We start from the raw sequence: 55,421 nt of genomic DNA, 5'->3' as shown, positions 1-55,421 counted from the left end.
AGACAAGCCGATCTTCAAGACGACCTATTCGTTCCCGATCGACATGAAAATCGAGCCGCCGAAGGATGCTTTGCCGGACAAGGCACCAGAGCCTGCGACACCGGCGCCTGCTGAAGGCAAGTAGCGGTATTTTCCGCGCTTTTCAGAACGATGTGCACGCCCATGCGTGGCCGGATGGCTGCCATGCCGGCGTGCGCGATGTGTTTCGCGTGCTCCGGCGTTAGAAGCCCGACCGGAGATTCCCATGACCGTCATCGATTCATCCCGCGCCGCGCTTCGCGCGCCGGTCGCCAGCGCCTCTCTCGCTGTCCTGCTCGCCGTGAGCTTCAGTCATATGCTCAACGACGTGATGCAGTCGCTGCTCGTCGCCATTTATCCGATGCTGAAAGCCACCTACCGGCTTGATTTCTGGCAGATCGGCCTGCTCACGATGGCGTTCCAGATCACAGCCTCGCTGCTGCAGCCGTTTATTGGTCATTTCACGGACAAACGCCCGGTTCCCTATTCGACCAGCGTCGGCATGGGCTCGACGTTTGCGGGTCTCATATTGCTCGCTTTCACAACCAGCTACCTCGGTTTGCTGATCGGCGCTGCGCTGGTGGGTGTCGGCTCGGCGATTTTCCATCCCGAGTCCTCGCGCATCGCCCGGCTCGCATCGGGCGGACGCCACGGCTTCGCTCAGTCGCTGTTTCAGCTCGGCGGCAACTTCGGCACCGCGATCGGCCCCTTGGCGGCGGCATTCATCGTCGTCCCGCGCGGACAGCCGAGCATCGCCTGGTTCGCAGCCATCGCGCTGCTCGCCATGGTGATTTTGTGGAAGGTCGGCGAATGGGCATCAAGCGCCGCGCCGAAGCGCAAGGGCGCATCGCTCGGCCCTGGCCTCATTCATTCCCGCGGCCGCACGGCCGTCGCGCTGGCGGTGCTCGCTGCACTGATGTTCTCCAAGAATATCTACACCGCGAGCTTTGCGAGCTTCTACACCTTCTATGCCATCCATCAGTTCGGCGTCTCCGTGCAGACTTCACAGCTCATGCTATTCGCGTTTCTGGGAGCGTCCGCCGTCGGCACGATCCTCGGCGGCGTGTTTGGCGACCGCTTCGGCCCGAAGATGGTGATGTGGTTCTCTATCCTGGGCTCGCTGCCGTTTTCTCTGGCGCTGCCCTACGCGGATCTCACCTGGACCGTGATTCTGTCGATCGTCATCGGCCTGATCATGTCGTCGGCTTTTCCGGCCATCGTGGTGTTCGCGCAGGAGCTTATCCCCGGGCGAGTCGGCATGATCTCCGGCATTTTCTTTGGCGCGGCGTTCGGTATCGCAGGCATCGCCGCAGCGGTGCTTGGCCTTGTCGCTGACGCCAAAGGGGTCGGCTACGTCTACGAGATTTGCTCGTACCTGCCATTGCTCGGACTTTTGACCGTGTTCCTGCCCGGCGAACGGACGGAATATGACAAAGTAAAAACAGCTTAAATTGCTTTTGAGGCGAAGAACGTCGCAGCGCGGTATTTTCGGGGGTTCCCCCGGCACGATGCTTTGCCTATAAGGCCCCCTTAGCCCGTCGTTCCATCCACCCCTGAGCCGACCGCGTCACCACGCGAGCCTCGGCCAAATTTTTGCGCCGCATGCCAAAACGCACTGACATCAAATCCATTCTTATCATCGGCGCAGGCCCGATCGTCATCGGCCAGGCGTGCGAGTTCGACTATTCCGGCACGCAGGCCTGCAAGGCGCTGCGCGACGAGGGCTATCGGATCATCTTGGTCAACTCCAATCCGGCGACCATCATGACCGATCCGGACCTCGCTGATGCAACCTACATCGAGCCGATCACGCCCGAAGTCGTGGCCAAGATCATCGCCAAGGAAAAGCCCGACGCCATCTTGCCGACGATGGGTGGCCAGACCGCGCTCAACACCGCGCTGGCGCTGCACAAGCAAGGCATTCTGCATCGTTATGGCGTCGAGTTGATCGGTGCCAAGGCCGAGGCCATCGACAAGGCCGAGGACCGCAAGCTATTCCGCGAGGCGATGGAAGAGATCGGGCTCGAAACGCCGCGCTCGCGCCTAGTGCATAACCGCGACGAGGCGGCGTCGGCCATTGAGCACGTCGGCCTGCCGGCGATCATCCGTCCGTCGTTCACGCTCGGCGGTACGGGCGGCGGCATCGCCTACAATCGCGAAGAATATTTCGAGATTATCGACCGCGGCCTTGATGCCTCGCCGACGTCCCAGGTCCTCGTCGAGGAAAGCGTCATCGGCTGGAAAGAGTACGAGATGGAAGTCGTCCGCGACAAGGCGGACAACTGCATCATCATCTGCTCGATCGAAAACATCGACCCGATGGGCGTGCACACCGGCGACAGCATCACCGTCGCACCGGCACTGACGCTGACGGACAAAGAATACCAGATCATGCGCGACGCCTCGATTGCCGTCCTGCGCGAGATCGGCGTCGAGACGGGCGGCTCGAACGTTCAGTTCGCGGTCAATCCGGCCGACGGCCGTCTGATCGTCATCGAGATGAACCCGCGCGTGTCGCGCTCGTCCGCGTTGGCTTCGAAGGCGACGGGCTTCCCGATCGCGAAGGTCGCGGCGAAGCTCGCCGTCGGCTACACGCTCGACGAAATTCAGAACGAGATCACCGGCGGCGCCACGCCCGCGTCGTTCGAGCCGACGATTGATTACGTTGTCACGAAAATTCCCCGCTTCGCGTTCGAGAAATTCCTCGGTGCCGACACGACGCTGACCACGTCGATGAAGTCGGTCGGCGAAGCGATGGCCATCGGCCGGACGTTCGCCGAGAGCATGCAGAAAGCGCTGCGTTCGATGGAAACGGGCCTGACCGGCTTCGACGACATCCAGCTCGAAGGCCTGGGGCAGGGCGACGACAAGAACGTTGTCCGCGCCGCCGTCTCGCGCCCCACCTCCGATCGCATTCTGAAAGTCGCGCAGGCCTTCCGCGAAGGCTTCTCGCTCGACGAGATCCATCAGTATTGCAAAATCGACCCGTGGTTCCTCAGCCAGATCAAGGCGATCACCGACACCGAAGCGCGCATCATCGCGCACGGCCTGCCGAAGACCGCGCCGCAGCTGCGTGCGCTGAAGGCGCAAGGCTTCTCCGATGCGCGCTTGGCGAAGCTCGGAAAGGTCAGCGAGACCGATGTCCGCAAGCTGCGCAAAGATCTGGGCGTCACGCCCGTATTCAAACGCATTGATACGTGTGCTGCCGAATTTGCGTCGCCCACGGCCTATATGTATTCGACCTACGAAACCGGCCTCAGCGGCGATCCCGTCTGCGAAGCCGATCCGAGCGCAAAGGATAAAGTCGTCATCCTTGGCGGAGGCCCGAACCGCATCGGCCAAGGTATCGAGTTCGACTACTGCTGCTGCCACGCCTGCTTCGCGCTGACGGCCGCTGGCTTCGAAACAATCATGGTCAACTGCAACCCCGAGACCGTTTCGACCGACTACGACACGTCCGACCGGCTGTTCTTCGAACCGCTGACCGCCGAAGACGTGCTCGAAATCATCCGCGTCGAAAGCCAAAAGGGCTCTCTAAAGGGCGTCATCGTGCAGTTCGGCGGCCAGACGCCGCTGAAGCTTGCCAGCGCGCTGGAAGAGGCAGGCGTTCCGATCCTCGGCACGTCGCCCGACGCCATCGATCTCGCCGAAGACCGCGACCGGTTCAAAGCGCTGATCGATAAGCTCAACCTCAAGCAGCCCAAGAGCGGCATCGCCAAGACGCCGGAAGCCGCCCGCGGCATTGCCGAAGAAATCGGCTATCCCGTCGTCATCCGTCCGTCCTACGTGCTCGGCGGCCGCGCGATGGAGATCGTGCACGACGGCGCCGAAGTCGACCGTTACGTCGCGCGCCTCTCCGCAACGCTCGACAGGCCGTCCGAACTCGTCGTTTCCGAAAAGCGCCCGTTGCTGATCGACAGCTATCTGACCGACGCTGTCGAAGTCGACGTCGACTGCTTGTCGGACGGCAAGGATACGTTCGTCGCCGGTATCATGGAGCATATCGAGGAAGCGGGCATCCACTCGGGCGACAGCGCCTGCTCGCTGCCGCCGCACTCGCTCTCGACGACCATCGTCGCCGAGCTTGAACGCCAAGCCCGCGAGCTCGCTCTGGCGCTCCGCGTTGTGGGTCTGATGAACGTGCAGTTCGCCATCAAGGACGAACAGGTCTTTATTCTCGAGGTGAATCCGCGCGCGTCTCGCACGGTGCCGTTCGTTGCGAAAGTCATCGGCCTGCCGATCGCCTCGATCGCGGCCGAAGTCATGGCTGGCAAACCGCTCGCAGATTTCAACCTCGCGAAACCGACCTACACGCACATTGCGGTCAAAGAGGCGGTCTTCCCGTTCGCGCGTTTCCTCGGTGTGGATCCTATTTTGGGACCCGAGATGCGCTCGACAGGCGAAGTCATGGGCATCGACCACGACTTCGCGATGGCCTTCGGCAAGAGCCAGCTCGGCGCCGGGCAGAAACTCCCGTCCAAGGGCACGGTGTTCGTCTCGGTCAAAGAAAGCGATAAATCCCGCGTCGTGGCCCCGGTCCGGGAGCTGGCCGCCATGGGCTTCAAGGTCGTCGCGACCCGCGGAACCAAGCGCTTCCTGGAAGCGAACGGCATCCAGTGTGATGCCATCAACAAGGTTCTGGAAGGCCGTCCCCACATCGTGGACGCCATCAAAAATGGCGATATCAACCTCGTTTTTAATACAACCGAGGGTTCGAAAGCTCTGAGCGATAGCAAGGACATCCGGCGCACGGCCTTGCTTCACCACATCCCCTACTATACAACATTGGCGGGGGCGGTAGCGGTTACACGGGCTATCAAAGCACTGGCATCGGACACCCTGGACGTGGCTCCGTTGCAGGCTTTCGCGCATCGCTAAGCCGTTTGCCGACCAGACGGGGCACCCGAGATCGGCTGCCCCTTCATTGCTTTCCTAATTGCCAAGCTTACTGTTAGCGTGTGTCGGGGCCATCCCCGCAATTGATTGAGACGTTGAAGACGTTGGAGAAGATGATGGAACGGGTGCCGATGACGCTTGAGGGCTACAAGAGCCTTGAGGAGGAATTGCAGCGGCTGAAAGCCGTCGAGCGCCCGCGTATCATTGCGGCCATTTCGGAAGCCCGCGCACATGGCGATCTTTCCGAAAACGCGGAATACCACGCCGCCAAGGAGCAGCAGGGACTGAACGAAGCTCGCGTCGCCGAGATCGAAGATAAGATCAACCGTGCAGAGATTATCGACGTCACCAAGCTGTCGGGCGATACCGTCAAGTTCGGTGCGACCGTGACACTGGAAGACGAGGATTCCGGCGAGAAGGTCAGCTACATGATCGTCGGCGACACTGAAGCCAATCTGCGCGACCGCAAGATTTCCATCTCCTCGCCCATCGCCCGCGCGCTGATCGGCAAGTCGAAGGGCGAAAGCGTCGACGTCACCACGCCGAAGGGCGTCCGCACGTTTGAGATCCTGCAGGTGAAGTGGGGCTCAAGCCCGCCTGCCTGAAGCTAAGCAGACGTTCGAGGGCGGCTAGTCGTTGCCGCCTTCGAAAAACGCCGCGGCGTCCTGGCATTCCTCTTTTGACGGCACAAGGTCGAACGTCTTGTCGATGCCGTCCTTGCCGGACAGCTCGACTTCGGAATCGCCATCATCAACCGAAATGCCGTCGTCGCCGGTCACGAGTTTCAGACCGGTTTTCTGAGGGCTGAGCCGGAAAATGCCGCCGTCGCTTTCGAGATAGCATTCGAAATCGTCGTCGTTGGTTTGACAGTTTGCTCGCTGGCCGAACCAGTCTGATCCCGACGCCAGCATGACGGCGAACCCGAGCGTGAAGCGATCCGGCGTATTCGGCGTGCCGTCGGAGTTCGTCTTGGCAAGATCGATCTCGATCTTGCGCACGCGCTGCTGCGGATTAGCATTCAGCGCCCTATCGTCGAACGTTTGGGCGAAGCAGGGGAGTCCGCCGAGCACATTGCCGAAATAAGTATTGAACAGTTCGTCAGACGTCGCTGCGACGGCAACTGAGGTGCTTGGAATTATCGAAAGGAGGACAGCTTTTGCCGTCCAAGACGTCCATTCAGAAAAGGTCCGCATCAACCCTCCAAAATACGCCGCGCCCGGTTACGTCCCCTCAGGCCCCGCGACGCTGATCGGAACGCCGGGTTCGCGCTTGGCACGCCGGATCGTAAGGTATGTCTTGACGCTTGCGACATTCGGCGCAGCCGTCAATTCTTCCAGCACGAAGTTCTGAAACCCCTGCAGATCGCGTGCGATGCATTTCAGTATAAAGTCGCTCTCGCCGGACAGCATGTAGGCTTCACGGACGAGGGGCCAGCCGAGAATGCGGTTCTCAAAGGCGTGAAGGTCCGCTTCGGCCTGATTGTGCAGTCGGACCATGGCGAAGGCCGTCAGCCCGTATCCGAGCCTAACTTCGTCCACCAACGCGGTATAACGTGTGATAAGCCCGGCTTCTTCGAGCGCCCGGACGCGGCGCAGGCAGGGCGGAGCTGAAAGACCGATGCGATTGGCAAGCGCAATGTTGGTGATGCGGCCGTCGGCTTGCAGCTCTCGCAAAATTCGCCAGTCTGTTTCGTCGAGTTCTAATGCCATGGACCGCGCCGTCGCAGGAAACGTTAGAGTAATATCAGGAATGGTCCCCAGCGCGCAAAGTTTCGCAAATTTCTTTAAATGCCGTTCCGGCATAAGCGCGATGTCGATGAGCGGGAATGGCAGTCGTGTCTGACCCGATCCAAGCCGATAGCGATCCCCCGGTGTTTACCGGCCGATCCGCGTGGATTTTTTCGGACGGCAAGGCTGGCCACGAAGCTCAGTGTCAGGGCGTCGTCGAAGCGCTCGGTCTGAACGCCATCGTCAAGCGCAGCAACCTTTCGGGCATATACAAGCTGGCGGCTCCGTGGGGACCGCTTCCGGCCGGGGAGCAAATGGGCGCGAGTGGCGGCCCGCTCGGTCCGCCGTGGCCAGCGTTCGCGTTTGCAACGGGCCGGACGACCATTCCCTACATCCGCGCGCTGCGGCGTCACGCCGGGCTGCAGACATACACCGTCATTCTGATGGACCCGAAGACCGGTCCGAATAGCGCCGATCTCATCTGGGTGCCGCAGCATGACCGCCGCCGCGGTCCGAACGTCGTCACGACGCTGACCTCGCCGCACCGCTTTTCTCCGGCTCGGCTCGAAGCGCTGAGGGCCAATATCCCGGCCGCGGTCGCCGCGCTGCCGACGCCGCGGATTGCCTGCCTCATCGGCGGTCCGAACGGCGATTACCATTATACGGACGCTGACGAAGAACGTCTTGTGGCGTCACTCGGCGCGCTTGTCGACAACGGCGCCGGTTTGATGCTCACCACGTCGCGGCGAACGCCGGAACGCTTGGCCAAGCGCCTTCAAGAGGACATTGCCGGTAAGCCCGCCATCTTCTGGAATGGCGATGGCCCCAATCCTTATCCGGACTTCCTCGCGCACGCGGATGCTTTCGTCATCACCGCCGACAGCGTCAGCATGATCTGTGAGGCCGCCGCCACCGGCCGTCCGATCTTCCTGTTCTCACCGACGGGCGGCAGTCCGAAGTTCGACCGTTTCCATGCAGCCCTTGCGGCCTACGGAGCAACCCGGCCGCTGCCAGCTTCCGGCGGGCCATTATCGCCGTGGAGTTACAAGCCGCTTCACTCCGCTGACACGATCGCCGACGAAATTCGCAGGCGCTGGCTGAAGCGCGCCGCGATGCTGCCGGGACTCGTCAACGCCACCCGATCCTAAGCCGTTCAGCGCGGGAGTTTCGATGACAGCCTCTTTCTCAACAAAAGACGTCATCGGAGCCACCGGCGGGATAACAGCGGCCGGAACTATCGATGATGGCGCCGCCATTCCGCCGCTCTCCGACGCGCGTCGATTGCAGCTGTGGCTGGAATTCGGGCTCATCTACATCGGCCTACCGCTGCTGATGCGCATCGCCGTGTTCGATTACCGTGTGCCGCTGTTCTATGCGCTCCCGCCCGTGCTAGCCGGTTTCGTCGCGTTTCTCTATTTCGACAAAAGCTACAGCCTGAAACAGGAACTGGCACGCTGGCCCGATCGCGCCACGCTTCTTTCGATCTTCCTGATCTTCGCAATTGGAAGTCTCATTGTGGCCGGGCTCGTCGCGGCGATCATGCCCGACAGGTTGTTCTCCCTCGCAGCTGAGCGCCCAGGCCTTTGGCTGAAGATCATGGTGCTTTATCCGTTCACGTCGGTCTTAGCGCAGGAGTTCGCGTATCGCGTCTTCTTCTTTCATCGCTACGGCGCGCTGTTCAACTCACGCTGGACGCTCATTCTCGCAAACGCATTGGCGTTCGGCTTCGGCCATATCCTGTTCCGCAACTGGATCGCCGTCGGCGGAACGTTCGTCGTCGGATTGCTGCTGGCGTGGCGCTACGAACGCACGCGCTCGTTCTGGGCCGTCTATATCGAGCACGTCCTGTGGGGCTGGCTTGTTTTTACGATCGGCCTCGGCGTCTACTTCTTCACCGGCGTGAAGAACCCGGCGTGGTGACAATGTGCTGGCGGCCGGCTCCCCGTAGGGGAGTCGCCAGCACAAAATCAAAAGTGTGCTGGCGGCCGGCTCCCCGTAGGGCAGTCGCCTGCACCCAAAAAAGCCATGCGGGAGGTGGGCTCGCGGACCGTCAGTCGCCAAGCCCAAACCAAAGAGCCCGCTACTTCCTGCGCTCCGCCAATTTGTCGAGCTGCAACGACTGAATCTCTGCCAGCCGCTGCCATTGCTTATTGATCAGATGATCCATTTTTTCATGCAGGTGGCGAATTTCCAGCTCGGCCTTGAGATTGACGCGGTAGTCGTTCAGCGAGCGTAGCCGGTCTTTCTCTTCTTGTCGCCGCTGGCTCATCATGATGATCGGGGCCTGAACGGCCGCGATCGTTGAAAGAATAAGATTCAGCAGAATATAGGGGTAAGGATCGAACGCGGCTCCTGCGCGATAGGAATTGTAAAGCATCCATATGCCGAGGAACGCGGCAAACACGATGAGAAACGTCCAGCTGCCGCCGAACTGAGCCAAGCCGTCCGATAAGATCTCGCCCACAGAACGCTTGGCCGAAAATTCTTCTTCGACATTCTCGGCAAGCGTTTCATGCGTTGCAAGACTTTCCGCAACTTGCTTCTCGATCTCGCTGACATCGCCAGATTCATCACGAAGGAGTTCCGTCACATAGAGCGTGCGATAGCGATCAAGTTCCTTGCGCGAAACGAACGCATCGTCTTTCAGATCGGGGTAATCTTTACGTATGCGCTCGACCAGCGAGGGCATAACCGTCGCAATACTGACCACGGCGCCGCGCGAATATTCCTTGCCCGTCAAGGAGCAGACGATTTTTGGCTTCGATGCCTTGCCATTTTCGGGCACTTTACCGTTTTCGGGGATCTGATCCGCCATCCCTGTCCTCTTTTGGAAACGCGTTCCTATATATCCGGGGTACCCGGCCGCGGCACGTCGCGCACGGGCTCAATGATACAATTGAGCAAGCCGCCGCAATCGGCTAGAAGGCCGATTAAATCCCTCGAACTTAAGGTCATAGAGGCGCCGTTCATGGCTGCACATCAGTACGTTTATCATATGCATAAGCTTTCCAAGACCTATCCGGGCGGGAAGCAGGTGCTGAAGGACATTTCGCTGTCGTTCCTGCCGGGCGCCAAAATTGGCGTCGTCGGCCTCAACGGCGCTGGTAAATCGACGCTGCTGAAGATCATGGCGGGCCGGATCGACGATTTCACGGGCGAAGCCTGGGCCGCCGACGGCATCAAGGTCGGCTATCTGCCGCAGGAGCCGGAACTCGATCCCGAAAAGGATGTGCTCGGCAATGCCATGGAAGGCGTCGCGGAGAAAAAGGCAATCCTCGATCGCTACAACGAGATCGCGGCGAACTATTCCGAAGAGACTGCCGACGAGATGACGGCGCTTCAGGACCAGATCGACGCCCAGGATCTCTGGGACCTCGACGCCCAGGTCGAACAGGCACTCGATGCTTTGCGTTCGCCGCCGGGCGACGCCGACGTCACGAAGCTGTCCGGCGGCGAAAAACGTCGCGTTGCGCTGACGAAGCTCCTGCTGTCGAAGCCCGATATTCTGCTTCTCGACGAGCCGACCAACCATCTCGACGCCGAAAGCGTCGCCTGGCTCGAACGCTACCTGAAGGAATACGCGGGCTGCGTGATCCTCGTCACCCATGACCGCTACTTCCTCGACAACATCACCGAATGGACGCTCGAACTCGACCGCGGGCAGGGCGTGCCGTGGAAGGGCAACTACTCGGGCTGGCTCGAACAGAAAGCCAAGCGCGAAGCGACCGAGAAGGCTCAGGAAGAAAGCAAGCAGAAGGCGCTATCCCGCGAGTTAGAATGGATCCGCTCGTCGCCGAAAGCCCGCCAGGCCAAGTCGAAGGCTCGTATCACAGCTTATGAGAAGCTGGCTGACGAAGCCGGCCGCGAGGAGAACGGCCGCGCCTCGATCCAGATCGCGACCGGCCCGCGGCTTGGCGGCGTTGTGATCGAAGCCGACGGCCTGACGAAGGGCTTCGGCGATCGCCTGCTGATCGATGGTCTCTCGTTCAAGCTGCCGCCCGGCGGCATCGTCGGCGTCATCGGTCCGAACGGCGCTGGTAAGACGACTCTGTTCAAGATGCTGACGGGGGCAGAACAGCCCGACAGCGGCACGATCCGCCTCGGCGACACCGTCAAGATCGCTTACGTCGACCAGTCGCGTGCCCATCTGGACGACAAGAAGACCGTTTGGGAGGAGATATCAGGCGGCCTCGACCAGATGCTGCTCGGTGGCAAGAAAGAAGTTCCAAGCCGCGCCTACTGCGGCTGGTTCAACTTCAAAGGCGCCGACCAGCAGAAGAAAGTCGGCATGCTGTCGGGCGGCGAACGCAACCGCGTGCATCTCGCGAAGCTCCTGAAAGAGGGCGGCAACCTGCTGCTGCTCGACGAGCCGACAAACGACCTCGACACCGAGACGCTCGGCGCGCTCGAAGCGGCACTCGAAGATTTCCCCGGCTGCGCCGTGGTGATCTCGCATGACCGCTTCTTCCTCGACCGCCTCGCCACGCACATCCTCGCCTTCGAAGGCGATAGCCACGTCGAATGGTTCGAAGGCAACTTCGCCGACTACGAAGAAGACAAGAAGCGCCGCCTTGGCGACCAGGCCGTCGAACCGCACCGCATCAAGTTCAAGCGGTTCGAGCGATAGGGCAGAGGGGAAATGTGGCTTCCGGCCGGCTCGACGAAGGAGAGTCGGAAGCCACACTCAAAAGCTTCACCCGTTGCTGTTGTCGATGATCGGAAGCTGCTTGGCTTCCTCCGAGGTCAGCGACAGCTTCACGCCGTCCGCGACGCTCGTGATCTTATCGGCCGGAACTTCGAAGACTTTGGCGTTGATGCCCGCGGGCATGCCATCGGTAACGAGAATTTCCTGCACCTTGCCGCTGTCGTCGGACTTCACGCCGTTGACTTCGCCGATCTTGGCGCCATCTGAGCCGAACACTGCCGCGCCGATCTGAATTTGACTGGCGTTGATTGCAGCACCGCCTTCTGCAGGCGCGCCTTCGGTTGCCGCTGGTTGCTCTGGCTGAGCCGGCGCCTCTGTTGCGCCGCTGTCGGCAGGCGGCGCTTCCGTCCCGCTATCCGCAGGAGCTTGCTCCGACGGCGCGGCTGATGGTTCTGCACCGTCGCCGCTGGGCTGCGCTGCGGCACCGTCGTCTGCCGGAGCGGTCTGCTCGGGCGCTGGCTGCTGCTCGCCCTCGGCGGGAGCCTGCTGTTCCTGTTCCTGGCTCCAGACCGGCTGCGTTTGAGACACGCAAAAACAAGACATCGAGACGACGAGAGCCATTCCCGGCGCCAAACGCAATTTCGAAAACGTCATAACCCTGGACCCCAATTCCATCCCCACCACCAAAACGTAACCCGCGTTTCATATAGAACGTATGCGGGCTTTTTGCTCCCCTATGCTCGGCGGCGATGCAAGGGTGCGGCGCTTTGTCGATGCAAAGCTGGACGTAAATGGGGCGAACAGCGCCGATGTCGATAAAGAACAGGCGTCGCCCGAAGAGCGACGCCTGAAAGGCACACTTCCGGGCGATTGGCGCAATGTCAGATGCCAAAGCTGCCCGAATGGAACGGTATCGTCTTAGCGGCTCAGCGCCAGGACGAGTGCCCGCGGATTATTGCCATTCTCGGTGATGTAATTCTGGAAGAGGTCATCCAGGAAGGTCGTCATCCAAAAGCCGACAACCTGCGCGTCACGAACCTTGTAGCCCTCTTTGGTCTTCATCACGAGCCAGCGAATATCGTAGCCCGAGCCGTCGGACAGTGTGATGTGGCTGTCGACGTTCGTGCCGCCCGCATCGCCCGGACCCTGTCCGGTGACGACGGCGCTGGTGACGATGTATTTCGGGCCCTGCGTGGCGGCGTACTTCGCGATGAAGTTGATCATGCCGTTGTAGTAGGCGGGCCGATCGGCCTTCGGCAGCGTCCGCGCGTGCGGGCCGAGCGCCGTCAGGCCGATGTTCGGAACATCCATGTGTCGGCGCAGCACGTTGGCGTAAGCGGAAATGCCGCCCTGACGCTGCGCGTACATGAGCTCATTCTGAACACGCTGCATATAAACGGCGGGCGACTCGGCGCGAGCACCGGTCGCGGAAACGCCTGCAAAACAGGCAAACAAAACAGCCAGCCAACTGGCGGAGCGAATTCGCTGTGAAATTGCCCACCCCATGTCAAACCCTCGCATTCGTCGTCCCCAAAACCATCGCGAAGTAGCAGGGGCTCTTGGCCGATTCTGCTACTGTCGCTCTATCGAAACAAGCCTCTCGTCACGCTACAGAGGCAACAATCACGTCAAAACAATGCTGGATGGCTATGCGGCCACAGCATTTTGTCGTTCGCGAGGCTTATCGCCGAGATCGTAGAGCCGCCCCGCCGACACGACGGGAAGGCTCAACGCCAGACAAAGCCTATCGAATTCCGTTCCACCGATTCGATCTGCCGCCATCAGAATGATGCTGCGATTTTTGTTCGGGTGCACCAATACAGCTTCCTGGTGAACGCCCGACAGCGACGTCCGCGTGTGCAGCGCGACACCCTCGAAACTCGCCAACGGCATATCCCAGAGCGTCGTCGAAAACGGCGTCCGGTCGATGACCTTCACGCTTCCATCGCGGATATCGACCAGACGGCTGGAAATCAACGCGATCAATATGTTGCGCAGCGGCCAAATGATCAGGCCGACCCAGAAGACCAGCGCCAGCGCCAACTCGATGGCCACAACCGGGTTCGAAACCAGGGCGCGGCGCACATCCGCGGAGGTAAGTGCGTAAACCGCAAACCCGAGCTGGGGCAGCACGATCAAGGCCGCCAGCGCAGTCATCAGCAAGAGGCCGGGAAGTTTTGCCATTTTCGAATTGGTCTGCCGGATCGTGATCGGAAGGCAACCGGGATCGCCTGAGACTTCAATGACTTCAAAACCACGACGCTGCATGACGCAACTCAACCCCCGCGCGAGCACTGTCGGCGACCTTATGGTAAATTTCTCTAAAAGGCGGTTAAGCACCGTACTGTTTTCGCGACCGCCAAACGCCCCTTGACATATAAACATATCTTTATATCTTCCCGCGCATGTCCAGCTCAGAGGAAATGCGAACGGCTGACTTGGTGGCGGCGCTGAAGGCGGCCGCCGAGCCGACGCGCCTGCGCATTCTCCTGCTGCTTGCTGGCGGCGAACTGAACGTCAAGGATCTGACCCTGATCCTCGGGCAAAGCCAGCCGCGCATCAGCCGCCACTTGAAGCTGCTATGCGAGGCGGGGCTGATCGAGCGCTTCCGCGACGGCAGCTGGGTCTACTTTCATATTTCGGATCGTCAGCCCGGCGGCCGTTTGGCGCTGCGCCTCGTGGCCGATGTTGATCCCTCGGAAGCATCCGTCCGCCGTGACCGCGAGCGCGCCGAGACCTTGAAGCGCGAACGCGAGTCGGTCGCGCAGAGCTTCTTCGAAGAACATGCCGCCGACTGGGACCGCATCCGCACGCTTCACGTCGCGGAAAATGACGTCGAGGCCGCGATGCGCCGGGCGCTAGGCGACGGGACTTTCGATTTCTTCGTCGATCTCGGCACCGGCACCGGACGCACGCTCGAACTCTTCGCCGATCGTTTCGAGCGCGGCCTGGGTCTGGATGTCAATCAAACCATGTTGACCTACGCGCGCGCCAACCTCAACGCCAAGGGCTGCGCCAAGGCGCAGGTTCGCCACGGCGATATCTATTCGCTGGCACTGGCGGATGCACAGGCCGACGCCGTCGTCATGCATCAGGTGCTGCACTTTCTGTCCGATCCGGCGCTCGCCATTCGCGAAGCGGCGCGCGTGCTGACGCCGGGCGGCAAACTGCTGATCGTCGACTTCGCACCGCATGAACTCGAATTCTTGCGCACGCGCGAGGCTCACGAACGCCTCGGCTTTACGCACGAGCAAGTAGCAGGCTGGCTGAAAGATGCCGGCCTCGCGCCGAAATCCGTCGAGGACCTGACCCCTAAAGCCGATGGCCGCGACGACATGCTGACCGTCACGGTCTGGCTTGCCGAACGTCCGGTCACGCAAATGCCGATTACAAAGATAAGCGCACCCGTCGAAGACGTGCGCGAGGGAGCACGCTGATGGCACAAAATAGCGAACGCAAGAGCAAGTTGCTCGGCTCGGGCGACATCGTCGTCAGCTTCGAATTCTTTCCGCCGAAGACGGAGAAGATGGAAGAGACGCTGTGGTCTGCGATCTCGCGCCTTGCGCCGCTGCATCCCGAATTTGTTTCGGTGACGTACGGCGCCGGCGGTTCGACGCGTGAACGCACGCACTCCACCGTCACGCGCATCCTCAAGGAAACGGACCTGAAGCCCGCGGCGCATCTCACCTGCGTTGACGCGACGAAGGACGAGGTGGATGCCGTCGCGCGCCAGTATTGGAGCGAGGGTGTCCGCCACATCGTCGCCCTGCGCGGCGATCCGGTCCACGGCGCGGGCACGAAGTATGAGTCGCATCCCGACGGCTATCAGAACGCTGCCGATCTCGTCGCCGGATTGAAGCGCATCGCGGATTTTGAAATCTCGGTCGCGGGCTATCCGGAGAAGCATCCGGAAAGTCAATCGATCGAAGCCGATCTCGATAATCTCAAGGCCAAGGTCGATGCCGGCGCCGATCGCATCATCACGCAGTTCGGCTTCGACAATGCGTATTTCCTGCGTTATCTCGAACGGGCGCGCGCGGCAGGCATCTGGGTACCGATCTCGCCTGGGATCGTTCCGATCCACAACTTCAAGCAGGTCGCAGGCTTTGCCAAACGCGCAGGGGCGACGGTCCCGTCATGGCTCGCGCGCCGCTTCGAAGGCCTCGAAGACGACAGCGCGACGTCGCATCTCGTTGCCGCCGCCGTCGCGACCGAGCAGGTGATGGACCTCGTCGACGAGGGCATCAAGAAATTCCACTTCTATACGTTGAACCGTGCCGACCTCGTCTACGCGATCTGCCATCTTCTTGGCCTTCGCGCGGCGAGAGCGGCCAACGCCAACGCGGCGTAATCACATTCGGAAAGTCGAGGCGTGACATGAGACGGAAACCAAGTTGGGCCGCGCTGGAAAAGGCTGCGAGCGAACGCATCCTCATCATCGACGGCGCCATGGGCACGATGATCCAGCAGTACAAGCTCGGCGAAAACCACTATCGCGGCGAGCGCTTTCAGGATCATTCGAAAGACATCAAAGGCAATAACGATCTGCTCGTGTTGACCCAGCCGGAGATCATCGAAGAGATCCACGGCAAGTATCTGCGCGCCAACGCCGATATCATCGAGACGAATACGTTCAACGCGCAGCGTATCTCGCTGGCCGACTATCACATGGAAGATCTGGCCTACGAGATCAACGTCGAGGCCGCGAAGATCGCGCGCCGTGCGGCGGACGAGTGGACAAAGAAGACGCCGGACAAGCCGCGCTTTGTTGCAGGCGCCGTCGGCCCGACCAACCGCACCGCGTCGATCTCGCCGGACGTCAACAATCCGGGCTTCCGCAATGTCAACTTCGATGAGTTGCGCGATGCTTATAAAGAGCAGGTGCGGGGGCTGATCGACGGCGGGTCGGACATCATCCTGATCGAGACGATCTTCGACACCTTGAACGCGAAAGCTGCCGGTTTCGCGACGCTCGAAGTTTTCGAGGAAAAAGATCTCGAACTTCCGGTCATGATTTCAGGAACGATCACCGACCGCTCGGGCCGTACGCTCTCCGGGCAGACGGCGGAAGCTTTCTGGTATTCGATGCGGCATCTGAGGCCATTTTCGATCGGACTCAACTGCGCGCTCGGCGCGGAGCTGATGCGTCCCTACATCGCTGAGCTTTCGCATGTCGCCGACGTTCGCATCTCGGCCTATCCGAATGCAGGTCTTCCCAACGCCATGGGCGAATATGACGAGAACCCGCACGACATGGCCTGCAAGATCGAGCCATGGCTGGCGGATGGCTTGATTAACGTCGTCGGCGGCTGCTGCGGCTCGACGCCCGATCACATCGCCCACATCGCGAGCCACGCGAAAGGCTACAAGCCGCGCACGATCACAAAGACCGAACCGCGCCTTCGGCTCTCCGGCCTCGAACCGTTCGTTCATGGATGATGCAATGACAGCATTGAAATTCGAAGATCAGAAGCTGCCCGATCTCGATGACTACGCGAAGCTGGCCGAGCAATTCATTCCCGGTCGGCAAGCCATCTTCGCGATTGTCGAATCCGCGCTTCTTGAGCTCATTCCGCAAGGGCCGGCCAAAATCTTGGTCGTCGGCGCGGGTGGGGGCGAAGAAATTTTGCGCCTTGGACTGAACAATCCGGATTGGTCGTTCGTCGGCGTCGATACCTATGAGCCGATGGTCGAATTGGCGCACAAGCGTCTTGGCCGAACGCCCGTCGGTCTGCGCAGTAAGGTGCATGCGACGACCATCGACAATCTCGCAGAAAAAAACTTCGACGCTGCGACGTGCATATTGACCGCCCATTTTGTTCCGGACGACGGCGCGAAACTGGCCTTCTTCGAGGCCATTTATAAGCGGCTGAAGCCGGGCGCGCCGTTTACCGTCGTTGACGGCGTGGGTGTTGCCGGCGATGACCAAACCGAGCTGCTTCGCCGCATCTGGAAGCGCCATGCCATTCGCAACGGCATATCAGCCGAAGTTGCTGCGAGCAATGCCGAGAACTTCAAGAAAGTTTCGGTCGTGTCTGAGCAGCGCGAAGAGGAGCTGCTTGTGAGCGCCGGTTTCAAGCGCCTGACGCCGATCTTCCGCGGACTTGCCATCAAGGGTTGGCTGGCATTCGCATGAAAGCCGTTAGCACATTTATCTTCTGCCAATTCAAAATGGAATTCGACTGATGACCACAGCCAACGCCGCGCAATCGTTCATCAACGTCGGTGAGCGCACAAACGTCACGGGCTCCGCGAAGTTTCGCAAGCTGATCGAGCAGAACGACTATGCTGGCGCACTCGCCGTTGCGCGCCAACAGGTCGAGGCAGGCGCGCAGGTTATCGACGTCAACATGGACGAAGGCCTGCTCGATTCCGAAAAAGCGATGGAGACGTTCCTCAACCTTATCGCCTCCGAGCCCGACATCAGCCGCGTACCGATAATGATCGACAGCTCGAAATGGAGCGTCATCGAAGCAGGCCTGAAGTGTGTGCAGGGCAAGCCGATCGTCAATTCGATCTCGCTGAAGGAAGGCGAGGGGCCGTTCTTGGAGCATGCGCGCAAGGTCCTGCGCTACGGCGCGGCCGTCGTCGTCATGGCGTTTGATGAAGCCGGACAGGCCGACACCATCGAGCGCAAGGTTTCGATTTGCGAACGCGCCTACAAAATTTTGACCGAGAAAGTTGGGGTCCCGGCGGAAGACATCATCTTCGATCCGAACATCTTCGCCGTCGCAACCGGCATCGAAGAGCACAACGGTTACGGCATTGCCTTCATTGAAGCAGCGCGCCAGATCAAAGAGAAGATGCCACTGACGCACATTTCGGGCGGCGTCTCGAACTTGTCGTTCGCCTTCCGCGGCAACGAGCCGGTGCGCCAGGCGATGCACTCTGTGTTTCTCTACTATGCCATTCAAGCCGGGATGGACATGGGCATCGTCAACGCCGGTCAGCTGACGGTTTACGACGATATTCCCGCCGAGCTGCGCGAGCTTTGCGAGGACGTGATCCTCAACAAACGTCCGGACGCAACCGATCGCTTGCTCGAAGCCGCGCCGAAGTTCAAAGGCGATGGTTCGGGCGCGAAGGCGAAAGAGAAAGACTTGTCCTGGCGCGAGGCGCCGGTCGAAGCGCGCCTCACGCACGCGCTCGTGCATGGCATCACAGACTTTATCGAGATCGACACGGAAGAAGCTCGCGCGAAAGCCGACAAGCCGTTGCACGTTATCGAAGGCCCGTTGATGGCGGGCATGAACGTTGTCGGCGATCTCTTCGGCGCCGGCAAAATGTTCCTGCCGCAGGTGGTGAAGTCCGCGCGCGTGATGAAACAGGCCGTCGCCTATCTGCAGCCATTCCTGGAAGCCGAGAAGAAAGCTTCCGGCCTTGAAGCCAAGCCCGCCGCCGGGAAAATCCTGATGGCGACGGTGAAGGGCGACGTCCACGACATCGGCAAGAACATCGTCGGCGTTGTTCTTCAGTGTAACAACTATGAGGTCATCGACCTCGGCGTTATGGTGCCGGCCGCGAAAATTCTCGAGACGGCAAAGAAAGAGAAGGTCGACATGATCGGCCTTTCCGGTCTCATCACGCCGTCTCTCGACGAGATGTGCTTCGTCGCCGCCGAGATGGAACGCGAAGGCTTTTCCGTGCCGCTGCTGATCGGCGGCGCGACGACGAGCAAGGTGCACACGGCCGTCAAGATCAATCCGAACTATCACCGCGGGCAGGCCGTCTACGTGCTTGACGCCAGCCGCGCCGTCGGTGTCGTCTCGAACCTGTTGTCGGACACGGAGAAGACGCCGTTCGTCCAGAACATCAAGTCGGAATACGCCAAGGTTCGCGAAGCGCACCTTGCGAACGAAGCGAGGAAGCAACGCATCACGCTGAAAGCGGCGCGCGATAACAAGTTCAAGATCGACTGGAGCGCGTACAAGCCCGTACAGCCGAGCTTCCTTGGCGCACGCACGTTCGCCGATTATCCGCTCGCGTCGCTCGTGCCCTATATCGACTGGACGCCCTTCTTCCAGACGTGGGAGCTTGCAGGCCGCTATCCGCAGATCCTGACCGACAACAAAGTCGGCTCTGAAGCGAAGAAACTCTTCGATGATGCGCAGGCGTTACTGAAGCGCATCGTCGCCGAGAAATGGGTGAAGGCGTCGGCCGTCGTCGGCTTCTGGCCTGCGAACAGCATCGGCGACGACATCGCGCTCTACCAGGATGATACGCGCGCTGCGCAGATGGCGACGCTCTATACGCTCCGCCAGCAGATCGCGCGCGATCCTTCGCGCAATCGTGCGCACACCGCGCTGTCCGACTTCATCGCGCCGAGAGAGACGGGGCTCGCCGATTATATCGGTGGCTTTGCCGTCACCGCAGGACTTGGCGAGGAAGAAGCGATCGAGCGCCACGTTAAGAAGACCGACGATTACACGCGCATCATGGCGAAGGCCTTGTGCGATCGCCTTGCCGAAGCATTTGCCGAAGCGATGCACGCGAAGGTGCGCCGCGAGTTGTGGGGCTACGCCAAGAGCGAAACGCTCTCGAACGACGATCTGATCCTTGAAAAATACCAAGGTATCCGCCCGGCACCTGGCTATCCGGCGCAGCCTGATCACACCGAGAAGGCAACGCTTTGGACGCTGATGGACGTCGAAAAGCAAACCGGTATCACGCTGACGGAAAGCTACGCGATGTGGCCGGGCGCGTCCGTTTCCGGCCTCTACTTCGCAAATCCGGAAAGCCATTACTTCGGCGTCGGCAAGGTCGAGCGCGACCAGGTCGAAGACTATGCCGCGCGTAAAGGCTGGACGGTCGAAGAGGCGGAGCGCTGGCTGGCGCCGGTCCTGAACTACGAAAGAACAGGTTCTGTCAACGCCGCCGCCTGATTAGCTGGACGTTGCGTTCGCAAAAAAAATCGGCGCGGTGTGTACCCGCGCCGTATGGTCGTTTGGCTCGCGCCAGACATCCCAGAAATAGTCCCCCGTCTCGTTGGCTCCTTGGAGCATCGTGCGTGGGATTACTGTTTCAGGCATTTCCTCCAGACGGTCGCTCTCAAAAGGTCCCGAGCACGACCAAAATCACGAATCCAAACGACATTCCTACGGCAAGAACGTTAAGACCGCCTTGCAGACTCATGTCACACCTCCGAGGTCGAGATGCTTCTGAATTCGCCTCGCTTCCCTCTTCGAAGCGCAGGCCGGACGCTACCGAGCAGTCCACGTCGCTGACAAGAAAAAAGCATTTTGCGCCGCAGAGCGTTTGACCGTCGCGAAACTGTCACTGCTGTTGCATCGCTCCGAACGCAAACCGCCGGAAGCAAAAGCGGTTCCCGCCCGCGATTTGGGAGTTAACGAAAATGCAGCTAAAATCGCCGTTTTTAGCGAAGCGGCGCCGAACGCGGTAACCAATTGTGATCGAAGAATGACGCCTAGATGTCAGCGCCCCCGCCAACGCAACGCACAAAAATAATCCCAAAATATTTTGCTTGCATCCTACCGGAGCCTGATGCGAAGCGCGCTGCGGTGCTTTCGGAATGCCGTTCGACTCGCCGTCTATGCAACGCATCGACGGCTTCGGATCAACCGATTATTAGCCGTTTTCTCAAAAGAACTTCGTCGGTGCCTTCCGCAACGAGCCCTTCGAGTGTCGCGATGCGGACGAACCCGAACCGTTCGTAAAAGGCGATGGCTCGGACGTTGAAGTCGGAAGCGCTGACCCAGATGTTCCGAGCCTGCAGTCTATTTCCCTCCGCTTCGAACCATGACAGCACGGCATTGCCCACGCCGCTATTTTGAAACGGCGGAAGGATGCCGAGAAACTGAAGGTACGGCCCGCGCAACCACGTTCGGCGAATACTGAAGCCTCCGGCAAGGGTGCCGTCGACAAGAATTTCCAAACGCGGAGCATCATCTTCGTCGGCCCGCAAAAACGTCGTGAGGGCCTCGGGCGTATAGCGATAATGCGCCCAGGGATTAATAGCGGCGAGAGGTGCGCCAAGCAATTCGGCGCTCTCCGATGTCATTGGCCGAAACGCGATAGTAGCTGTCATGTCAATTCACTGATTGCCCTGCCGCGCGAGCAACTGGCTTGGTATTCTTTTTGGCCACGGCTTTCTTCGCTGCGAGCGGTGTGTAGGCGACTTTCGCCCCGGTCTTCGGGCTGGCGTTCAGCGGCTTTTTCAGTGCCCACAGGAAGTCGTAGCGATTGACGTCGCCGGGCTTGCGATCATAGCACTCCGATTTGATGACCGGCTTGCCCATCGTCATCAGTTCGCTGACGGTTACGAACTTGTAGCCCTTGGCTTTGAGCTTCGGGATCGCGATGCGCAAAGCATCTGCCGTATGCCATCCACGCCCGTTCGCGTGGTTGACGACGATCGAACCGGGTTTCGCTTCGTTCACCATCGCCGCCGCGATACGCTCGGCCGATTCATGCGGATCGGGATCGCCCGTCGCGACGTCCCACTGAATGGCGAGCATCCCGGCGTCGTTCACAGCCTTGAGCGAGGCGGGATTGCACGTGCCGTAGGGGAAGCGGAAGAGCGTCGGCTGCGCGGGGATGCTGCGCATGTCCTCGGAAGACGCCGCCACGCATTGTTTCGAGGCGAGATCGGCGCGCGCATCCTCATAGGCTTTCTGCGGCGCGAGCACCTGCTGGCGGATGGCCGCTTCGTTTAGCAGCCGGAGGTTCGCGTGTGTTTCAGTATGATTGCCGACCTCGAACAACGGATCGGTCATCAGCTGTTCGGTACGTGCGCGATGCGAGACCATCCATTTGCCGCCCGCGAAAAAGGTGGCTTTTACGCCCTGTTCCCGCAGATAATCGAAAATGCGGCCGTCGTAGCCTGCAATCTCGCCGCGCTGCTCACACAGGTCGAACGTCAGTGCGATGACTTTTTCGCCCTTCGGAACGTCGACGCGCCGGATCGATCCGCGCAGGGCTTCGGGGACCGGCGCAGCCTGAGTGAAACCGGCGATCTTGATCGGCGCATCGTAGGTGGGGACGCCGCGCGAGACTTTCTCCTCGCCCGGCACGCCCGCGAGCAGCGCCGGTGAATAGCACGCGTGTTGCAAGACATCGTCACGCGCGAAGGCCGCCGTCGCATGTGCGGAAACGGTGAGCGACGCAACGATGAGAGCCGACAGTCTGATGCACATTGTCAAAGTCATTTGCCCTTGAACTGGGGTTTGCGCTTTTCAAGAAAAGCGCGGCGCCCCTCGGCGTAGTCTTCACTTGCAAAACATGCGGCGATAGCGGCGTCGAGAGCTGCCATGTCGGGATGCTCCGGATGGCGCGAGATCTCGTCGATCACTTTCTTCGCCGCGGCGACGGACAGCGGTGCGTTTGCGGCGATCTCCGCGGCCAATGCTTTCACCGTCGTCTCCAGCTCCGCCTTCGGCACGAGTTGCGAGATAAGCCCCATAGCCTCCGCATCGGCCGAACGGAAGCGCCGCCCGGTAAACAGCAGCTCCTTGGCACGCGCTGCCGGTACGGCCGCCAGAATGGGCCGCACCCATCGCGCATTATAGCCGATGCCGAGCTTGGCTGCCGGAATGGCGAACTGGCTTGCATCGTCGGCAATGCGCATGTCGCAGCAGAGCGCGAGACCGAGACCGCCGCCAAGACAAAAGCCATGGATCATTGCAATGGTCGGCTTCGGGCATCCGACCAGCGCGTTGAAGGCGTCGTCGTTCAATGTGTCGTAAATCCTGGCGGCATCCCCTGTGCGTGAGGTTTCGAACTCCGAAATATCCGCGCCAGCCGAGAAGGCCTTATCGCCCGCGCCGCGCACGATAATGACGCGCACCTCCGGATCGTCGACGGCCGCCCCCACCGCATCAGGAATGGATTTCCACATCGCGGCGGTCAGGGCGTTCATCCGTGCCGGATTGTCGGCCGTGATCCAGGCGATCGCGCCGTCCTTGGCGTATCGCAATGTCGGGTTGGCGACTTCGGCCGCATCTGCCATAAACGGGGTATCCTTTCGATCTTTGCGGCCATTTAATTGGCATTTGCAGGCGTCGCAAACGGCCTCCGCGGCGGCAGATGCACGCGGCGGCCGGAAAGTGTATAAGTTTTACGGCGAGGTCGATTGACCGCCGTCGGTGTGGACGCTAATCGCCTGCGGTAACATATTGCTAACGGACCTGATTTCGAGCCAGAGGCTGCCCGTGTCGAATACCAAAACAGCGATCTCAAAGGTCCAAGTCGTCGACCCAATTTGGGCGCAGATCCGCACCGAGGCCGAGGCCGCGATGAAAGCCGAGCCTGCGCTCGGCAGCTTCATCTTTGCGACCGTGCTCAGCCATCAGGCTCTGGAGGACGCGGTGTGCCATCGCCTGGCGCAGCGGCTGAACCACACGGACGTAGACGCCGGTCTCATTTCGCAGACGTTTCTGAGCGTGCTGGCCGAGCAACCCGAGCTTGGCACGATCTTCCGTGCCGATCTCCAGGCTGTCTATGACCGCGACCCGGCATGCACGCGCTATCTCGACCCGCTTCTCTATTTCAAAGGCTTCCACGCGCTGGTGACGCATCGCTTTGCGCACGCACTCTGGAAAAGCCGTCGTCGCGACTTTGCCCTTTACCTGCAAAGCCAGTCGTCGCGCATGTTCGGCGTGGACATTCACCCCGCGGCGCGCTTCGGCAAGGGCATCATGCTCGATCACGCCACTGGCTTCGTCGTCGGCGAGACGGCGGTGGTCGGCGACAACTGCTCGTTCCTGCATGCCGTAACGCTCGGCGGCAGCGGCAAGGAGACGGGAGACCGCCATCCTAAGATCGGGGACAACGTCTTGATTGGCGCCGGCGCCAAGGTGCTCGGCAACATCAAGGTCGGGCATTGCTCACGCGTCGCCGCCGGGTCGGTTGTCCTCTCTGAGGTTCCGCCGAACGTGACCGTTGCCGGCGTGCCCGCCAAAATTGTCGGCAGCGCCGGCTGTGCCGAATCGGCCCGCTCGATGGAGCAAGGCTGGGTTGATGATTTCGGCGGACTTTAAAAAGATCATTCAGGAGACAAGACATTGAAAAAGGAAGAGCTCGCTCGCCTGCAGGCTTACTTGCGTAAAACGCTTGGAGCCGCATCGCTTGAAGTGAAGGCGCAGCCAAAGAAAGACGACATGGCTGAGGTCTTCGTCAACGGCGAGTTCATCGCCACGCTGTACCGCGAGGTCGAGGAGGGCGAGACGTCCTACCAGTTCCAGATGGCGATCCTGGACATGGATCTGGAAGGCGTCTGAGGCCGAACGTCCAATGCCGCTTTACACGCTCGATGGCCAAGGTGTCGTAACGCCTCCAATCGGCTCGTTCTGGGTCGCGCCAAACGCCGTCCTACTTGGCAAGGTCAAGCTTGAGGAAGAGTCGAGCGTCTGGTTCGGCGCGGTTCTGCGCGGCGATAACGAGCTGATCACCGTCGGCGCGCGCTCGAACGTGCAGGACGGCTCCGTGCTGCATACCGATCCGGGCTTTCCGCTGACGATCGGCGAGGACTGCACGGTCGGCCACATGGCGATGCTGCATGGCTGCACAATCGGCCGCGGCAGCCTCATCGGCATCGGCAGCATCATCATGAACGGCGCTAAGATCGGCGAGGAGTGTGTGATCGGCGCCAAGACGCTGATCGCCGAGGGCAAGGAAATTCCGCCACGCTCGCTCGTGATGGGATCGCCAGGCAAAATCGTCCGCGAGTTGACCGACGAGGAAGTCGCGCGTTTCGGCGGCGCCGCCCGCCGTTATGTCAAAAATTGGCGCCGCTACGCTGAAGGCCTGACGCTTCAGAACTGAGCCCGGACAATCGCACAAAAAAATGCGGACCGGCGTCTGGGGAAGCGCGCGGCCCGCTGAACAGGTCCGGTTTGGGTCGGGGGACGGCTGGGGCCGGGCCTGTAAGTGTTTCTAAGGATTTTGAAGGGGATTACCTCAGGGGAAATCCGGCGTGCCGTCGAACATTGACGGATCGACGGACTGCACGCCCGACAGCGCCGGCGGCGTGACCGCATCGTTCGGATCGAGCGACACCCAGACCTTCGGGTTGAGGTACGATTGCCGCATCACGTAGTGATAGGGAGTCTGGTTCCAGAGCCGTACGACGTCGATCTTGTTGTCGAGAATGAAGTCGCCCTGCGTCGTCCGCGCGGTCAGCACGGCATGGCCTTCGTTCTTCTCGTCACGCACGACTGTCATGAGCAAGGTGCCGGACGGCCAGCCGCTGGCGATCAGGCGATGGCGCTTCAGGAGCGCGTAATCCTCGCAGTCGCCGCGCGTCTTCGGGATCGTCCAGTATTCGGTGACGCCGTAGACTTCCTGATCCGTCGCCGGTTCGATCTCATGGTTGACCGAACGGTTGATCTCGTCGAGCTCGCTCAACGCCTGCGGCGTCGCCCGGAACCGGGCGTCGTCGGAAGATGTGACGACGCATTCCTGAGGCATCCGCTCGCAGAAGGCCACAAACCCATAAGGGGGCTGCGAGCTGCCATAAATCCGCATGAACTCTGGTGCACGCACCGCGGGACTGATAACCGCGACCTGCTGCGCCGCCGCCGGCAACGCCGCACCACACAACCACACTGCCACCGAGATGGCTACGCTACCGTACTTCATGAAACGCCCTCGAACACGGTACGATACAGTACGCGACACAGCTGGTTTTAGCATGAATGCCCACCGCAGCATTCGAGCTAAATTCGTATAAAAATTTAACTTAACGATTTTGGCAACTCGGCGAGCAATTTGCGGCATCACACAACCAACGCAAAAACGTCAAGGAAACCTGTCGCGCATCGCCTCCGGCGACAGCAGCGACAGAAACTGCAAACCAATTCCATGCTCGTGGTGACGCCGGACGATCGCCCGGGTCTTTCCGGCAACCACGAAGCTGCCGATAGGCGGCCGCGCTGGCGTGGCAATCGAAGCCCCGGATGCTGAAAGATCGAGCAATTCCACGTCGATAACGACCCCGTCTTCGACCCTCAACGTCGTACGACGCCCGCGAGTTCCGACACGTTCATGGCTACGACCGGCAGCCCCGGGAAAATCATCCTTATTGATGAGCCACGTAATCTGCGCGGCGAGCTTTTCGCGCTTGTGCTCCGTGACTTTGAAAACGAATGCGAAACCATCCGACGTAATTCTTGCGACGACACCCTCAAATCCGCCCAGATGATCGAAGTAGACGACCACGCGCTCACCGACTTCAGGTAGATGCGCGGTCGTAACGGCTGCACCGCCGACGGAAACGTTTTTCAATTGGCAGGTGTATTCGCTGCGGTCTGCGCGCATGAAGCGGCCACCAAGCGAAAGCGGAACACGGCGATGTTTGCGCATGTCGCCAGCCAAGATGGCATCGGTCGGATGCAGGACGTCACGGATGATGCTCGTATGCACGGCCATGGCCGACCTTTGAACCGCCGTCAGAAATTGCTGCCGGGCGTGCTCTCGAACATTGCGAAATGAGCGAAAACCACCCGCATGAACTATGCGGGTGGGGTCCTTAATGAAGTTCTAATCGGCGCACCAAATTCGACGGGTGCGGGCAAGGGAAGATTATGTATTGGAAGAAGATTACCGCTCGTCGCCGGAAAGGCTGAGCCCACCGTCGAAGACGCGGAACTGCCGCCGCGCCGAGCGCACGATGCGTGCTTCCCGCCGGGTGTGGAGGATGGGTGCCTGATATTGAAAGTCGCTCTCGTCCTCAGGGGCGGCGCGGCTCGGCCAGACGATCTCGTGATGAACGAGCTTCCGCCTTGTCAGCGGCACGGAGCCGAGCCATTCCGGCTTCTCTCGAGAGGCGACAGAGCCGAGAAAGCGTTCGACCGTATCACTCGTGTGCGTCAGCGGCAGGATCAGCACCTCGAATGTCGTCGACTTCCCGTCGGCGCTTTCGGCGGACATATGGAACAGACCGACCGCGCAGCGCGACGCGATCAGCTCCATCTGGTTCTGCAAAGTCCGCCGATCGCCGATATCGAACATCTCGAACAGGTTCCTGCCGCGCAGCTCCATGCCGAGCGCATCGGTGATCCGTGTGCCCGCGAGGCGGAAACGCGCATTGGTATAGTTGACGCGCTCCAGAATGAACGTATCGGGAAGATTATTCGCGATGCGCGATGGCTCGATCTCGAAACGCTTCGGCGCCGGGCGATTGCCCCGGAGAGCGTCCCAATATGAATAGAGCGACTGACTGACGGCTTCTTGCATGCTCACGCGTTACGACCCTGAATTTTCGTTGGGTGGCGGACATCCCAGACCCCCGCCGTTCCATTTCGGAGCGCGCAGGCTCCCTGGCAGTCGAATGAGCATCGTTCATGCCAGCGCACGTCGAAGCCGCGAAAAACGCGTTTCGCCTGTCTAGTTGCCCGCTTTTGCGTGAACCGGTAACAACGGCCGTTCAGTCGCTGCGGACTGGATCGCCTCAAAGTGGGACGAAGTCGTGAACCGAGAACCAATGTTTAACGTGCCGGGCGCCGTGCTCGGCATCCTTGCCGTGTTGATTGCGGTGCACGTCGTGCTGTCCATGCTGCCGCCCGAGCAATATTCGTGGTGGGTGCTGGCGCTCGCATTCATTCCGGCGCGGTACTCAGGCTTCGCCGATCAGATCCCCGGAGGCAGCGTCGCCGAGGTGACGTCATTCGTGACGCACATGCTCGTGCACGCCGACATCACGCACATCGCTTTCAACGGCCTTTGGCTGTTGGCCTTCGGCTCGGTGCTGTGCGCCCGTCTCGGCGGTTTGCGGTTCATTGTTTTTTCGGTCTGCGGCGGCATCTGTGGTGCATTGCTGTTTCTACTTTTCAATCCGGGATTGGCAGCGCCGGTTATTGGTGCGTCGGGTGCTGTGTCGGCGATGATGGGTGGCGTGATGCGGTTTCTCTTTAACGCTCTCGATCGCGGCGAGGGCTATCTGTTGCGTCACAACCCGTCGGCCATTCCAGCCGTGACGATCATGGGAGCGCTGCGAGACAGCCGCATCGTTCTGTCGTCGATCGTGTTCGTCGCCATCAATCTTCTGGCGATCATCGGCTTCGGAAAAATGGGCGAGGCCGGTGCGATCGCGTGGGAGGCGCATATCGGCGGCTATCTGTTCGGACTTTTTGCATTTGGTTTATTTGACCGTTCAGATAATCCCGCGATGCAAAATGATTTACCGCCTGCTGCAGATCTCGAATGAAAGCTTGCAATCCTGTAAGAATTGCCTCAGCCTTCCTGCATTAATCCGCCGTCAGAGCGGATCTTATTGGGTGTGAAACGCAGCGGAATGCCGGCGGGAGACCGCGCTAGCTTGCGGGCCTCTAAGTGACGCGCAAGCGCGCGACCACGTTTCCAGTTCGGAACAGCGTTCCGCAAACGGAGGCTGATTTTATGATTATCGGACAGATATTGAAGTCCAAGGGCAGAAGCGTCATGACCGCGTCGCCCACCGACACCCTTCAGGAAATCGCGCTACGTCTGGCGAGCCGCAAGATCGGCGCGATCGTCATCCTCGAGAACAACAAACTCGCCGGCATCATCTCGGAACGCGACCTCATTCGCCTCATCGCCGAGCACGGGCCGAAGGCGCTCGCCATGACCGCGAACGACGGCATGACGCGCGACGTCATCTCATGCACGCGCGACTGCACGATCGACGGCGTCATGGAGACGATGACGAAAGGCCGTTTCCGCCATGTGCCTGTGATCGAAGACGGCGAGCTCGTCGGCATCATCTCGATCGGCGACGTCGTCAAACATCATATCGCTGAGGTCCAGCTCGAAGTCACCGCCATGCGCGATTACTTGGCGACGGGCTGAAGGTCCTGCTGGATGGCGACGCGCTTGTCCTCCGTACGCGTCCGCTTTGGTTCGCAGACCTCGATCTCGCGCATCAGGTCGTCGAGTTGACGTTCGACGGCCTGCATGCCGAGTTCAATGGCTTCTTCCGCTCGATGGAAATCGAATAGCCCGACATCCTGTAATCGCGGCGACAGCATCGCGTCGGGCGGATCGCCTGCGAGACGCGAACGTGCGATCCTGTCCTGCACGATATTGAGCGCGTCGACCATGACGGTCGAAATTCCCGGCGCGCCGTCGCCTTTTCCGAGGATCTGCCGCTGCAGGAGCCCGCGGACGCCTTTCTTGCCGACCGTTTCGGCTGCCGCGGCGTTCCGCAATTCTTCGTCAGCCTCCGAGAACATCGCTTCGGGTGAGGAGATGACACTGCCGCGGCCCAGGATGTCGAAATTCAGATTGACGGCGATGACATAGCGCGCGCCCAGCGCCCGGCAGACGGAAACGGGGATCGGGTTGACGAGCGCGCCGTCGAATAGCCACCGCCCGTTGACCTTCACCGGCTTGAACACGCCCGGCAGCGCATAAGAGGCGCGCACCGCGTCGACTAGCCGTCCGCGGGATAGCCAGTGCTCATGCCCGGTGCCGATCTCGGTCGCGACCGCAGTGAAGCGCGTCTCGAGATCTTCGATGTTGCGGTCGCCAAGCTGCTGCTCGAGCCGGCTGCACAGCCGCTGCCCGCTGATGAGGCCCGTGCCGGCGAAATTGAAATCCAGATATCCGAAGATGCGCTTCGGCGTCAGCTCGCGCGCCCAGCGCTCCAGTTGATCGAGATGGCCCGCAGCATAACAGCCGCCGACGACGGCTCCGATCGAGGTTCCGGCAATGACGTCGGGCCGGATGCCATGGCGTTCGAGCGCCTTCAAAACGCCGATGTGCGCCCATCCGCGCGCGGCGCCCCCACCCAGTGCTAATCCGATCCTCACGCTCGTCCTGCCAAGCATGATTGGCACTCCCGATACGCACCCTCTGCCGGCGATGGTTTTTGCCGGCACATCCGCTGCGACGTTATCGCCAGCCGATTAAGGTCCCGCTACCAAGAGGTAAGCAAGTTATGAACGCGAGCATGGCAAACGGGATGCCGGACAGCCGATACGTGATGAGAGCGTCAGGTTCAGGCGGTCGGAGTTTTTGGTGCGGGGAGGGGGGCGAACTCCAGAGCGGCGGCGTCTGTGCCATCCGGCTTTACGACGCGCCGGTAGAAACACGACCGCTCGCCCGTATGGCAGGCAACCCCATCGCCCTGCACCTCGGCGGAAACCCAGACGACGTCCTGATCGCAATCCGTCCGCAGCTCTATGACTTTGAGAAGGTTGCCGCTTTCCTCGCCCTTCTTCCACAGCTTGCCGCGCGAGCGACTCCAGAAATGTGCGATGCCGCTGGCAATGGTCTCATTGAGAGCCATCTGATTCATGTAGGCGAACATTAGCACGTCGCCCGACCGGTGATCGGTTACGACCGCCGGAATGAGCCCGTCGGCGCTGAACTTCGGCTTGAATGAATGGGTCGTCTCTATCGTCTCGGTCATGCCGCTTTAGTTCTCCGGCGCCATCTCGTCATCACAACGCACCTGAGCGAAAAGCGCATATGTGATGACCGCGACGCCACATAGGGAAAGTCCGTTTTTCGCTCGACGGCCCACTGACGCAGCTGGCGAACGGCCGCATCTCGCATTCGATACCGGCTCGGCTTATATACGGCGACCGGAACGTTTGGACGAGGGCCGGTCGCGGCCTAAAGATCCGAAAGACGGATCCTGAGAACCGGAATACGCGAAGATCGCCATGGCTAATCTCGATGAGATCTACAACACGCGCATCCTGGAGCTCGCGGGCGGGATCTCCCATACCGATCGCCTGACCGATCCTGACGGCAGCGCCACGGGACACTCCAAGCTCTGCGGCTCGACCGTGACGGTCGACGTCAAGCTCGAAGACGGGCATGTGAGCGAGTTCGGCCAGTCGGTGAAGGCTTGCCTGCTGGGTCAGGCCTCGGCCTCGGTCATGGGGCGGGAGATCGTCGGCTCGACGCCCGATGAGCTTCGCCGCATCGGCCGGGAAATGCGCGCAATGTTGAAGGAGGGTGGTCCGCCTCCCGCCGGGCGCTGGGCTGATCTCGCCGTTCTTGAGCCGGTCCGCAACTACAAGGCCCGACATGCATCAACACTTCTTGTGTTCGATGCTGTCGAAAAGGCACTCGAGGACGCCGAGGTGCGAGCGAGCGCCGACGTCCGGGCAGAACGCTAACCTTGACCGCAATTTTTCCTCTAAATTTCTGACCGACGCCCGTACGCCCAATCGACGGACGCGAGCCGGCGTGCTGTATATTCTGCGACTGCACCCCGGATCGATGCGGCGAGCCATTTCGACAACTCGGCGGAATCTTTCTTCCCTCGGCTTGCTGGAAGGGCTTTCGGTTTGAGAAAAACTGGGAGTAGAAGACGCATCGAACGGTCGGTTCGTTAGTCACAAAAACGAAGAAAGAAACCGGCGCGTCTCCAAGCATGGGCTGGCGTGCAACGGCTGGAAAAAATAGACCTTAGAGCACAACGGGAGATCCAGATGTCAGCGCAGGATAACGATAGTGGCGCGCGCGCAGAGGGTGCTGCCTCATCGACCAGCGCACTGAAATGGATCGTTATCGCGATCCTGGCGTTGGTGGCGATCTATGGCTGGCAACAGAAGACGTCGGCTGAGGCTCAGGTGTCGGCGCTCCAGGGCGAAGTAGCCTCGCTGCAAAAGGCCGTCGACGACGCCGCCGATGTCAGAAAGTCGTCGCAGGACGAGATCGACCGCCTAAAGGCCGCCGTCAGCGATGCCCAGCGCCAGGCCGACGAAAGCAAGGCTGACGTTTCAACGGCAATGGGCAAGGTTTCCGAACTCGACAACAAGGTCACGGCTGTGACCAAGGAAAACGACGACCTGAAGGCCAAGCTCCAGGGCGCCGCCGAGGAAATGAAAGCCAAGCTCGCCACGGCCGACGACGCGACGAACAAGGTCAAGGCCGAGCTGGAAGCCGCAAATAAGGCGAAAGCCGACGCCGAATCCGCAGCCGCTGCGCTTCGCGGCGAGATCGACAGCCTTAAGGGTCAGATCGCAACGCTTCAGAAGGATCTTGAGACCGCCAAGGCTGCTGCCCAACCGGCGACGCCTACCGCACCGGCCCCCGCGGCTCCTGCAACCCCGACGCCGTAAGGCGAGGCGCGGGCCATCAGAGCGTCGCACTTGCATAGCGCTGTGGAAACGCGCTCTGCTTCGGGCATGAGTTCGAGGCTTGCCAAAACGCTGCTGAAAGCGCCGATCCACATCTACCGCTACACCTTCAAATGGCTGGTTGGCGGCCAGTGCCGCCATTGGCCGACATGCTCGGAATACGGGCTGCAGGCGATCGAGCTGAACGGCGCCTGGCGCGGCTTCTGGCTGACGCTGTCGCGGTTCGTCCGCTGCGGACCGGCTGGCACCCACGGTGTCGACCCCGTGCCGGACATCCGCGACGTCAAACACACCTTCCAGCCCTGGCGCTATGGTCGCTGGCGGTAGACTTCGCTTTCGATCATGCCGCAGCAGCTTGACTTGGACGCGCCCACACCCCATTAGCGCAATCGAAAATCGTCTTACGCCGCGTCCGTATGCGGCGAGTGAGCAAAGGAGGCCACGATGACAGACGTCACAATTACGTTCCCCGACGGCAAACAGCGCCAGGTAGCAGCGGGAACCACGGGCCTCGAAATCGCCAAGTCGATCTCTCCCTCGCTCGCGAAACGTACCGTCGCCATGCAGCTCAATGGCGCGCTGGCCGACCTTGCCGATCCGATCAATCAGGATGCGTCGATCAACTTCGTCTCGCGCACCGATCCGGCAGCCTTGGAGCTGATCCGGCACGACGCCGCGCACGTTCTCGCTGAAGCCGTGCAGTCGATCTGGCCCGGCACTCAGGTGACCATCGGCCCGGTGATCGACAACGGCTTCTATTACGACTTCGCCAAGCAGCAGCCGTTCGAGCCGGAAGACATTCCGAAGATCGAAAAGCGCATGGGCGAGATCATCGCCAAGAACGCGCCTTTTACGAAGGAAGTCTGGTCGCGCAACAAGGCGAAGGAGTTCTTCAAGGACAAGGGCGAGTACTTCAAGGTCGAGCTTGTCGACGCGATCCCGGAAGACCAGGACGTCAAGATCTACAAGCAGGGCGAGTGGCTCGATCTCTGCCGCGGCCCGCATATGACCTCGACGGGCCAAGTCGGCAAGGCATTCAAGCTGATGAAGTTCGCTGGTGCCTATTGGCGTGGCGATTCAACCAAGCCGGTCCTTCAGCGCATCTACGGCACCGCGTTCGCGACCGAGGATGAACTGAAGGCCTATCTGCATCAGCTCGAAGAAGCCGAGAAGCGCGATCACCGCAAGCTCGGCCGCGAGATGGATCTCTTCCACTTCCAGGAAGAAGCGCCGGGCTCCGTCTTCTGGCATCCGAAAGGCTGGACCTTGTTCCAGACCTTGATCGCCTACATGCGTCGTCAGCAGGCGCGCGCAGGCTATACCGAGGTCAACACTCCGGACATGATGGAGAAGCACTTCTGGGAGCTTTCGGGGCACTGGGAGAACTACGGCGAGAACATGTTTACGACCGTGCTTCCCGATGAGCGCGTGTTCTGCTGCAAGCCGATGAACTGCCCCGGGCACGTGCAGATCTACAAGAACGGTCTGAAGAGCTATCGCGATCTGCCGTTGCGCATCGCCGAGTTCGGCAAGGTACATCGTTACGAGCCGTCTGGCGCGTTGCACGGCATGCTGCGCGTGCGCCACTTCACGCAGGACGACGCCCACATCTTCCTGACTGAGCATCAGATCATGGAGGAATGCCTCAAAATCAACGATCTGCTGCTCTCGATCTACAAGGACTTCGGCTTCGAGAACATCGTCATCAAGCTGTCGCTGCGGCCTGAAAAGCGCGTCGGCTCCGATGAGCTTTGGGATAAAGCCGAGAAGGCGCTGAGCGACGTGCTAGATGAAGTGAAGCGCCGCTCGAACGATCAGATCAAGACAGAGATCCAGCCGGGCGAGGGCGCGTTCTACGGACCGAAGCTCGAATACGTGCTGCGTGACGCCATCGGCCGCGACTGGCAGTGTGGCACCACGCAGGTCGACTTCAACCTCGCGGGCCGCCTCGGCGCGTTCTATATCGACGAGAAGTCGGAGAAGAAAACGCCGGTGATGATCCACCGCGCGATCTTCGGTTCACTCGAACGTTTCACCGGTATCCTGATCGAGAACTTCGCCGGACACTTCCCGCTGTGGCTCGCGCCGCTGCAGGTCGTCGTCGCGCCGATCGTCTCGGACGCGAATGATTACGCCGTCGAAGTCGCAGCGAAGGCGAAGGCGCTGGGCCTGCGCGTCGAAACGGACCTTCGCAATGAGAAGATCAACCTGAAAGTCCGCGAACACTCGCTGACCAAGGTTCCGGTCATCCTCGTCGTCGGCAAACGCGAGGCGGCAGAGAAGAAGGTTTCCGTACGCCGCCTCGGTTCGCAAGATCAGACCGTGCTTGGCCTCGATGAGGCGCTAGCGGCGTTGGCAAAGGAAGCCGTTCCGCCGGATATGCGGTAACGGAATAATTCGCATCGCCATTCTGACTTATGTCCGAATGGCGATGCGATGACTCGGTTGCTCAAACGTCATGGCCGCGGAACCCGCCATCCTGGCCACTCACTATTCGGGCAAAGCGCCAGCTTAGTTGGAATACAGCGTTCGGACATTGCTCACCGAATTGCCATGAAACCATCCGCTCTCCGTTCGCGTTGCACGGTCGATGTTGCAACAAACGGAGTACCCCCAAATGGCTACGTCATCCGCATCTCAGTACGGATCAGGCAGCGTTGAAGATCTAAAGAGCAAAGCGAAACAAGCTTACGATGACGCGTCCGATCGTGCTCAGGAAATGGCCGGTCAGGCCAAGCAGCAAGCCAGCGAAGTCGCCGGCAACGTGAAGGGTGCAATCGACAAGTCGGTCAAGGAACAGCCTGTGACGACGTTGTTGGCGGCTGCAGCAGTCGGTTTTGTCATCGGCGCGCTGTGGAAGTCGTAACGACGAACACCGTCGTCAAACAACCGACAGCTAAGCAATTCATCCGCCGAGAGATCGATTTAAAGCGATCGCTCGGCGGATTTATTTGCGCGGGGCGATCGGCTGCGACCGCAGATCCGCTTTTCGTGCTTGAGCTTCTTTTCGCAACTCTCCGCTGTAAAGATCGATCGCCGCCGCGCCGACTTCGTGAATATAGGCGCGCACGAGCCGCCCGGAGATCGTGCCCTTCAGCCATTGAAACAGCGATTTCGATAAACGCTCGCGCATTTCATATGTTGCGGCTGTCGCCGGATTGACCATGCGCGCCACGCGCCACACCGACCATGCGCGCCCGGCGACGTCATAAATTCCGCGCCAGCGATAGACCTGCGCGAACTGCGCCACTGTCAGTCGATTGCCGAGCGGGATCGTTCCCTCGAACACAGGCCGCAACCTTGCGCTCACCTGTTCGACGAGAGTCAACGCTTCCGGCACCGTAAAGTGCAGCATAGGGTCTTTGTCGGCTGGGTGATAAACCTTAGCAACGATCTCGACCGTCTCTAGGCCGGTATTCAGAAGGTCGTTCCAGGTCGAGATTGTTCGCGAGTTAGAGTCGTTCGCAAACACTTCGACCGCCGACATTGCGTCGCTGCGAAGATCCGAGGCGACATCCGCAGTCTCAGGCGGCAACACCTCTTGAAACTCAGAAACGTCCGCGGTGCGGGCCGGCGGCCGACCCAGCGTTCGGCGCTCGAATACGAAGGCCAGCGCCGTGCAGATGAGCGTCGCAACGGCCCAGTGAATAAGATAGCCGTGCTGCCAAAGCCAAAGACTGCCCAGCGGAATCAAGGCGATCGTTGGCAGCAGAAGCCCCATGGCAACGACAAAGAGGCGTAATGGCGTTAGGGCGTCGTTCATTCCGCGCTCCGTTGAGGCACAACCTCAAAAAACGCTCTCGTCGCCCATGCAGTTCCGAAAAAGCCGTGGTGAGCCAGCGCGGTTAATTCCAGCGGCGGTTGGACCACATCCATTGCTCAGGCAGTTCGCGCACCCATTCCTCGAACTGGCGCGTCATCTCGGCGGTTGCCCATTTGACGTCTTCGCTATGATTGGACGTTCGCGGAATGCGCAGCTCTTTCAGCTCGATCTCGAAGCGGCTGTCGTTGCCGACGCGCATGCAGCGAGACATCCAGATGCGAGCGCCGACGCGCCGGGCGATCATCGCCGGAATGGTGACGGTCCGGGCGTCGTGCCCGAAGAAGGGAACCGGCAGACCGGTCCGGTCCCAAAGATCGCACACGACCCCGAGCCGCCCGCCGTTGCGGACGTAATCCATGATCACGCGCGCCGTCTTCTGGCTCTCGCCGTGATCGCCTTCGACTTTGCCGCGGCCGAATAGTCCGCCCGGATAGAGGTCGCGCCGCTGATAGCGGATGTAGCGGTCGATGTAAGGATTGTTGACGGAGCGATAGACGCACGCCGGATTGGCGCCTGCGAGCGTCAGTGGCCAAATCGCCAGCTCCCAGTTGCCCATGTGCAGCGATGCGCCGACGATCGGCCCGAGCTTGCTCGCATAGCGATTGAAAACATCAGGGTTCTTGATCGTCAGGCGCGACGGTTCGGCGATGATCTGGTCGATCCGCATCGTCTCGGCCATGACGCGGCCGAGATTTTCCCAGTGACGCAGGGCGATCGTCAGTCGCTCTTCGTCCGACTTTTCGGGAAAGGCGATCTTCAGATTATCGAGGGCGCGCTTGTGCCGTTTTGGATTGATCTTCGGCGCCAGCCGCCGCCAACACCACGCCGAAATATGCGTCGCCGTGTCGAGCGGCACCGAGCGGACAATGCCGACGATGAAGCGAAGCAGGCCGTATTCCAGCCTGAACTGTAGATCGCGCAGTGGCGAAATTTCCGTCGAGGACAGTTCCCGGTTCCTTATCCTGATGGCGAATGCCGCAGCGAAATGCCCCTGCGCTCCGCTGGCCGTCAAGCCTCGGTGGTCACATTTCCCCGCCGCTCATCAGAGCAGGCCGCGAAGCGGCCGGGAGGATGCCTTCGCGCATCACCTGCGTCCGCAGGGTCGAACTTGAAGCCAGCGCAAAGAGACCGAGCCCACGGGCAAGGTTCACGCCCGGAATGTGGCTGCTTAGCAGCGAGCGATTCAACAGGTCGATCGCGAAGATCCGGGTTCCGATGTCAGCTTTCCGCGCACTGTCGTACCGGCTGAGCGCGGCGTCGCTGCCGATATCCTCGCCCCGGGTTTTAGCCTCTCCCGCAATCTCGGCGAGAGTTGCCGCGTCTCGGCAGCTGAGGTTGAGGCCCTGGGCGCCGATCGGCGGAATGACGTGGGCCGCTTCGCCCGCGACCACGACTCGGTTTTTCGCCAGTATCCGTGCGCTCTGGCCAGAAAGCGGAAAAGCTTGTCTTGGCGTCAAGCAGGAGATGGAGCCCAGCAGCCCTTTAAGTGCCTGTCCCAGTTCGTGCTCGAATGCCGAATCATCAAGCGCCAGCAAGCGCTTCGCTTCTTCCGGTTCCTCGATCCAGACGAGGTTCGAGGTTTTGCCCGGCCCTGGCACGACCGTGAGAGGGCCGACAGGTCGATGCAACTCGGTTGAGATGCCGTGATGGTCACGTTGGTGATGGAATGTCGCCACAATTGCAGATTGCGGGTACGTCCATGACGCAACGTCAATGCCCGCCGCTGTGCGGGCTGCCGACCGGCGGCCGTCGGCGGCGACGACCAACCGCGCCGTGACGGTCGCGTCATCGCCATACGTCAGCGTGACGTTCTCAGCACCGATGTCGATCCGGCTGACGGCTACTGGAAGGCGCGTTGTCGACGCTTGGCAGACCGCCTCCAGCGCCTCCGTCAGCGGCACGTTGGGGATGTTGTAGCCAAAGGCTTCAAATCCGGCCTCGCGCGCCTCGAAAAGCACCTCCGGCGCCCGCAGGAGGTTCTTGCTTCCATCTACAATCCGGATGCCGGTGATAGGCTCGGACTGAGCCTGCAGCCGCGCCCAAATATCGAGCTTTTTCAGAAGCTCGACAGATCCGCCAAATAGTGCCGATGTCCGCCGGTCGAGCGGGTTGGATGGTGGCCCGATAACCACCGTACGGAGGCCGGATATCGCACATGCTGCGCCTGCGACCAGTCCAGCAGGGCCCGCTCCGATGACAGCAATGTCAAAAATGTCTTTTCCAGCCATGCTTTAGGTTCCAAAAGTGTGGTTATTGAAGCACAGAAACGGTGCAAAGGGCCAGATGTTGCAGCAAAGCAACGTTTGTGACGGCCAACTGTCACGCAACTGTTAAATTGACCGGTTAGCAGACACTTAAGTTGTCCACATGGCTTAGACGCACTGTAGGCAAAACTGGCGAAAACGCCCGGCGCGCTAGGGGATTGCGTGCCGTCAATTATCTGGGGTCTGTAAAAATAGAGGGGCACCGATGAATTCGGTATTCAAATTATCAAGCAGCCGTTGGGCTTTGCTGGCGGCCTTCGGGTTCGTCGCCGCAGGCATCACGCCGGCCGCTGCTGCCGACTTGGGTGGCGACTGCTGCGCCGATCTTGAAGAACGTGTGGCCGAACTCGAAGCCACGACCGCTCGCAAAGGTAACCGTAAAGTTTCGCTAACGGTTTCGGGCTGGGTCAACGAAGCCGTCATGTACTGGAACGACGGCACCGAGAGCAACTCCTACGTCGGCACGAACAAGCTTGAACAGTCGCGCGTCCGCTTTGTCGGCGAAGCTCAGATCATTCCGGGCTGGTCGGCTGGCTACACGCTGGAACTCGGCATCACGGGCGGCAGCTCGAATACATGGGACCAGAGCAATCCTGACGGCAGCGGCAACAACTCCGTCACGGTTCGTAAGAGCAGCTGGTTCATCAAGAGCAAAGACCTCGGCAAGGTCACGGTCGGCCAGGACGGCACGGCTCTCTACCACACGCTCGACGACGCCGATGGTGTGAATACGCGTAACTTCTCGGACGCGCAGGCCGCCGCTGTTTATCAGGGCTCCTTTAAGCTCCGTAGCAACGGCGCTTTCGTCAACGGCCTGGGCTGGAACAACATTCTGCAGGGTGTCGACAACGGCACGGTTGGTCAGGATGGCCGCCGCAACGTCGTCCGTTACGACTCGCCGACGATCGCCGGCTTCACGCTGACGGCCTCATGGGGCGAAGACGATGATTGGGGCATGTCGCTGAACTATACGAACAAGTGGGGTGATTTCCAGGTCCTCGCCAAGGCCGGCTACGGCGAAAACTCCGACGAAAACATCGGCTGCGCCGACAAAGGTTCGAGTTCGCCGTTCGCTCAAGGCACCCACTGCGAAATCTTCGGCACCGCGGCCACCATCCAGCACGTCCCGACGGGTCTCTATGTCTACGGCGGCTACGCTCAGAACGTCGATGACAACATCCGCAACTTCGATCCAGCCGCTGAGAACAAGAGTACCATGTACTTCATTCAGGGCGGTATCGAGCAGAAGTGGATCCCGCTCGGCAAGACGACGATCTTCGGCGAATACCGTCACGATGACGGCGGCAGCAAGATGTCGGCTTCGTTCGACGGTTCTCACCTGCAGTCGACCAGCCTGAACTTTGTCGGTGCTGGTGTTGTTCAGAACATCGAACCTGCCGCGATGGACCTCTACGTCATGTACCGTCACGCCGACGGCGACATTACCAACGCAGCCAATACCAATGTTGACCTCGATGCTTTCGACTCGGTCATCATGGGTGGCTTGATCCGGTTCTGATCGCTCTCTCCCGTTTGCGAACAGATGCTTGGGGCTGCCTTCGGGCGGCCCCTTTTTGTTCTTCTAGGAAATGCTTAAATACATTACCGGAATTTCCCCTCGACCTGTGACAAACTGGCGATATGGCGACCTTACAACAGGATTGCCGAGAAACGATGGGAAGCCAGACAACCTGGGATATTGCCATTGAGTTTCTGCTATCTACCGCGCATCAGTAGCTCATGTGCATGCTTGCGAGGCATCGCGGGGTATTTGTGAAAAGGCTAGGACTGGTGCTCTTGGTGCTTGCGGCTCTTGCCGCCGTGCACAGCACTAATGTGATCGCCATGGAGGAACAGCGGGGCGCAATCCCCGGTGGCGTCCCTGTGCCTGATGCACCCAAGGCGCAGGAGCAGGAAGACTCTGCACCCGCCAAAGCCGACACGGGCACCGAAATCCGCATTCCCGGCCTCGGTAAGATCGGCACGCTTCCGAAAATGGACTTTGGCCTCGATCTCCTTTACGGCGCCGTCGAGGAAGAAAACAACCGCTCGACGCCCGACTTTCCCAACTCGCCCGATGACGACGAGAAGCGGGATCTGATGATCCATGGCACCGTGAAGCACCGCTTCTGACAATTCGCGACGAGCGCCTGCAGCGCCTCGATTCGGCGGGCTGTCCGGCCGGCGGAGTGCGACACTCGCCCAGCGGTTTACGCTGCCTTAATCGGCATCTCTCTATAAAAACGAGATCCGTTCTCACTCAGGGAAATGCGCGTGCATTACGCGAGTCCACCGCGCCGCCGCGGAGCCATCTGGCTCCTCAAACAGCTTTCGGTGACGCTCGCATGCGTCGGGCTCACGGCCTATTTTTCGTATCATATTCGCTACGGCCAGCACGGCCTTGAGGCGCGCGCCGAGCTGAAAGATCGCTCCGCACTGCTGGACTTCGAAATCAAGGGTCTCGAAACAGTCCGGACGCGGCTTCGCCACGACGTCGCGTTGTTGTCGCCGGAAATTCCGAACGCCGATATCGTCGAAGAGACCGCGCGTGACGTGCTCGGTTACGTCCGCCCCGACGACAAAATAGTTGTCGCCCGATAAAGACCGTAGTTCACTACTAACTTGCAATATCGTTGTGGCTCACAAGTGTGAGTAATAGCGATAGTCAGCCGTGACGTGTGTGGTGGCTAAATTTGCCGACGCGATCGTAATCAAGGAGTCCGTCGACGATGTCTGACTTTAACGATTCGGATCCGCTCCTTGAGCTGGATGTGCCCGACGGGGTTCCCGAAGCCGAACAGGCGGTCGAATTGATTCGGGCCTGGGTCGCCGACGGTGCCTTGGCGGTGGCTCTCAACGGCGAGGCCTTCGGTCCCCAGTTGGAAGAGTGGGGGCGCGTCCTTGCGCAGATCGGCCATCACATCGCTCATGCGGCGTCGCTGAGCGGAGAACTCGGTGAGGAACACTCCATCGAAGCCCTCCGCAAAGGCTTCAACGCCTCGTTCCCGCAGAGCGAGCTTGCGAGCTACGGCAAGATGCGCCGCCGCGTCACGCACTGACGCATTCCACCAAGCGATACCACTCCCTCTCGGTTCGACGTGAATCGAGTGTTGCCGGGTTGCGCCAGAGCGCCGATGTCCACACCTTCGATCTGCCGGCAGAGTTTCGCTAGGGGATGACCGGCCTCACCCAGCTTGCGCACACTTCCGCCCAGCCGCTAAGCAAACGAGACGTGCGCGTTAAGTTGCCGGCGTGCAACTTCTGGGGGTGGGTCGATGACTGCGGTATCATTTGGCAAAGTCGGAATGATCGTCGTTGCAACAGCGTTGGTCGGCGGCTGCGCGAACGGGGGCTTTGATCTCTCGACGGGCTCGATCACACCCCAGCAGACCGCCGCAAAGACGGACCCTGTGTGCGTCTCGCTGGCAAGCCAGATCAACACGCTGAAAGCTGACGGCACCATCAATCGGCTCGAGCAGGCGGCAGACGGCAAGACGAGCAAGGTCTCGGTCAAGCGCACGGCGCTGCAGAAGCAGGCTGAACTCAACAAAGCCTACGAGCAATTTCAGACCCGGTGCGGCCCGTCAGTCCCGAACCAGGCTGCGGCGCAAGCACCCACGCAGCAGACGGCAGCGGCAAATAAATAAGTCTGCCTGAAAGCCGATGATCGCGCAGCGCCCGCGGCGGGCTCCGGAAAACGGGGCCTGCGCTGGCGCAGAGTGTATCCCCGGAGGCTATTTTCAAATTGGTGAGTGCTGCTGCGCCGCCACAGGAACGCCACGGGGGATTGCGAAGGCTATCGAGCTGTGGTCTTTGCGACCATTGCGGGGGCAGGGGCTCCTTCTCACTTCCAAAGAACTTACGCGAGCGAGACGGATAAATGCGGGGTAGTCTAGCGGTTGTTCTTGTGACCGTCCTGACGGGGGCGCTCCAAGGTTGCGGAGGCGCGGCCGGAGGAAACGGCGATCCGGGTGCGCGACCGCTGCCACCGGGTCAGTCGTGCGGATCCATCCGTAACGAACTCAATCGCCTGGACTCTCAGGGCGTGCCTGCGCAGGTGGAACGCGCGAGCAACGGCGGCAAGCTCAGCGCCGGCCAGCGTGCCAACGTTGACAAGTACAATGACCTGCTCAATCAATATTTAGGCGCGCGCTGCCACGTCTAAAGCACCACGTCGCAAGCCGGTCAGTTGATGATCGCTTGCGCTGGCACTGGAAATGTCGTCGGAGAGCCGGATGGACAGCCAAACCCGCGATTTGATCGTCTTTGCCCTGATCGGCATCGTTGCCGGCTTCCTAGCCTCGCTCGTGGTCGGCGGTGATGGCCTGATCCGGTATTTGATCACCGGCATCATTGGCGCGTTCGTCGGCGGCTATCTGTTCAAGGCGCTCGGTATCAATCTCGGCATCGGCAACGCCCTCGTCACCGAGATCATTACCGCGGCCATCGGCGCCATCATCGTCGTCCTTCTGGCCCGGCTGATCGCTTAAGTGATCGCCGGCTGCTGTGACGGGGCGGGAAGCGCCTCGCGCAGCTATGACGTCATGCGCATTTTCATCTTATCTGATCGTGTGCCATAAGCGCCGCCATGCCGTCTTTTTCATCCCAGCGCCACGTACGCTTCTCGGCCGCGCAAATGTATGCGCTCGTCGCCGACATCGAGAAATATCCCGAATTCCTGCCGCTCTGCACCGGCTTGACTGTCCTCTCACGCCGCCCGCAAGGGGAGGGGGAGGAACTGACGGCGCGCATGAGCGTCGGCTATAAATCAATCGCCGAGAACTTTACCACGCGCGTCGTAACCAACCCGGCAGAGCTGCGCATCGACGTCAGCTATCTCGACGGTCCCTTCAAACACCTTGACAATCGCTGGCGCTTTATCGACGACGCAACGGGCTCGGCGGTCGATTTCTTCATCGATTATGAGTTCCGCTCGAAGCTGCTCGGCGTGCTCATGGGCTCGATGTTCGATCAGGCTTTCCGCCGCTTCACGCAGGCATTCGAGGAACGGGCTGCCAAGATCTACGGCAACGCAGCCGCGAAGATCGCATCTAGCGAATGATCTTGTCCGAGTTTCTGGCGAGCGACAGCCCCTTGAGGCTTTCGAGCCCGATTGCGCCGTGAAGCCGTGTGCCGGACAGATCGGCGCCGGTGATGTTGGCATCGGTCAGGTCCGCGTCCGTCAGGTCCGCTCCGCTGAGGTCAGCGCCGCTGAGATCGGCGCCGGAAAGATCGGCCCCTCGCAACTGGGTAGCGTGCAGGATCGCGCCTTTGAGCACGGCGAAGCTCAACTGAGAGCGGTCCATGTTGGCTCGCGTCAGGATTGCGCCAGAGAGGTTCGCGCTGACGAAAACCGAGCGCCAGAGATGTTCGATGAAACCGGTCCTGTTGATCGGCGCGCAGACCGAATCCGTCAGATCGGCGCCGGAAAAATCGGACCCCGAAAAATCGCCAAAGAACTTCACGCGTTTGAGCGAAGCGCCCTTCAGGCTTGGCGCCTCCCGCGGGATAGGCACGAGCGTTGACGTCGTCGCCGGCCGCATGAGGGACGCATCATCGAGAGTGGCGCCGTCGAAGCGTGCACCGATGATAACCGCCCGGTCGAGCCGCGCGCCGCTCAGATCGACGCCGGAGAGATTGGCGCCGGTCAGGTCCGTGCCGAACAGATTGGCCTGCCGAAGGTCGGCTTTCTTGAAATCGAGAGATGCCAGATCGAGCCGCATCAGATTGCGGTTGTTGAGCGCTGGGTGGCTACCGGGTGCGGCGCGGAACAGCAGGATCGAAATATCCCGTGCCGAAAGATCGGCCGCCGAAACCGGTGAGAAGACAGACGTTGTTCCGAGCAAGGCACCAAACATAGCCACGGCGATCGCGCCGATGGATCGGTTGCGCAAACCCAGACATCCGATCATTTGGCCGCCTCTTCGAGCAGTCTCAATGCCGCCCTGAGGCTGGCTAAGCGTACTTCGTCGCGGCCGGCTTCGCCGAACATGTGCCGTTCCACGCGCGGAGCATCAAATACCGACGCGACGGCGATGTAAACCAGCCCGACCGGCTTGTGCGGGCTTCCTCCACCGGGACCGGCGATGCCCGTAATCGAAACCGCGAGATCGGCGCCGGTCGTGCTGACCGCGCACTCTGCCATCGCGTGTGCGACGGCCTCGCTGACCGCGCCGTGGTGCTTGATGAGTTCGGCATCGACGCCGATCATGTGTTCCTTGGCGTCGTTCGAATAGGTCACGAACCCGCCGTAGAAGACATCGGAGGAGCCGGGAACGGCGGTGATGGCCGCAGCCACGAGCCCGCCCGTGCAGCTCTCGGCCGTCGTCAGCGTTCGATTCTGATCGCGAAGGGTGTCGATGAGATGCTTGGCGTTGGTGAGGACGTCTGCCGGGAACACTGGAGGCCTCGTCGCTTATTCCAAAAAAGAAAATAGGGAGCGCTTCCGATGAAGCGCCCCCCTAAAGGCTAACTAGAGAGAGGAGAATGTGCAAACGGCCCAGCTGATCAGGCCGCCGCGAGTACCTCGGCATGCGAAAGCAGACTGTCGAGTACAGACCTGCTGTCAGTCCCCATGGCACCGACAGTACGCTTCTGGGCATCCTGCCAGATCGGATAGGCATCCTTCAGAACAGCCTGACCTTTGGGCGTAAGGTGCAGACCGCGTCCCCGCCGTCCGGCGGGCGGATCCATGACGATGTGGCCAAGCGCGAGCAGGCGCTTCAAGTTGCGGGACAGTGTCGACTTCTCGATGTCGAGTTCGTGGCCGATCTCGACGGCGGTGATGCCGTCACGAGACGCGAGCTGGGCAAGCAGCGTGTATTGGCTTGCGGTGATGCCAAGTGGGCGCAAGGCATCATCGTAGACCCTCGTGACGATACGCGAGAGCTGACGAACACGGGTCGCTAAGCACATCTCGGCTTGAGCCTCGGCAATAGTGCTGATGGCTGCGTCGACGTGCTGGCGGTCGAGATTTTGGGGCATGATGTTCATATCGGCTCCCGTATGGGCACTCTCGTGTGGATCGTGGCAATACAACCACGTGTTCATTTGATGCCGCGATTCTGCCTTGAGGGTCAATGGCGAAAGCCGTTGCAAAGCAGCATCTGAGGCTGTGGTGTTGCCCATGCACGCAGCTGCAACTCGACGCACCTGCGCTTGTGGATATCTACCGCTGTCAGGAGCGTGACTGCGCGTGCTCTTCACGAGCCGCTTCATAGACTTCGTGCGCTGCACCAGCGTTGATCGCGGCAATGCCGAGGCCGACGATCAGATCGGGCCAGTGCGAGTGTGTGACGCTCGTCAGCAGGCCTGCCGCAATAATCGCAATGTTGGCCGCCACGTCGTTGCGCGCCGACAGGAACGCAGCGCGCGTCAGACTGCCGCCGGCGGCCCGGAACGGCGCCAGCATCCACGCGCATATTGAGTTGACGATGAGCGCGCCGATGCCCGTCACCGTGATCGGTATAGCCTCCGGCACCAAGCCGCTTGAAAAATTCTGCCACGCTGTCCAGAGCGTCGCGAGGCCCGGCACCAGGATAATGACAGCCAGAACCATTCCGAGCTTGGCCCGTTGCGCCATCGTGAACCCGAGCCCGGCGAGGATCAGCAGGTTGACCGCGCCGTCTTCGAGAAAATCGACGCTGTCGGCAAACAGCGCGACCGAGCCGATCGCCAGCGCGACCGCAAACTCGATACCGAAATAGGTGAGGTTCAAGACGGCCACGTTTCGGACCGTCAACCGCAGCGCGGTGTTCGTCGCGATGTCTGAAGAAGACTGCTGCGGCTTGTCGCTCATGTTGTCTCCGCGGGTAAGAAGACCATCGCTGTCGCCATGGCGGCGATGCCTTCGCGTCGTCCGGTGAAGCCCATCTGCTCCGTCGTCGTTGCTTTGATGCCGACGCGATGTGCGGGAAGTCCGAGCACGCCACCGATCAGCTCTTGCATGGCCGGGCGATGCGGACCGACGCGCGGCGCTTCGGCGAGCACCGTAATATCGACATTGCCCACCCGGCCGCCAAGATCGCGCACGCGCCGAACAGCGTCTTCAAGAAAGAGCTTCGATGCCGCGCCTTTCCACTTCGGATCGGACGGCGGGAAGTGCTGACCGATATCGCCGTCGCCGATGGCGCCGAGCAAAGCGTCGGTCAATGCGTGCAATACGACGTCGGCGTCCGAATGGCCTTCGAGCTTGTGTGTATAAGGGATCTTGATACCGCCGAGCCAGACGTGATCGCCCTCGCAAAAGCGATGCACGTCAAAGCCGCTCCCGATCCGCGGTTCCAATGCGCTCGTCAATTGCCGGTCCGCCACGTCGAGATCCTCTGCTGTCGTGATTTTGATGTTGCTGCCTAGGTCTTCGACGATAGCTACGTCGAGCCCGGCCCATTCCGCAATTGCCGCGTCGTCGGTGAATGTGTCGATGCCTTGCTCGGCCGCTTTGCGGTGAGCGATCAGGATCGGTTCTAAGTGAAATCCCTGCGGCGTCTGTGCCCGCCAGAGACCATCGCGCGCGATTGTGTCGGTCACAATACCGTCGGCCGCGCGCTTCAAGGTATCGGTGACGGCAAGAGCTGCTAGCGCGCCTGGCCGTTCGCCGAGGGCGCCAATGACCTTCGAAATCGTCTTACCTGAAACGAACGGCCGCGCTGCGTCGTGGATCAGGACGAGGTCGGGCGGCGACGAGGAGGCGAGAGCTTCAAGACCCCGAAGGACCGAAGCCTGACGCGTCGGCCCGCCGATCGCGGGCGCGGAAAGCTTCGCCCAACCGCCAGCGGAGATCGCAAGCCGATACAACTCGCGGTCGTCCGCGTGAATGACAGCTTTGACCTCGTCGATCTCGGCGTGGCCCGCGAAGATGGCTATCGCCCGCTCGAGCACGGATTTGCCGCCGATCTGAGCATATTGTTTCGGACCCGCGCCCTGGTTGGCCGCGCGCGTTCCCCGTCCGGCCGCGACGATTAAAGCGGCGATGCGCAACACAAACCTCCCCCAAGAACAGGATGCTGCCCGAAAGTCAGGCTGCAACTCCCTGCCTGTTGGCGAGCACTTTCGCAACACTCGCCTTGCAACCGCGACGTTGACGGCGGACGTGCTATGCCCAATTTCATAGCCGAACAGGGTGAGACCGCGTCAAATGGGCAAATTGTAAATGTATTGTTCGCCCTTGCGAAATCATTCCTCCTTGCCTAGTCTGCCCAAACTCACGGCAGACGATCGTTCTGCTCAATGAATAGGCAGTCGATGGGGCCGTCTCTCTAGGACCGTATGCTGGAAAACATCGTAAACGGCGCGCCACCTGCAGTGCTGGCGCCCATGTCCGGAGTAACTGATTTACCGTTTCGCCGCCTTGCTCACCGCCTTGGAGCGACGCTGGTCGTATCTGAAATGGTTGCGAGCGAGGAACTGGCGAAGGCGCGCCGCGACGTGCTGCGGCGGGTCGAAGGTCGTGATTTAACGCCGTTCGTCATTCAGCTCGCCGGACGCGACGAACATTGGATGGCCGAAGGCGCGAAGATTGCCGAAGCCAAAGGCGCCCACATGATCGACATCAATATGGGCTGCCCGGCGCGCGAAGTGACAGGCAAGCTGTCCGGCTCCGCGCTGATGCGCAATCTCGATCATGCCCAGTCGCTCATTCGCTCCGTCGTCAATGCCGTCAGGGTGCCGGTGACGTTGAAAATGCGCCTCGGCTGGGACGACAAGACCCGCAACGCTGGCGAGCTTGCGCGCCGCGCCGAGGCCGAAGGCATCAAGCTCATTACCGTGCACGGGCGCACACGCTGCCAGTTCTTCACCGGCGCTGCCGATTGGCGCGCGGTGCGCGCCGTCGTCGACGCCACCTCGCTTCCCGTCCTAGTCAACGGCGACATTCTCTCGCCCGACCACGCTCGCGCGGCGCTGGAAGCTTCCGGCGCAACGGGTGTGATGGTCGGACGCGGCGCTTACGGCGCGCCGTGGATGCTGGGACGGATCGCCAAGTCTCTCGAATCGGGCCGCGACCCTGGCGATCCGGTGCTCAACGAACAGCGCGATATTGCGATCGAGCATTTCGAAATGATGCTCGGTCATTACGGCAGGGAACTGGGCCTGCGCAACGCGCGCAAGCACATCGGTTGGTATCTGGCGTCGAGTGGGGCCAGCGACGCAGTCGTCAAATCCTGGCGGGGAAAGCTTTGTGTGATGCTTGAACCGCAGCGCGTGATTGATGGCCTTAAAGCCTTTTACTCTGGTACGGAGTCTCTCGCGGCATGAGCAGCAAGTCGGCGTCGATACGCCAATCCGAACGCGCCTCCGCGGCGCCACCACCGGGACCGATCGTCGATTGCGAAGATCTCTTGAGTGCGCTTCCGCACCCGATCCTCGTCATCGCCAACGATCAGTCGATCGTGTTTGCGAACTCGGCAGCGGAATCCTTCTTCTCGATGAGCGCGACCACGCTCACGCGCAGCCGGATTTCGGAGATCGTCGCGTTCGGCTGTCCGCTGCTCGGTCTTATCGAGCAGGTGCAGGCGACCGGCGCAACCGTGAACGAATACGGTATCGAAGTCGCGACACCGCGCTTCTCGGGCGCCAAGCTCGTCGACATCTACGGCGGCCCGCTCCCTGAAGAGCCGCGCAACATGTTCCTCATGCTGCAGCAGCGCTCGATGGCGCAAATGATCGAGCGGCAGTTGACGCATCGCGCAGCGGCCCGCTCCGTTTCCGGCATGGCCGGCGTGCTGGCGCACGAAATCAAGAACCCGCTGTCCGGCATTCGCGGCGCGGCGCAGCTGCTGGAGCCGGGACTGTCCGATGAGGACCGCGCTTTGACGCAGCTCATCTGTTCCGAGACCGATCGCATTCGCAATCTCGTCGATCGCATGGAAGTGTTCGGCGACGAGCGTCCGATCAGCAAGGATGCCGTCAACATCCATGATGTTCTCAACCATGTGCGCCGCATCGCCGAGCATGGCTTCGGCCGCAACGTTCGTTATGTCGAAGACTACGATCCGTCGCTGCCCTTTGTTCTTGGCAATCGCGACAAGCTCGTTCAGGTCTTCCTTAATCTTCTGAAGAACGCCGCCGAAGCTATTGGCGAAAAGACAGATGGCGGTCGCATCATCCTGACGACGGCGTTTCGACCGGGCGTAAGACTGTCGCTTCCGGGCTCCGATACGCGCGTCAGCCTGCCGTTGATGATCCAGATCGAAGACAACGGCTGCGGCATCCCTGAGCACCTGAAGCCGCATCTCTTCGATCCGTTCGTCACGACGAAGGCATCCGGCAGCGGACTGGGCCTCGCCCTTGTCGCGAAGATCATCGCCGATCACGGCGGTATCATCGAATGTGAAAGCGAACCAAAACGCACGGTATTCCGCGTGCTGCTTCCGATGCAGCGTACACGTCCCGCGGCCGTGCCGACCACGAGAGAGACTTGATGGCCAGAGGCACCATACTGATCGCCGACGACGATACCGCCATTCGCACGGTGTTGAACCAGGCACTGGCGCGCGCCGGCTTCGCCCCCCGCGCAACGGGGAACGCGGCGACGCTCTGGCGTTGGGTGAGTCAGGGCGAGGGCGATGTTGTCATCACTGACGTCGTGATGCCCGATGAAAATGCGTTCGACCTGATCCCGCGCATGAAAAAATTGCGTCCGGATCTGCCCATCATCGTCATGAGCGCGCAAAACACGCTGATGACGGCGCTGACTGCGGCGGAGAAGGGGGCATTCGAATATCTGCCCAAGCCGTTCGATCTGAACGAGGTCGTTGCTGTCGTCTCGCGGGCGCTGTCGGAACCGGGCCGCAAACGCCAGACGACGGCGACCGAGCGCGAATCTGACGAGCTGCCTCTGATCGGTCGTTCGCTGCCGATGCAAGACATCTACCGCGTTCTCGCCCGCCTGACGCAGAGCGATCTGACGGTCATGATCAACGGCGAGAGCGGTACGGGCAAGGAACTCGTCGCCCGCGTACTGCACGACTACGGCAAGCGCCGGCATGGTCCGTTCGTTGCGATCAACATGGCGGCAATCCCGCGCGAGTTGATCGAGAGCGAACTGTTCGGTCACGAGAAGGGCGCCTTTACCGGCGCTCAGACGCGCACGCCCGGCCGCTTCGAGCAGGCGGAAGGCGGCACGCTCTTCCTCGACGAGATCGGTGACATGCCGCTTGAAGCTCAGACGCGTCTTCTGCGCGTTCTGCAGCAGGGCGAATATACGACGGTCGGCGGCCGCACGCCGATCAAGACCAACGTCCGCATCATCGCCGCGACCCACCGCGATCTCAAAACGCAGATCCAGCAGGGCCTCTTCCGCGAAGACCTGTTCTATCGCCTGAACGTGGTGCCGATCCGTCTGCCGCCGCTGCGCGAGCGCCTGGAAGACGTCGGTGATCTTGTCCGCCACTTTCTGCGCCAGGCCGCCCGCGAAGGCCTCGGCCAGAAGTCGATCGAGAGCGCGGCCATCGAACGCCTGAAGGCCCATCCGTGGCCCGGCAACGTTCGAGAGCTTGAAAACGTCGTCCGTCGTCTCGTCGCGCTCTATACGCAGGACACGCTGACAGCACAGATCGTTGAGCAGGAGCTTGCAGGCTCTGCCGTTGCGCCGCCTATCGGTGGCCAGCCGGAGAGCGGCGACCTCGGCGAGGCGGTCGAGCGCTACCTGTCGCGCTACTTCTCGTCCTTCGGCAACGACCTGCCGCCGCCGGGCCTCTACGATCGCGTCATCCGCGACGTCGAGAAGCCGCTGCTAAGTGCCGCGCTGGCGGCGACGCGCGGCAATCAGATCCGGGCCGCCGAGCTTCTTGGGCTCAACCGGAACACGCTCCGCGCCCGCATTCGCGACCTCAACATCAGGGTATTCCGCACGGTCGAGGGCTGACGTCCTCGGCCGGAAACGGCGTCGAAGTTATCCACAGGCAGCCGGTAACGGAAAATTTGGCGCTTGAACTGCGCCACACCCGTCGCGAAAATGTCACAGTTACGTTGTTGTTTCTCCCGACGTGATGCGGGATCGCCGCTTCATGCGCGCCAGCGGGCGACGCACAGCGTTGGGCAACGTCGCGCAGGAACTCTATCGAACGAAAAATAGAAAACGAATTCATAGCGATAGTAGACTTGGTCGTAATCTGATGAGCGCCGGCAACAGCAATGGCAAAGCTGACACGATCGCTCGCGGCGATCGCGATGCCGTGCGCGATCCCGACGCTATGGGCGACCGCGAGGCTATGGCTGCGCTCATGGATGAGGGGACGACCCCACTCAATCCGTCCGACCGTGCGTTTTGGTTTGGATTGGGCGTCGTCCTGCTGTCGCTGACGTCCGCGCTCGTCAGCTACATGATTTTGACCGGGCTGACGGCGATTGCTCCCCGCAACGAATACGTCTGGGGTGCGCTCGCCATCAACGCCGTTCTGATCCTGACGATGTTCGGCACCATCGCGTGGCAGGCTCTCGGGCTCAGGCGCGCGTGGAAGCAGAGGATACCCGGCGCCCGCTTGCACACCCGCATCGTGGCGCTCTTCAGTTTGATCGCCGCATTGCCCGCGGTGCTGCTTGCCGTCGCCGCCACGACGACGTTCTCTCGTTCGCTCGACGGCTGGTTCTCGGGCCGCACCAGCGCCATCGTCGAAAACTCTTATGACGTTGCCCGCGCCTACGTCGACGAGCACAGCCAGATCATCCGGACCGATATCGTCAACATGGTCCGTGACATCAACGGCGAGGCCGCGACGCTCAAGGACGACCCTGACGCCTTCCAGAAATTCCTCATCGGTCAGGCCGGCCTGCGCGATCTGACGTCGGCCTACGTCATCGATTCCGACGGCGTGCCGATCGTGCTCGCGCTCGACGACCCGAAGCTGCCGTATGTCGTGCCACCGCCATCGGCCATCCAGCAGGCGGAAGCCGGTCAGGTGGCACTCTCGCGACCGTCGAGCGATTATCGGATCTCGGCCATCGCCAAGATCGACTCGATGCCCGGGCGCTATCTCTACGTCGCCCGCGGTGTCAGCCCGAAGGTGATCCAACATCTCAAAAGTACCGAGCAGAACGTCTACGAATATTCCCGCCTGCGCCAAGCCAAGAGCGGTCTCAAAGTCGCGCACGGGCTGATCTATTTCATGATCTCGTTGACGTCGCTACTGGCGGCCATCTGGGTCGGCATGTGGTTCGCAGGCCGTTTCGTCGCCCCGATCCGTCGGCTGATCGCCGGCGCCCAGGAGGTCTCGCGCGGCAATCTCGAAATCGAGCTGCCTGAGAAGCGCGGGGAGGGGGACCTTCGCCGTCTCTCGCACACCTTCAACCTGATGACGCGCGAGTTGAAAACCCAGCAGGACGCGCTTGTCACGACCAACGCGCAGCTCACCGAGCGGCGGAATTTCATCCAGGCGGTGCTGTCGGGCGTTTCAGCCGGCGTCATCGGCCTCGACAGCAACGATCGCATCACGCTTCTGAGCCGCGCCGCCGAGCGCCTGCTCGGAACGCAAAGCGTCGAGGCCGTCGGCAAACTTCTGACCGACGTCGTTCCTGAATTCGCACCCGTCCTCGCACCTGTCGATGAGCAAGGGTTGAAAAATAAAGGTCAGCACGAAATCAAGAAGCAGATCGGCGATGAGGAACGGACGTTCGCCGTCCGCATTACCCACGAGCGGGAAGAAGATGAGGGCGACGTCGGCTCTGTCGTGACGTTCGACGATATCTCCGAGCTTGTGCAGGCACAGCGGACGAGTGCGTGGGCCGATGTCGCGCGCCGCATTGCGCACGAGATCAAGAACCCGCTCACGCCGATACAACTTGCAGCCGAACGCCTGCGCCGCAAGTTCGGGACGCAGATCGACGACAACCGCGACCTGTTCGAAACGCTGACGCAGACGATCGAACGCCAGACCGGTCAGATCAAAAGCATGGTCGACGAGTTCGCGTCGTTCGCGCGCATGCCGCAACCCGTCATGGCCGACCAGGATTTGCGCCTCGCCGTACAGGAGCCCGCCGTGCTCTTCCGCGAAGGCAACAAGGATATCGACTTCAAGCTGGAGCTTCCCGAGGGCCCCGTCACCACGCGCTTCGATCTGCGGCTCATTTCGCAGGCCGTCACCAATCTCATCAAGAACGGTGCGGAAGCAATCGAGTCCTATGGCGAAGCCCAAGGCCGCCCCGCGAATTACAAGGGCAGTATCGAGGTCCGGCTTGTTCCGTCGGCGGATCGTGTAGCGATCGAGGTTATCGACAACGGCATCGGCCTGCCAAAGCAAAACCGCGCCAAGCTTCTCGAACCGTATGTTACGACGCGTGCGAAGGGGACTGGCCTCGGTCTCGCAATCGTGCAAAAGGTCGTCGAACAGCACGGCGGCACGCTAGCACTTGAGGATGCACCCTTGACCGAGACGCGCACGCGCGGTGCCTTGGTCCGTCTAACATTGCCTCTGAAAACCAAACCTTCTGAAGTGACTTCAGCCGAGCCCATGCGCTCTCCAGCACATGCCGTTGGCGGAGCATGATATGAAACGCTTTAACCCCCCAGGAGCGCAGCAATGTCAGCTGATATTTTGATCGTCGATGACGAGGCCGATATCCGGGATCTGGTCGCGGGCATCCTGCAGGACGAGGGCCATCGCACACGCCTTGCGCGCGACAGCGACGAGGCCCTGCGCGCCATCGAAGACCGCAAGCCGCATCTGGTGATCCTCGACATCTGGCTGCAGGGCAGCCGCCTTGACGGCCTCGAGGTTCTGACGGTGATGAAGCGGACGTATCCCGATCTTCCCGTCGTCATCATCTCCGGACACGGCAACATCGAAACGGCCGTGACCGCGATCAAGCGCGGCGCGTACGACTACATCGAGAAGCCGTTCAAGTCCGACCGCCTCGTGCTTGTGGCTTTGCGCGCTCTCGAGGCCTCGCAGTTGAAGCGCGAAGTGAAAGAGCTGAAAGAGCGCTCGGTCGTCTCGGCCGAGATGATCGGCAAGTCGCCCGCGATCAATCAGCTCAAGAACAACATCGACAAGGCCGGGCCGACCAACAGCCGCATCATGCTGCGCGGCGCGTCGGGCTCCGGCAAGGAACTCGCGGCCCGCGTGCTGCACCAGAAGTCGCTCCGCGCCGACGGCCCGTTCGTCGTGCTGAACGCAGCCGCCATGGTGCCAGATCGCGTCGAGGAGGAGCTGTTTGGAACCGAGGACCGCACCGGTGGCCCACGCAAGGTCGGCGCGCTCGAAGAAGCCCACACCGGCACGCTCTACATCGACGAAGTCGCCGACATGCCGATGGAAACGCAGGGCAAGATCCTGCGCGTTCTGGTCGAGCAGAAGTTCTTGCGTCTTGGCGGCTCGCAGAAGGTGTCGGTCGATGTCCGCATCATCTCGTCGACCTCGCGCGATCTGGAGCAGGACATTCGCGAAGGCCGCTTCCGCGAAGATCTCTATCATCGTCTCAACGTCGTGACGCTTCGCGTGCCGAGCCTTGCCGAGCGCCGGGAAGATATTCCCGAATTGATCCAGTACTTCATCGGGCAGGTCGCGCAGACATCGGGCCTCGCGCCGCGCCGTATCGGCGAAGACGCTATCGCGGTGCTGCAGGCGCACGACTGGCCGGGCAACGTCCGCGAGTTGCGCAATAACGTCGAGCGCCTGCTGATCCTTGCAGGCGGCGAAGCGGGCGCAGCGATCACGGCCGACATGCTGCCTGAAGAAATCGGTTCGAACGTGCCGCTGCCCGTCAACGGCGGGGCCGAGCATCTGATGTCGCTGCCGTTGCGCGAAGCTCGTGAAATCTTCGAGCGCGAATACCTGCTGGCGCAGATCAACCGTTTCGGCGGGAATATTTCCCGCACGGCGGAGTTTGTCGGCATGGAGCGTTCGGCACTTCACCGCAAGCTTCGGGCGCTGGGCGTCTCGTCCGAGCAGCGGAGCGGCGATCTGCGTTCCGCCTCCTAGGAGCCGCGCGCTTGACCCGCATCGTCTACGTCAATGGCGCCTACGAGCGCTATGCGGAAGCCGCAGTCCACGCCGAGGACCGCGGCTTTCAATTTGCCGACTC

General features: G+C 60.9%; 58 protein-coding genes (2 of these 58 running past the window's edge). 36 read left to right on the top strand and 22 right to left on the bottom strand.

The window, feature by feature from the left end; all coding sequences use genetic code 11:
- The 4 genes from ACLB1Z_RS11440 to greA all read left to right on the top strand — a co-directional run.
- Nucleotides 1–124, top strand: the 3' portion of a protein-coding gene (locus ACLB1Z_RS11440) for a hypothetical protein (protein ID WP_013947757.1). 578 nt of this gene lie to the left of the window's left edge; the window shows 124 of its 702 coding nt (coding positions 579–702); its start codon lies off the left edge, out of view; its stop codon occupies nt 122–124.
- Nucleotides 125–244: 120 nt separating this feature from the next.
- Nucleotides 245–1,468 (top strand): MFS transporter, encoded by a 1,224-nt coding sequence (locus tag ACLB1Z_RS11435; protein ID WP_409559968.1) that lies wholly within the window; start codon nt 245–247, stop codon nt 1,466–1,468.
- A gap of 152 nt (nt 1,469–1,620) precedes the next feature.
- The gene (carB, locus tag ACLB1Z_RS11430; protein ID WP_409559967.1) at nt 1,621–4,896 is read left to right on the top strand and encodes a carbamoyl-phosphate synthase large subunit; all 3,276 of its coding nucleotides are present in this window, start codon (nt 1,621–1,623) and stop codon (nt 4,894–4,896) included.
- Between the two features lie 134 nt (nt 4,897–5,030).
- Nucleotides 5,031–5,519, top strand: coding sequence for a transcription elongation factor GreA (gene greA, locus ACLB1Z_RS11425; protein ID WP_409559966.1), 489 nt, complete (start codon nt 5,031–5,033; stop codon nt 5,517–5,519).
- Between the two features lie 24 nt (nt 5,520–5,543).
- Here greA and ACLB1Z_RS11420 read toward each other — a convergent pair whose 3' ends face one another.
- Nucleotides 5,544–6,107: a hypothetical protein gene (locus ACLB1Z_RS11420; RefSeq protein ID WP_409559965.1), complete on the bottom strand. Its 564-nt coding sequence runs from the start codon at nt 6,105–6,107 to the stop codon at nt 5,544–5,546.
- Nucleotides 6,108–6,134: 27 nt separating this feature from the next.
- On the bottom strand, nt 6,135–6,623 hold the full coding sequence (locus ACLB1Z_RS11415) for an Lrp/AsnC family transcriptional regulator (protein ID WP_013947752.1): 489 nt from the start codon (nt 6,621–6,623) through the stop codon (nt 6,135–6,137).
- A gap of 116 nt (nt 6,624–6,739) precedes the next feature.
- Here ACLB1Z_RS11415 and ACLB1Z_RS11410 point away from each other — a divergent pair, with 116 nt between their 5' ends.
- Together ACLB1Z_RS11410 and ACLB1Z_RS11405 are read left to right on the top strand one after the other, a co-directional pair.
- On the top strand, nt 6,740–7,789 hold the full coding sequence (locus ACLB1Z_RS11410) for a mitochondrial fission ELM1 family protein (RefSeq protein ID WP_409559964.1): 1,050 nt from the start codon (nt 6,740–6,742) through the stop codon (nt 7,787–7,789).
- Between the two features lie 22 nt (nt 7,790–7,811).
- Complete coding sequence (locus tag ACLB1Z_RS11405) at nt 7,812–8,561, top strand: CPBP family intramembrane glutamic endopeptidase (protein ID WP_409559963.1); 750 nt, start codon at nt 7,812–7,814, stop codon at nt 8,559–8,561.
- Between the two features lie 160 nt (nt 8,562–8,721).
- On the opposite strand, the gene ACLB1Z_RS11400 is transcribed toward ACLB1Z_RS11405, so the two are convergent.
- On the bottom strand, nt 8,722–9,456 hold the full coding sequence (locus ACLB1Z_RS11400) for a DUF1003 domain-containing protein (RefSeq protein ID WP_409559962.1): 735 nt from the start codon (nt 9,454–9,456) through the stop codon (nt 8,722–8,724).
- Nucleotides 9,457–9,609: 153 nt separating this feature from the next.
- Here ACLB1Z_RS11400 and ettA point away from each other — a divergent pair, with 153 nt between their 5' ends.
- Nucleotides 9,610–11,268, top strand: a complete 1,659-nt coding sequence (ettA, locus tag ACLB1Z_RS11395) for an energy-dependent translational throttle protein EttA (RefSeq protein ID WP_013947747.1) — start codon at nt 9,610–9,612, stop codon at nt 11,266–11,268.
- Between the two features lie 66 nt (nt 11,269–11,334).
- Here the strand turns inward: ettA and ACLB1Z_RS11390 are convergent, their stop codons facing one another.
- The 3 genes from ACLB1Z_RS11390 to ACLB1Z_RS11380 all read right to left on the bottom strand — a co-directional run bounded on the left by ACLB1Z_RS11390 (nt 11,335) and on the right by ACLB1Z_RS11380 (nt 13,554).
- A complete protein-coding gene (locus ACLB1Z_RS11390) occupies nt 11,335–11,940 on the bottom strand; it encodes a PRC-barrel domain-containing protein (protein WP_409559961.1) in 606 nt (201 codons plus the stop codon).
- Nucleotides 11,941–12,204: 264 nt separating this feature from the next.
- Nucleotides 12,205–12,792, bottom strand: a complete 588-nt coding sequence (locus ACLB1Z_RS11385; RefSeq protein ID WP_409559960.1) for an ABC transporter substrate-binding protein — start codon at nt 12,790–12,792, stop codon at nt 12,205–12,207.
- 141 nt (nt 12,793–12,933) lie between these two features.
- A complete protein-coding gene (locus tag ACLB1Z_RS11380) occupies nt 12,934–13,554 on the bottom strand; it encodes a hypothetical protein (protein WP_409559959.1) in 621 nt (206 codons plus the stop codon).
- A 155-nt stretch (nt 13,555–13,709) separates the two neighbouring features.
- On the opposite strand from ACLB1Z_RS11380, the gene ACLB1Z_RS11375 reads away from it, so the two are divergent.
- From ACLB1Z_RS11375 to metH, 5 genes are read left to right on the top strand one after another with little or no spacing between them, the layout of a single operon-like run.
- Nucleotides 13,710–14,723 (top strand): ArsR/SmtB family transcription factor, encoded by a 1,014-nt coding sequence (locus ACLB1Z_RS11375; protein ID WP_409559958.1) that lies wholly within the window; start codon nt 13,710–13,712, stop codon nt 14,721–14,723.
- Nucleotides 14,723–15,637: a methylenetetrahydrofolate reductase [NAD(P)H] gene (metF, locus tag ACLB1Z_RS11370; protein ID WP_409559957.1), complete on the top strand. Its 915-nt coding sequence runs from the start codon at nt 14,723–14,725 to the stop codon at nt 15,635–15,637. The genes ACLB1Z_RS11375 and metF overlap by 1 nt, the downstream gene beginning before the upstream one ends.
- 26 nt (nt 15,638–15,663) lie before the next feature.
- Nucleotides 15,664–16,725, top strand: coding sequence for a homocysteine S-methyltransferase family protein (locus tag ACLB1Z_RS11365; protein ID WP_409559956.1), 1,062 nt, complete (start codon nt 15,664–15,666; stop codon nt 16,723–16,725).
- Between the two features lie 4 nt (nt 16,726–16,729).
- Nucleotides 16,730–17,422: a class I SAM-dependent methyltransferase gene (locus ACLB1Z_RS11360; protein WP_409559955.1), complete on the top strand. Its 693-nt coding sequence runs from the start codon at nt 16,730–16,732 to the stop codon at nt 17,420–17,422.
- A gap of 49 nt (nt 17,423–17,471) precedes the next feature.
- Nucleotides 17,472–20,168, top strand: coding sequence for a methionine synthase (gene metH / locus ACLB1Z_RS11355; RefSeq protein WP_409559954.1), 2,697 nt, complete (start codon nt 17,472–17,474; stop codon nt 20,166–20,168).
- A 692-nt stretch (nt 20,169–20,860) separates the two neighbouring features.
- On the opposite strand, the gene ACLB1Z_RS11350 is transcribed toward metH, so the two are convergent.
- Genes ACLB1Z_RS11350 through ACLB1Z_RS11340 form a run of 3 tightly spaced genes read right to left on the bottom strand, consistent with a single transcriptional unit; the run spans nt 20,861 to nt 23,251 of the window.
- Complete coding sequence (locus ACLB1Z_RS11350; RefSeq protein ID WP_409559953.1) at nt 20,861–21,304, bottom strand: GNAT family N-acetyltransferase; 444 nt, start codon at nt 21,302–21,304, stop codon at nt 20,861–20,863.
- Nucleotides 21,305–21,332: 28 nt separating this feature from the next.
- Nucleotides 21,333–22,451 carry a polysaccharide deacetylase family protein gene (locus ACLB1Z_RS11345; protein WP_409559952.1) on the bottom strand — a complete coding sequence of 373 codons (1,119 nt, stop codon included), beginning with the start codon at nt 22,449–22,451 and terminating at the stop codon, nt 21,333–21,335.
- Nucleotides 22,448–23,251 carry an enoyl-CoA hydratase gene (locus ACLB1Z_RS11340; RefSeq protein ID WP_409559951.1) on the bottom strand — a complete coding sequence of 268 codons (804 nt, stop codon included), beginning with the start codon at nt 23,249–23,251 and terminating at the stop codon, nt 22,448–22,450. The genes ACLB1Z_RS11345 and ACLB1Z_RS11340 overlap by 4 nt, the downstream gene beginning before the upstream one ends.
- Before the next feature lie 202 nt (nt 23,252–23,453).
- Here ACLB1Z_RS11340 and cysE point away from each other — a divergent pair, with 202 nt between their 5' ends.
- From cysE to ACLB1Z_RS11325, 3 genes are read left to right on the top strand one after another with little or no spacing between them, the layout of a single operon-like run.
- Nucleotides 23,454–24,281, top strand: a complete 828-nt coding sequence (gene cysE, locus ACLB1Z_RS11335) for a serine O-acetyltransferase (RefSeq protein WP_409559950.1) — start codon at nt 23,454–23,456, stop codon at nt 24,279–24,281.
- Nucleotides 24,282–24,305: 24 nt separating this feature from the next.
- Entirely contained in the window at nt 24,306–24,521 is a 216-nt protein-coding gene (locus tag ACLB1Z_RS11330) for a DUF3126 family protein (RefSeq protein ID WP_013947733.1), read from the top strand.
- A 13-nt stretch (nt 24,522–24,534) separates the two neighbouring features.
- Nucleotides 24,535–25,065 carry a gamma carbonic anhydrase family protein gene (locus ACLB1Z_RS11325; RefSeq protein WP_409559949.1) on the top strand — a complete coding sequence of 177 codons (531 nt, stop codon included), beginning with the start codon at nt 24,535–24,537 and terminating at the stop codon, nt 25,063–25,065.
- A gap of 135 nt (nt 25,066–25,200) precedes the next feature.
- Here ACLB1Z_RS11325 and ACLB1Z_RS11320 read toward each other — a convergent pair whose 3' ends face one another.
- The 3 genes from ACLB1Z_RS11320 to ACLB1Z_RS11310 form a co-directional block, all read right to left on the bottom strand.
- Complete coding sequence (locus ACLB1Z_RS11320) at nt 25,201–25,881, bottom strand: transglutaminase-like cysteine peptidase (RefSeq protein ID WP_013947731.1); 681 nt, start codon at nt 25,879–25,881, stop codon at nt 25,201–25,203.
- A gap of 159 nt (nt 25,882–26,040) precedes the next feature.
- On the bottom strand, nt 26,041–26,670 hold the full coding sequence (locus ACLB1Z_RS11315; protein ID WP_409559948.1) for a PilZ domain-containing protein: 630 nt from the start codon (nt 26,668–26,670) through the stop codon (nt 26,041–26,043).
- Nucleotides 26,671–26,841: 171 nt separating this feature from the next.
- Nucleotides 26,842–27,477, bottom strand: a complete 636-nt coding sequence (locus ACLB1Z_RS11310) for a PAS domain-containing protein (RefSeq protein WP_409563264.1) — start codon at nt 27,475–27,477, stop codon at nt 26,842–26,844.
- A gap of 232 nt (nt 27,478–27,709) precedes the next feature.
- Between ACLB1Z_RS11310 and ACLB1Z_RS11305 the strand changes: the two genes are divergently transcribed.
- Both ACLB1Z_RS11305 and ACLB1Z_RS11300 read left to right on the top strand, forming a co-directional pair.
- Entirely contained in the window at nt 27,710–28,447 is a 738-nt protein-coding gene (locus ACLB1Z_RS11305; protein ID WP_409559947.1) for a rhomboid family intramembrane serine protease, read from the top strand.
- Nucleotides 28,448–28,638: 191 nt separating this feature from the next.
- On the top strand, nt 28,639–29,067 hold the full coding sequence (locus tag ACLB1Z_RS11300; RefSeq protein ID WP_409559946.1) for a CBS domain-containing protein: 429 nt from the start codon (nt 28,639–28,641) through the stop codon (nt 29,065–29,067).
- Here ACLB1Z_RS11300 and ACLB1Z_RS11295 read toward each other — a convergent pair.
- Both ACLB1Z_RS11295 and hisI read right to left on the bottom strand, forming a co-directional pair.
- Complete coding sequence (locus tag ACLB1Z_RS11295; RefSeq protein WP_409559945.1) at nt 29,049–30,047, bottom strand: patatin-like phospholipase family protein; 999 nt, start codon at nt 30,045–30,047, stop codon at nt 29,049–29,051. The genes ACLB1Z_RS11300 and ACLB1Z_RS11295 overlap by 19 nt on opposite strands.
- A 170-nt stretch (nt 30,048–30,217) precedes the next feature.
- Nucleotides 30,218–30,631: a phosphoribosyl-AMP cyclohydrolase gene (hisI, locus tag ACLB1Z_RS11290; RefSeq protein ID WP_409559944.1), complete on the bottom strand. Its 414-nt coding sequence runs from the start codon at nt 30,629–30,631 to the stop codon at nt 30,218–30,220.
- 256 nt (nt 30,632–30,887) lie between these two features.
- Between hisI and ACLB1Z_RS11285 the strand changes: the two genes are divergently transcribed.
- The 5 genes from ACLB1Z_RS11285 to ACLB1Z_RS11265 all read left to right on the top strand — a co-directional run bounded on the left by ACLB1Z_RS11285 (nt 30,888) and on the right by ACLB1Z_RS11265 (nt 35,181).
- Entirely contained in the window at nt 30,888–31,349 is a 462-nt protein-coding gene (locus ACLB1Z_RS11285; RefSeq protein WP_409559943.1) for an iron-sulfur cluster assembly scaffold protein, read from the top strand.
- Nucleotides 31,350–31,664: 315 nt separating this feature from the next.
- Nucleotides 31,665–32,297 (top strand): hypothetical protein, encoded by a 633-nt coding sequence (locus tag ACLB1Z_RS11280; RefSeq protein ID WP_409559942.1) that lies wholly within the window; start codon nt 31,665–31,667, stop codon nt 32,295–32,297.
- Nucleotides 32,298–32,363: 66 nt separating this feature from the next.
- A complete protein-coding gene (gene yidD / locus ACLB1Z_RS11275) occupies nt 32,364–32,642 on the top strand; it encodes a membrane protein insertion efficiency factor YidD (RefSeq protein WP_409559941.1) in 279 nt (92 codons plus the stop codon).
- A 117-nt stretch (nt 32,643–32,759) separates the two neighbouring features.
- The gene (thrS, locus tag ACLB1Z_RS11270) at nt 32,760–34,703 is read left to right on the top strand and encodes a threonine--tRNA ligase (RefSeq protein ID WP_409559940.1); all 1,944 of its coding nucleotides are present in this window, start codon (nt 32,760–32,762) and stop codon (nt 34,701–34,703) included.
- A gap of 229 nt (nt 34,704–34,932) precedes the next feature.
- Nucleotides 34,933–35,181, top strand: coding sequence for a YqjD family protein (locus ACLB1Z_RS11265; RefSeq protein WP_013947717.1), 249 nt, complete (start codon nt 34,933–34,935; stop codon nt 35,179–35,181).
- 81 nt (nt 35,182–35,262) lie between these two features.
- On the opposite strand, the gene ACLB1Z_RS11260 is transcribed toward ACLB1Z_RS11265, so the two are convergent.
- From ACLB1Z_RS11260 to ACLB1Z_RS11250, 3 genes are all read right to left on the bottom strand, one after another.
- Entirely contained in the window at nt 35,263–36,078 is an 816-nt protein-coding gene (locus tag ACLB1Z_RS11260; RefSeq protein ID WP_409559939.1) for a GTP-binding protein HSR1, read from the bottom strand.
- Between the two features lie 82 nt (nt 36,079–36,160).
- Nucleotides 36,161–37,150 (bottom strand): lysophospholipid acyltransferase family protein, encoded by a 990-nt coding sequence (locus ACLB1Z_RS11255; RefSeq protein WP_409559938.1) that lies wholly within the window; start codon nt 37,148–37,150, stop codon nt 36,161–36,163.
- A 10-nt stretch (nt 37,151–37,160) separates the two neighbouring features.
- On the bottom strand, nt 37,161–38,366 hold the full coding sequence (locus tag ACLB1Z_RS11250) for an FAD-dependent monooxygenase (RefSeq protein ID WP_409559937.1): 1,206 nt from the start codon (nt 38,364–38,366) through the stop codon (nt 37,161–37,163).
- A gap of 241 nt (nt 38,367–38,607) precedes the next feature.
- Here ACLB1Z_RS11250 and ACLB1Z_RS11245 point away from each other — a divergent pair, with 241 nt between their 5' ends.
- From ACLB1Z_RS11245 to ACLB1Z_RS11210, 8 genes are all read left to right on the top strand, one after another.
- Complete coding sequence (locus ACLB1Z_RS11245) at nt 38,608–39,921, top strand: porin (RefSeq protein WP_409559936.1); 1,314 nt, start codon at nt 38,608–38,610, stop codon at nt 39,919–39,921.
- Between the two features lie 272 nt (nt 39,922–40,193).
- The gene (locus tag ACLB1Z_RS11240; RefSeq protein ID WP_409559935.1) at nt 40,194–40,535 is read left to right on the top strand and encodes a hypothetical protein; all 342 of its coding nucleotides are present in this window, start codon (nt 40,194–40,196) and stop codon (nt 40,533–40,535) included.
- A gap of 141 nt (nt 40,536–40,676) precedes the next feature.
- Nucleotides 40,677–41,003 carry an FtsB family cell division protein gene (locus tag ACLB1Z_RS11235; RefSeq protein WP_409559934.1) on the top strand — a complete coding sequence of 109 codons (327 nt, stop codon included), beginning with the start codon at nt 40,677–40,679 and terminating at the stop codon, nt 41,001–41,003.
- 128 nt (nt 41,004–41,131) lie between these two features.
- Complete coding sequence (locus ACLB1Z_RS11230; protein ID WP_013947710.1) at nt 41,132–41,461, top strand: DUF5076 domain-containing protein; 330 nt, start codon at nt 41,132–41,134, stop codon at nt 41,459–41,461.
- Between the two features lie 216 nt (nt 41,462–41,677).
- Nucleotides 41,678–42,049: a hypothetical protein gene (locus ACLB1Z_RS11225; protein WP_013947709.1), complete on the top strand. Its 372-nt coding sequence runs from the start codon at nt 41,678–41,680 to the stop codon at nt 42,047–42,049.
- A 233-nt stretch (nt 42,050–42,282) separates the two neighbouring features.
- Nucleotides 42,283–42,567, top strand: coding sequence for a hypothetical protein (locus ACLB1Z_RS11220; protein WP_013947708.1), 285 nt, complete (start codon nt 42,283–42,285; stop codon nt 42,565–42,567).
- A 70-nt stretch (nt 42,568–42,637) separates the two neighbouring features.
- Nucleotides 42,638–42,892 (top strand): GlsB/YeaQ/YmgE family stress response membrane protein, encoded by a 255-nt coding sequence (locus ACLB1Z_RS11215; RefSeq protein ID WP_013947707.1) that lies wholly within the window; start codon nt 42,638–42,640, stop codon nt 42,890–42,892.
- A gap of 98 nt (nt 42,893–42,990) precedes the next feature.
- Nucleotides 42,991–43,464, top strand: a complete 474-nt coding sequence (locus tag ACLB1Z_RS11210; protein WP_409559933.1) for a type II toxin-antitoxin system RatA family toxin — start codon at nt 42,991–42,993, stop codon at nt 43,462–43,464.
- Here ACLB1Z_RS11210 and ACLB1Z_RS11205 read toward each other — a convergent pair.
- The 5 genes from ACLB1Z_RS11205 to ACLB1Z_RS11185 form a co-directional block, all read right to left on the bottom strand.
- A complete protein-coding gene (locus ACLB1Z_RS11205; protein ID WP_409559932.1) occupies nt 43,454–44,296 on the bottom strand; it encodes a pentapeptide repeat-containing protein in 843 nt (280 codons plus the stop codon). The genes ACLB1Z_RS11210 and ACLB1Z_RS11205 overlap by 11 nt on opposite strands.
- A 14-nt stretch (nt 44,297–44,310) precedes the next feature.
- The gene (locus ACLB1Z_RS11200) at nt 44,311–44,802 is read right to left on the bottom strand and encodes a CinA family protein (protein WP_409559931.1); all 492 of its coding nucleotides are present in this window, start codon (nt 44,800–44,802) and stop codon (nt 44,311–44,313) included.
- A 107-nt stretch (nt 44,803–44,909) separates the two neighbouring features.
- The gene (locus tag ACLB1Z_RS11195; RefSeq protein ID WP_024275875.1) at nt 44,910–45,395 is read right to left on the bottom strand and encodes a MarR family winged helix-turn-helix transcriptional regulator; all 486 of its coding nucleotides are present in this window, start codon (nt 45,393–45,395) and stop codon (nt 44,910–44,912) included.
- Between the two features lie 184 nt (nt 45,396–45,579).
- On the bottom strand, nt 45,580–46,200 hold the full coding sequence (locus ACLB1Z_RS11190) for a cation transporter (protein WP_409559930.1): 621 nt from the start codon (nt 46,198–46,200) through the stop codon (nt 45,580–45,582).
- Nucleotides 46,197–47,381 carry a bifunctional 2-C-methyl-D-erythritol 4-phosphate cytidylyltransferase/2-C-methyl-D-erythritol 2,4-cyclodiphosphate synthase gene (locus ACLB1Z_RS11185; protein WP_409563263.1) on the bottom strand — a complete coding sequence of 395 codons (1,185 nt, stop codon included), beginning with the start codon at nt 47,379–47,381 and terminating at the stop codon, nt 46,197–46,199. Before ACLB1Z_RS11185 ends, ACLB1Z_RS11190 begins: the two co-directional genes overlap by 4 nt.
- A 336-nt stretch (nt 47,382–47,717) precedes the next feature.
- Between ACLB1Z_RS11185 and dusB the strand changes: the two genes are divergently transcribed.
- The 6 genes from dusB to ACLB1Z_RS11155 all read left to right on the top strand — a co-directional run.
- Entirely contained in the window at nt 47,718–48,656 is a 939-nt protein-coding gene (gene dusB / locus ACLB1Z_RS11180; RefSeq protein WP_409559929.1) for a tRNA dihydrouridine synthase DusB, read from the top strand.
- Nucleotides 48,653–49,822: a two-component system sensor histidine kinase NtrB gene (locus ACLB1Z_RS11175; RefSeq protein WP_409559928.1), complete on the top strand. Its 1,170-nt coding sequence runs from the start codon at nt 48,653–48,655 to the stop codon at nt 49,820–49,822. The genes dusB and ACLB1Z_RS11175 overlap by 4 nt, the downstream gene beginning before the upstream one ends.
- Entirely contained in the window at nt 49,822–51,267 is a 1,446-nt protein-coding gene (ntrC, locus tag ACLB1Z_RS11170) for a nitrogen regulation protein NR(I) (RefSeq protein ID WP_409559927.1), read from the top strand. Before ACLB1Z_RS11175 ends, ntrC begins: the two co-directional genes overlap by 1 nt.
- Before the next feature lie 250 nt (nt 51,268–51,517).
- Nucleotides 51,518–53,884 (top strand): ATP-binding protein, encoded by a 2,367-nt coding sequence (locus ACLB1Z_RS11165; RefSeq protein ID WP_409559926.1) that lies wholly within the window; start codon nt 51,518–51,520, stop codon nt 53,882–53,884.
- Nucleotides 53,885–53,917: 33 nt separating this feature from the next.
- Nucleotides 53,918–55,318, top strand: coding sequence for a sigma-54-dependent transcriptional regulator (locus ACLB1Z_RS11160; protein ID WP_013947696.1), 1,401 nt, complete (start codon nt 53,918–53,920; stop codon nt 55,316–55,318).
- An 11-nt stretch (nt 55,319–55,329) separates the two neighbouring features.
- Nucleotides 55,330–55,421, top strand: the start of a protein-coding gene (locus ACLB1Z_RS11155; RefSeq protein WP_409559925.1) for a D-amino-acid transaminase. The gene runs 772 nt beyond the window's last position; the window shows 92 of its 864 coding nt (coding positions 1–92); its start codon is at nt 55,330–55,332; its stop codon lies off the right edge, out of view.

This window comes from Hyphomicrobium sp. MC8b (assembly GCF_905067615.1).
In the GTDB taxonomy this organism is placed as follows: domain Bacteria; phylum Pseudomonadota; class Alphaproteobacteria; order Rhizobiales; family Hyphomicrobiaceae; genus Hyphomicrobium_B.
This window is presented reverse-complemented; position numbering and strand designations above follow the sequence as displayed.

Coding starts and splice junctions, on each gene's coding strand:
- ACLB1Z_RS11435 (WP_409559968.1), top strand. CDS start 245: ATGACCGTCATCGATTCATCCCGCGCCGCGCTTCGCGCGCCGGTCGCC.
- carB (WP_409559967.1), top strand. CDS start 1,621: ATGCCAAAACGCACTGACATCAAATCCATTCTTATCATCGGCGCAGGC.
- greA (WP_409559966.1), top strand. CDS start 5,031: ATGGAACGGGTGCCGATGACGCTTGAGGGCTACAAGAGCCTTGAGGAG.
- ACLB1Z_RS11420 (WP_409559965.1), bottom strand. CDS start 6,107: ATGCGGACCTTTTCTGAATGGACGTCTTGGACGGCAAAAGCTGTCCTC.
- ACLB1Z_RS11415 (WP_013947752.1), bottom strand. CDS start 6,623: ATGGCATTAGAACTCGACGAAACAGACTGGCGAATTTTGCGAGAGCTG.
- ACLB1Z_RS11410 (WP_409559964.1), top strand. CDS start 6,740: ATGGCAGTCGTGTCTGACCCGATCCAAGCCGATAGCGATCCCCCGGTG.
- ACLB1Z_RS11405 (WP_409559963.1), top strand. CDS start 7,812: ATGACAGCCTCTTTCTCAACAAAAGACGTCATCGGAGCCACCGGCGGG.
- ACLB1Z_RS11400 (WP_409559962.1), bottom strand. CDS start 9,456: ATGGCGGATCAGATCCCCGAAAACGGTAAAGTGCCCGAAAATGGCAAG.
- ettA (WP_013947747.1), top strand. CDS start 9,610: ATGGCTGCACATCAGTACGTTTATCATATGCATAAGCTTTCCAAGACC.
- ACLB1Z_RS11390 (WP_409559961.1), bottom strand. CDS start 11,940: ATGACGTTTTCGAAATTGCGTTTGGCGCCGGGAATGGCTCTCGTCGTC.
- ACLB1Z_RS11385 (WP_409559960.1), bottom strand. CDS start 12,792: ATGGGGTGGGCAATTTCACAGCGAATTCGCTCCGCCAGTTGGCTGGCT.
- ACLB1Z_RS11380 (WP_409559959.1), bottom strand. CDS start 13,554: ATGCAGCGTCGTGGTTTTGAAGTCATTGAAGTCTCAGGCGATCCCGGT.
- ACLB1Z_RS11375 (WP_409559958.1), top strand. CDS start 13,710: ATGCGAACGGCTGACTTGGTGGCGGCGCTGAAGGCGGCCGCCGAGCCG.
- metF (WP_409559957.1), top strand. CDS start 14,723: ATGGCACAAAATAGCGAACGCAAGAGCAAGTTGCTCGGCTCGGGCGAC.
- ACLB1Z_RS11365 (WP_409559956.1), top strand. CDS start 15,664: ATGAGACGGAAACCAAGTTGGGCCGCGCTGGAAAAGGCTGCGAGCGAA.
- ACLB1Z_RS11360 (WP_409559955.1), top strand. CDS start 16,730: ATGACAGCATTGAAATTCGAAGATCAGAAGCTGCCCGATCTCGATGAC.
- metH (WP_409559954.1), top strand. CDS start 17,472: ATGACCACAGCCAACGCCGCGCAATCGTTCATCAACGTCGGTGAGCGC.
- ACLB1Z_RS11350 (WP_409559953.1), bottom strand. CDS start 21,304: ATGACATCGGAGAGCGCCGAATTGCTTGGCGCACCTCTCGCCGCTATT.
- ACLB1Z_RS11345 (WP_409559952.1), bottom strand. CDS start 22,451: ATGACTTTGACAATGTGCATCAGACTGTCGGCTCTCATCGTTGCGTCG.
- ACLB1Z_RS11340 (WP_409559951.1), bottom strand. CDS start 23,251: ATGGCAGATGCGGCCGAAGTCGCCAACCCGACATTGCGATACGCCAAG.
- ACLB1Z_RS11325 (WP_409559949.1), top strand. CDS start 24,535: ATGCCGCTTTACACGCTCGATGGCCAAGGTGTCGTAACGCCTCCAATC.
- ACLB1Z_RS11320 (WP_013947731.1), bottom strand. CDS start 25,881: ATGAAGTACGGTAGCGTAGCCATCTCGGTGGCAGTGTGGTTGTGTGGT.
- ACLB1Z_RS11315 (WP_409559948.1), bottom strand. CDS start 26,670: ATGGCCGTGCATACGAGCATCATCCGTGACGTCCTGCATCCGACCGAT.
- ACLB1Z_RS11310 (WP_409563264.1), bottom strand. CDS start 27,477: ATGCAAGAAGCCGTCAGTCAGTCGCTCTATTCATATTGGGACGCTCTC.
- ACLB1Z_RS11300 (WP_409559946.1), top strand. CDS start 28,639: ATGATTATCGGACAGATATTGAAGTCCAAGGGCAGAAGCGTCATGACC.
- ACLB1Z_RS11295 (WP_409559945.1), bottom strand. CDS start 30,047: ATGCTTGGCAGGACGAGCGTGAGGATCGGATTAGCACTGGGTGGGGGC.
- hisI (WP_409559944.1), bottom strand. CDS start 30,631: ATGACCGAGACGATAGAGACGACCCATTCATTCAAGCCGAAGTTCAGC.
- ACLB1Z_RS11285 (WP_409559943.1), top strand. CDS start 30,888: ATGGCTAATCTCGATGAGATCTACAACACGCGCATCCTGGAGCTCGCG.
- ACLB1Z_RS11280 (WP_409559942.1), top strand. CDS start 31,665: ATGTCAGCGCAGGATAACGATAGTGGCGCGCGCGCAGAGGGTGCTGCC.
- yidD (WP_409559941.1), top strand. CDS start 32,364: ATGAGTTCGAGGCTTGCCAAAACGCTGCTGAAAGCGCCGATCCACATC.
- thrS (WP_409559940.1), top strand. CDS start 32,760: ATGACAGACGTCACAATTACGTTCCCCGACGGCAAACAGCGCCAGGTA.
- ACLB1Z_RS11265 (WP_013947717.1), top strand. CDS start 34,933: ATGGCTACGTCATCCGCATCTCAGTACGGATCAGGCAGCGTTGAAGAT.
- ACLB1Z_RS11260 (WP_409559939.1), bottom strand. CDS start 36,078: ATGAACGACGCCCTAACGCCATTACGCCTCTTTGTCGTTGCCATGGGG.
- ACLB1Z_RS11250 (WP_409559937.1), bottom strand. CDS start 38,366: ATGGCTGGAAAAGACATTTTTGACATTGCTGTCATCGGAGCGGGCCCT.
- ACLB1Z_RS11245 (WP_409559936.1), top strand. CDS start 38,608: ATGAATTCGGTATTCAAATTATCAAGCAGCCGTTGGGCTTTGCTGGCG.
- ACLB1Z_RS11230 (WP_013947710.1), top strand. CDS start 41,132: ATGTCTGACTTTAACGATTCGGATCCGCTCCTTGAGCTGGATGTGCCC.
- ACLB1Z_RS11225 (WP_013947709.1), top strand. CDS start 41,678: ATGACTGCGGTATCATTTGGCAAAGTCGGAATGATCGTCGTTGCAACA.
- ACLB1Z_RS11220 (WP_013947708.1), top strand. CDS start 42,283: ATGCGGGGTAGTCTAGCGGTTGTTCTTGTGACCGTCCTGACGGGGGCG.
- ACLB1Z_RS11215 (WP_013947707.1), top strand. CDS start 42,638: ATGGACAGCCAAACCCGCGATTTGATCGTCTTTGCCCTGATCGGCATC.
- ACLB1Z_RS11210 (WP_409559933.1), top strand. CDS start 42,991: ATGCCGTCTTTTTCATCCCAGCGCCACGTACGCTTCTCGGCCGCGCAA.
- ACLB1Z_RS11195 (WP_024275875.1), bottom strand. CDS start 45,395: ATGAACATCATGCCCCAAAATCTCGACCGCCAGCACGTCGACGCAGCC.
- ACLB1Z_RS11190 (WP_409559930.1), bottom strand. CDS start 46,200: ATGAGCGACAAGCCGCAGCAGTCTTCTTCAGACATCGCGACGAACACC.
- dusB (WP_409559929.1), top strand. CDS start 47,718: ATGTCCGGAGTAACTGATTTACCGTTTCGCCGCCTTGCTCACCGCCTT.
- ACLB1Z_RS11175 (WP_409559928.1), top strand. CDS start 48,653: ATGAGCAGCAAGTCGGCGTCGATACGCCAATCCGAACGCGCCTCCGCG.
- ntrC (WP_409559927.1), top strand. CDS start 49,822: ATGGCCAGAGGCACCATACTGATCGCCGACGACGATACCGCCATTCGC.
- ACLB1Z_RS11165 (WP_409559926.1), top strand. CDS start 51,518: ATGAGCGCCGGCAACAGCAATGGCAAAGCTGACACGATCGCTCGCGGC.
- ACLB1Z_RS11160 (WP_013947696.1), top strand. CDS start 53,918: ATGTCAGCTGATATTTTGATCGTCGATGACGAGGCCGATATCCGGGAT.